Here is a 43479-nt window from a genome sequence, read left to right on the forward strand (position 1 = left end):
GGCTACCGTTACGACTTCTAACAGGAAGAAAAGGGAAAGGAGGCTCCCCGCAGCCTCTTTCCTCCGGGCCCTCCAGAGCCGTTCCGGAACAACTCCGGAACGGCTCTGAGTTTTTGTTTATCGTAGGATTATCCCCCTGGTCCACTTCCCGAAGATATTGATTAATTCAAAGTCAAAAAGTTGTGTTTACGTTTCCGAGGTAAACAAATGGAAGCCCGTTAACATTGCGAATACCGGTATCAAGAAGAATGATGCCGCCATGAACGGCGCATTCCTTCTTCAACCTCAGGGAATGAATGCCGCTGCCGATCCGCAGGATGTTTTTTCAACCATCCCGGCCGTAAAGCCGGAAACGACGGGTATCATTTATTTTCCATGAAGTAAGCCTGCAGAATACAAATAATATGCAGGACAATGGGAATGAGGGCGAAGATGAACCAATAGAGGAGGCCGTAAGCCGCTCCCACCACTAGGAACCAGATGATGGCCTGGACAAAGTGCCCCTTGTACAACTGGCCGAGACCGGGAATAAACAGGCTTAAAATGGCTGCTAAAAAAGATTTCATATGCTGGCTGAGTAAGAAATGACCGCACGGGAAAAGATTCCGCGTGCCTGTACCAGTTGAGAGCCTTCCTTCTTCCCCCACGTTCAATCTCCCGGCGCCTCCCCTGTCATGAATGACGGTTTTCCCGGAGCGAATGAAGCCGGCGCGGCAGGGAACGGGAGGCAGTCATGTTCAAGTCTTGACCGCCGCATGGGCTATGTTACCCTCCCCGCGCACAGGGCACTCATGTTAGAAGGGTAGAGACCACCATGTCCATTGAACTGACTCGCAATTTCTCCATTATCGCTCACATCGACCACGGAAAGACCACCCTTTCCGACCGGTTGCTGGAAAAGACGAATACCATTTCCGAACGGGAGAAGCAGGATCAGCTTCTGGACGCCATGGATCTGGAGCGGGAAAAGGGCATCACCATCAAGTCCCACCCCGTCACCATTTTCTACAAGGCCAGGGACGAAAAAACTTACAAGCTCAATCTGCTGGATACGCCGGGCCATGTGGATTTTTCCTACGAAGTGTCCCGTTCCCTGGCGGCATGCGAGGGAGCCCTCCTTATTGTGGACGCGGCCCAGGGAGTGGAAGCCCAAACGCTCGCCAACATGCACCTGGCCATGGATCTGAACCTGGCCATCATCCCCGTCATCAATAAGATCGACCTACCCAGCGCCAACCTGCCCAAAGTGTACCGCCAGCTGGAGGACATCGTCTGCATCCCCCATGAGGAAGCCATCCATGCCTCCGCCAAGATGGGCATCGGCATTGACGATATTCTGGAAGCCGTTGTTCAGCGCATCCCTCCGCCTGAAACGGAGCAGGACGGCTTTTTGCGCGCCCTGGTGTTCGATTCCGTTTACGACGCCTACCGCGGCGTGGTCTCCTATGTACGCGTCATTTCCGGCAGCGTGCACCGCGGCATGAAAGTCAAACTTTTCGCGACGGACGAAGTGTATGAAGTGAAAGAAGTGGGCATCTTCACGCCCAAAATGACCCGAACGGATTCCCTAGAAGCCGGCGACGTAGGCTACATCATCGCCAACATGAAATCCGCGGCGGACGTCAAGATCGGGGACACGTACACGGATTACATGCGCCCCTGCCCGTCCCCCCTGCCCGGCTTCAAGGAAATCCGCCCCATGGTCTTTTCCGGCATTTATCCGGTGGATTCCTCTGATTTTGAAGCCTTGAAAGCAGCCATGGCGAAGCTTCAGATTAATGACGCCGCTTTCTCCTTCCAGGCGGAATCTTCCGTAGCTCTGGGCTTCGGGTTCCGCTGCGGCTTCCTGGGCCTACTCCACATGGAAATCATCCAGGAGCGCCTGCGCCGGGAATTCAACATGGATATCATCTCCACCTATCCCTCCGTCATTTATGAGGTCACCAAGACCAATGGAGAGGAAATCAATGTGGACAATCCCAGCCTGCTCCCGGAACCTCAGGAAATTCAGGAAATCCGGGAACCTATCGTCAAGGTGTTCATCATGCTTCCGGGGGAATACATCGGGGACATCATGCAGCTTGTTCTGGAAAAACGCGGCAGCGTGGACAATACGGAGACCATTGACGACATGCGCGTGATGCTCACCTGCACCGTCCCTCTGGCGGAAATTCTGGTGGATTTCAACGACAAGCTCAAATCCATGACGCGCGGCTACGGCTCCATGGATTATGAATACGCCGGTTATCAGGCCGCCAAACTCATTAAAATGGACATGCTCATCGCCGGGGAACCGGTGGACGCTTTCTCCATGATCGTTCACCAGGACAAGGCCGCCTCCCGCGGCAGGGAACTGGCGGAACGCCTGAAAAACGTCATTCCCCGCCAGCTCTTCACCGTCGCCATTCAGGCCTGCATCGGCGGCAAGATTATCGCCCGGGAAAGCATCTCCCCCATGCGCAAGGACGTGACGGCCAAATGCTACGGCGGGGACGTCACCCGCAAGCGCAAACTTCTGGAAAAACAGAAGGAGGGCAAAAAACGCATGAAGGCCATCGGAAAAATCAACATTCCGCAGGAAGCGTTCATCAAGGTGTTGAAAACAGGGGATTAACCCATTTTCTTTCCGCAGGACCGCTAAACAGGTGCTTTCCCTTTTTCTCCCGGTTTTATATCAGTTCTCCGTTTGAATATGGAGAGACTGTTTTCCCGGGTTCTCTCGGCCTGTGTTTTGGCGAGCATACATGCCCCTGCCAACGGAGAGGATGAGGTCAGGATGGATATTTACGAGCAGACCTTTCTTTTTGACGGCAAAACAACTGGAAACGTCACGCGCGTGGTAACACCCGTCAGCAAATTATCGCCATACGGAACCGGAAGCAGAAGGAATGAGAAGCCAAGAAACACTGAAACCGCCGCAGTCGTTGAACAATTCCCGGTTGCGCATTTTTCCCTGTTATGCTATCAGGTCAGTCATGAGTCTGCCCAGGCTGTCCATGCTTCTTCTTGCCTCCGCCGCCCTCTGCTCCTGCGTAGGGACCTCTCCGGAACAGGAAGAACCGAAGGTAAAAAAAAGCCTTTCGGAATACATGCAGGACAATAAGGCCAATTCCATCGCCAATGTTCCGACGGGGCTGTTAAGCACTACTCCGAATCAGCAACAGGCCACCCATCTTACCGCCACCACACAGGAGGAAATGACCAGGGCAGACAGCGGGGCCGTCTATTACACGGACGCTCATGACCCGGACGCCCCCATCCCCGGACTGGAAGAGGCTTTCGCCCAGCGTAAGGAAAACGAACGCTGGATCCAAAGCTATCCCACCGCCCTCCGGGAAGCCCAGAGTACCGGAAAACCCATTCTCATCTGGTTCCACCATTCCGTGGGCAGCCCTCCCAGCAAAAAACTTGGGACCGAACTTCTCCATACGAAGGAATTTGAAGACTGGGCAAAAAGGAATGTCGTCCGCGTCTGTTACGACCAGGCGGAAAAATTTGAAAGCGAACCTGTTTACAGGAAGCGCCAGAAGATGCTGGAATATGTGAAAAAGGCTCCCTCCCTGTTTGGCGTGAGAGGAACGCCCGTACTTCTGGTCATGTCTCCGGACGGCTCCAAAGTGGATACGCTGCGCGGTTACTACACCGAACAAAACGCCCTTTACTTTGACCAGATCAAGAACAGCGTCAAGCTGGCGAAGCAACAATATGAAGAGTTTAAAAAAACGCTGATTCCCAAAGGCTACCGGGTCTGGACAGGAGTCAATGGCAATACCGTCTTCGCCAAGCTTTCCCGCTATTCGGAAAAGACCCGGACCCTCTGGCTCCAGGAGCTGGACGGGCACCAGAGCAAAACATCCCTGAAGAGGCTCAGCCTTGAAGACAGAACATGGCTTCTGGAGCAGAAAGAAGCCCATGAAAACAACGGCCGGAACAAGCGATCCGGCCCACGTGACGCCTGAACGGCTTTTCCCCGGCTGTCCGGCTGCGGAACGGTTTATTCATGAGCTTCCGCTCCAGCCCCATTTTTGTATTGAAATATAAAACTGATATTCTATTTTTCCTAAAACTCTCTTCCAGCGTTTTTTCTTTCGGGGATGTGGTCTTTTCCGCTCCGGAGGAAATGCCCTTACAGACAAATCCCGCCGCTTTCCCTTCCAACCATTCGCCTGTTTAATTCATGATTTCAACAATGAACCGTCATGCCGCCACCGCCCTGATGCTTGCGGCCTGTTCCCTGTCCGCTTCTGCAGACCAGCCGCAGAAGCAAACGACGGACCAGCGCCCCAACATCGTAGTCATTGTCACTGATGACCATTCCTACCAGACCCTGGGCACCTGTGAAAAGGACTCTCCCATGCCTTATCCGAACTTCCGCAAACTGGCGGACGAAGGCATGGTCTTTGACCGGAGCTACTGCGCCAACTCCCTGTGCGGTCCTTCGCGGGCCTGTATTTACACGGGCCGCCATTCCCATATGAACGGGTACCTCTTCAACGAACATGCGGCTCCTTTTGACGGTTCCCAGCCCACTTTCCCGAAAATGCTCCAAAAGGCCGGTTACCAGACCGCCATCGTCGGCAAGTGGCATCTGGAAGCCATTCCGCCGGACGCCAAGGGAGACACGTCCAAATATGAATCCAACCCCACCGGATTCGATTACTGGGAAATTTTCCCCGGCCAGGGCAACTATTTCAATCCGGATTTTATCACTCCCGGCAAAGACGGCAAGCGCGTGGTGAAAACGGAACCCGGCTATGCCACGGAACTGGTCACGCAAAAAAGCCTCAAATGGCTGGACCAGAGGGACAAGGACAAGCCTTTCATGCTCGTCGTGGGCCACAAGGCTCCCCACCGCTGCTGGTGCCCCTCCATTCAGAATCTGGGCCGCGCCAAACAGTATGCGGACGCCATTGACCCGCCCGCCAATCTGGAAGACGATTTTGCAGACCGTCCGGAATTCCTGAAAATGACGGAACAGACCCTGCTCAACCATTTCAACGTATGGTCTGACGAACACCTGATCAAGGAGGTGGTCCCGGAAGACATACAGAAAATGCTTTCCTGCCCGGAATCCAAGACCCTGCATACCCAGTATGACTGGGAAATGCCGGAATGGGTGCGCATGGACCCGCAGCAGAAGGAAGCCTGGTACAACTATCACAAGGCCCGCACCGTACAGCTTGTCAAAGATATTAAAAACGGAAAAATCAAAACGCAGCGTGACATTTTGCTGCGCCGCTGGCGCCATTATATGGAAGACTATCTGGGCACCGTTCTTTCCGTGGATGAAAGCATCGGCCAGATCATGGATTATCTGAAACGGAACGGCCTGGACAGGAATACGCTGGTTCTCTACTGCGGAGACCAGGGATTCTACATGGGGGAACACGGCCTGTACGACAAGCGCTGGATTTTTGAAGAATCCTTCCGCATGCCCCTCATCATGAGATGGCCGGGCCACATCAAGCCAGGCGTGCGCTCCTCCGCCATAGTGCAGGAACTGGATTATGCCCCCACTTTCTGCGAGGTAGCCGGGGTAAATACCAAGGAAAATATGAACACCTTCCAGGGCCGCAGCCTTACTCCCCTGTTCCAAACCGGGGAACATCAGAATTTCAAGAATCGTCCTATCTATTACGCCTTTTACGAAAATCCGGGCGAACACAACGCTCCGCGCCATGACGGACTGCGCACGGACCGTTATACGCTCTCCTATATCTGGACCAGCGACGAATGGATGCTCTTTGACAACCAGAAGGATCCGGCCCAAATGCACAACGTCATCAACAAACCGGAATATGCGGAAACCGTGAAAGAGCTTAAAGCCCTGTACGGCAAGCTCCGCAAAGACTACCAGGTGCCGGAAGGCTTCCCCGGAGCCACCGGCAAACTGGCCGTCAAGCCGCAGTGGGACTGCGCTCCCTCCAGAGATTGACGCCGCCATTCACCGTTCCTCCCGAAACACGGGTTATCCGGAACACGCCATTGACGGCGGAAAGACAAGGTTTAACTCCTCACACAAACAACAGCCATTACCACACGCGCCGCATGAAATCAATTTTGCTAGCCGCTGCGTTCCTGGGCTCCCTCTGCTGGGCCGGAACCAATCCCTACAACATTATTCCGGAGCCCGTCAACGTGACGACGGCTTCCGGAACTACCAAAAACCTCAAGATCGTCCACGAGCAAAAAGTCGCCGGACTGGGCAATGAAGGGTATACCATGAAACTGACTCCCGGCGGCGTGGAACTCCGTTATACCACGCCCAACGGGAAGGCCATGGCGATGGCGACCCTGCTCCAGCTTCAGGACCAGCTTTCAGATGCTCCTGAAGGCCTTCCCTGCGGCAGCATCCAGGATTCCCCCGACTTCGGCTGGCGCGGCATGATGGTTGACGTGGGCCGCTACCACTACCCCATGAAGGAGATCTATAACTTTGTGGACGCCATGCATTACTACAAATACAACGTCCTGCATCTCCATCTGACGGAAGACCAGGGCTGGCGTCTCCCCGTGCCGGGCTACGATAAGCTCCGCACTATCGGCGCCGTCCGTCCCTCCGCCCCGGCAAGCCAGAACAACTCCCTGCTGGCCAATGAAGGCATGTATACCAAAAAGGAACTCCAGGACCTGGTAGCCTACTGTAAAGCGCGCGGTATCCAGGTGCTCCCGGAAGTGGAAATGCCGGGCCATAACATGGCCCTGGCCGCATCCTATCCCGAATTCTGCTGCAATACCAAACGGGCCCAGGTATGGACGCACGGCGGCGTTTCCTCCAAACTGATTTGCCCGCAGAAACCGGCCACCAAAAAGTTTCTTAAGGATACCTTCCACACCGTTCAGCAGATATTCCCTTTCCCGTACATCCACATCGGCGGTGACGAATGCCCCATGGGAGACTGGAAGAAATGCCCGGACTGCCAGGCCGCCCGGGCCAAAAAGGGCCAGGGGGATAATGTGGAAGCCCAGATGAGCGATTTCACAAAAAGCCTGACGGCCATGCTCGCCAAGCACAGGAAAAAGCCCATCCTTTGGTATGACATCAACAAGAGCTACTACCACAAGGGGGAAACCGTCATGTCCTGGCTGCCGGGAGAATTCCCGCGTTGCATTGACAAGACGAAGGAACAGGGCATCGACCTCATCGTCACTCCCCAGTTCAAGTATTATCTGGCGCGCACCCAGATGAAATTCCCGGCGGACGACGTGCGCGCCCGGCCCGGGGGCGCCCCCATCCTGCTGAAAGACAGCTACAACTTCGATCCCCGCAACGGACGGGACAAGAGTGACGTCAAGCACATCAAGGGCATCAACCTCTGCATGTGGGCGGAATGGATTCCCTCCGGCGAATTGCTGATGTACATGACCTATCCTCGCGCCATGGCAGTTTCCGAAACCGCGTGGGGCAATCATAAAAACCGTCCAAGCCTGGAAGAGTTTGAAAAGAAAATGGAAACTCACAAAAAACATTTCCAGAAGCGTTTCGGCTATACTTTAGAGCGCACGGTGGAAAACAAACCCTACCGGGAAAAATTCATCACTCAGGAGGAAATAGAACGTATCAACGAGAATTATAAAAAGGGCCAGCAAAACGCGGATAAATAGCGTTTCCTTTTCTCTCGCCATCCTCTGATTCTTTCAAGGCCGGGGCCGCGGACTACCGCAGAGCCTCGGCTTTCTTTTCCCGCTTGACCGGGAAGCCCTCTTCCCTTCTAATCGTTCCGCCATGTTACACCTTTACGATACCCGCACCAGAACGGCCCAGGACATTTCCCCCATGGATGGAAAAACGCTGCGCTTTTACTGTTGCGGACCCACGGTGTACGGTCCTGCCCACATCGGCAATTTCCGCACCTTCGTGATGCAGGACGTCTTCCGCCGTGTCCTGGAACTGGGGGGGATTCCCACCACGCATATCCGCAATCTGACGGATGTGGATGACAAAACTATCCGGGATTCTCAAAAGGCCGGCGTTTCCCTGGCGGAATTCACCGCTGGCTGGGCGGATCTGTTCCACCGGGACTGCGCCGCACTTAATTGTCTGCCTCCCCATGCGGAACCCTCCGCCGTGGGCCATATTCCCGAACAGATACAAATGGTCCAAACACTGGTGGAAAAGGGCCATGCCTATGTCTCGGAAGACGGTTCCGTGTATTTCAGAATTTCTTCCTTCCCGGAATACGGAAGGCTTTCCCACCTGGACGAACGTGAACTGGATTTAGGAAAAACCGCCAATACCCGGTCCAACGCGGACGAATATGAAAAGGATTCCGTGGCAGACTTCGTGCTGTGGAAGAGCCGCAGGCCGGAAGACGGCGGCAACTTCTGGCCCTCTCCCTGGGGAGAAGGCCGCCCCGGCTGGCACCTGGAATGCTCCGCCATGATCCATAAATACTTCGGCAATGACTTCGATCTCCATTCCGGCGGCGTGGATCTGGTATTCCCCCACCATGAAAACGAAGTGGCCCAGTCCCGCTGCGCCTGCGGCGGAGGCTTCGCGCGCCTGTGGTTCCACATCACGCACCTGCTGGTGGACGGCGGCAAGATGTCCAAATCCCTGGGCAACATGTACACGCTGGCGGATTTGGACAAACTGGGCCATAAGCCGTCCGCGGTCCGGTACGTGCTGGCGGGGGGCTATTACCGCCGTCCGTTGAATTTCACCCTTTCCTCGCTGGAAGACGCCAAAGCCGCGCTGAACCGCCTGGCCAAATTCGACACGCAGCTCAGGAACGCCTCCGGAACGGATTCCGTTCCATCCTATGAGGAATTCTGCGCGGCACGCCCGGAATTGGGAATCTTCCAGCCGGCATGGGACAGCCTGAACGATGACCTGAACACCCCGGAAGCTCTGGGCCATGTCTTCAGCGCCATCAAAAAGGCGGATATCTCCTCTCTTTCACCGGAGGAGGCGCTCCGCCTGCGGAATGCCTTCCACTTTATCCTGTCCGCCTTCGGCATTATTCTGCCGGAAGAGGAACAGGAGGAAGCTCCGGAAGAAGTTCGCGTTCTGGCGGATCAACGCTGGCAGGCCAAGCAGAACCGGGACTGGACGGAAGCAGACCGTCTGAGGGCGGAAGTGGCAGCGCTGGGCTGGGTCATCAAAGACCGCAAAGACGGATACGACCTGGCACGCAAATAAACGAATGGACTCCTTTTCCCCCATCCCCAATCATACGGGCTTCACGGCCAGGGACCTGTCTATGGACAGGCCGGGAACCCTGAAAGGCGGCGCCTTCGCCAAAATAAGCCCCGGTGGCGGAGGCCCCCTTTCTCCGCACCGCCATGCCCACGCCCACTTATTCATTGTCACCCGTGGAACAGTCTCCGTCATTCTTGACGGAGAAGAACGAACGGTTCACAAGTACGAATCCCAGCTCGTTCCCGGCGGCGTTCTCCATGCCGTCTGGAACAGGAATGCGGAACCGGCGGAAATCCTGGGCCTGACGCTGGAAGCGCCTTCCTCCCCCACATCGTCAATTTAATGAGTTCCCGACAGCGCACCCTGGGACATGCCGCCGCCCTCATGACCATTATCATCTGGGGAACGACTTTCGTCTCCACCAAGGTGCTCTTACGGGACTTCACCCCCGTCACGGTACTCTTCACGCGCTTTGTAATAGGATATGCCTTTCTCTGGTGCCTGAAACCGCGGGTTCTTCCATTCTCCGGCTGGAAAAAGGAACTCCTGTTCGCCGGAGCGGGATTGACCGGGGTTACCCTGTATTTCCTGCTGGAAAACATCGCCCTGACTTACACTTTCGCCTCCAATGTGGGAATTATCGTGGCCGTGGTGCCTTTCTTCACAGCCCTTCTAGCCCATTTCCTGCTGAAAGGGGAAGGCTTTTCCCGCCGTTTCTTCCTGGGTTTTACCGCCTCCTTCACGGGTATCTTCCTTATCATGGCAAACGGCGCCTTCGTGCTGGAACTGAATCCGGCGGGAGACATCCTGGCGCTGGGAGCGGCCTTCGTCTGGGCGGCGTATTCCATTCTGATGAAAAAAATCGGCGTCAACACGTCCAACATGATCATCTGCACGCGCCGCATTTTTTTCTATGGCATCGCGCTGATGATCCCCGCCCTGTGGGTCCTTCCGGCAAATATGGACTGGCGTCTGATGGCAAAACCCGTCAATGCCGTTAACCTGCTGTATCTGGGCCTGTTCGCTTCCGCACTGTGCTTCCTGACCTGGAACCGCGTGGTGGAAATTCTGGGAGCCGTCAAGTCCAGCGTTTACATTTACATGGTACCAGTCGTAGCCGTGGTGGCCTCAGCCATCATTCTGGGGGAACGCCTGACCTGGATATCCCTGGCGGGGATCCTGCTTACCCTGTGCGGCGTCACGATTTCAGAGTACAGAAAAAAAACACGGAAGAGCGGGAAGAAAAGGCCATCCTGAAAAAAATCTGATTTCTCCCGTTCCGGTTCTCAATATTTTCCCCCCTTGCAGGGAAATGGACGGAAGGCGCTTTCAGGACATGCCAGGCTTATGATTTCCCGCAACGGACAAACATTCATTTATCACGTTGCGGAAAAGCTTGTCTCCGGATTAGATATCCGGCAACAACAAAGTTTCCTGAAGAAAATCCTCTCAGCTCCCGGAAACGCTTCTTTCCGCCTCTTCTTGAATGCGCGCTTCCGTCTCTTCAATCTTTTCCGAAAGATCTGCCCATTGCGTAAAACAGGTTTCCAGCTGCCGGTCCGTTTGCTGGAAACGGGAGGTAAGCTCCATGACGGCTTCCGTATCAGCCGCTACTTCCGGACGTTCCAACTGAGTAGTAATTTCCGTTTTTTCCGTTTCCAGCCGCGCTATTTCTTCTTCCAGCAGCTCCAGTTTCTCCTGAAGCGGACGCAGCAGGCGCGTCTTCTTCTGGCGGATTTCCGCCTCCATGCGCCTGCGTGCCTTTCGGTCCAGCCCGGCTCCCGGTTGCGCCGTTCCGGAAGAGGGTGAGGCGGCTGCGGCGGCCAGGGCCTGATCCCGCTCCACCTTTTCCAAATAATCAGAAACGTTGCCCAGGTACACGCGCGGTTTTTCCCCCGGGACAAATTCCAGAACTTTCGTCACGATGGGGTCCAGGAAGCTGCGGTTGTGGGAAACGATGCAGTAGGAACCCGGATATTCGGACAGGGCCTGTTGAAGCACCTGCTGGGACTGGATGTCCAGATGATTGGTCGGTTCATCCAGAATCAGGAAATTGGCCGGATGCAACAGCATGCACACCAGCGCCACACGGGAGCGTTCGCCCCCGGAAAGCACGCCAACGCGCTTGTGCACGTCATCCCCCCGGAACAGGAAACAGCCAAGCAGATTCCGGACCATGGGCGCAGATTCCCGCGTGGCGGCAGCTTCCACGCATTCCAGAACCGTTTTCTCCGGATCCAGGTCGTCAGCATGCGTCTGGGAGAAAAAAGCTACCTGCGTATGGCGTCCCATGGTCACGCTGCCGAAGCTGGGGGCCTCTCCGCCGGAAATAAGACGGGAAAATGTGGATTTCCCTGCCCCGTTTACTCCTACAATGGCAATGCGGTCCCCTTTTACGATTTCAAAATCCACATCCTCAAAAACGGCAACGGGGCCGTAATGCTTGGAAACCTTTTCCAGCCTGACTACAGAATGGGCGCCGGCTGGAGGAGCAGGAAAGTGAAAGTTCATGACGGCGTCATCCTCTTCCACCTCAATCAGTTCCACTTTTTCCAGCTGCTTGATGCGGGACTGCACCAGGGAAGCCTTGGTGGCTTTATAACGGAAACGGTCAATAAACTCCTTCGTTTTGGCGATCTCCCGCTCCTGGGCTTTTTTCTGGCGCAGCAGAATCTCCTTCCGCAGCACGCTTTCCTTCAGGAAATAGGAAAAATTGCCCGCGTACTCCTCCGCACGGCCGTGGTAAAAAGCAATCGTACGGGAAACCAGGGAATCCAGCAGCGCGACATCGTGGGAGATGAGGATGATAGCGCCCCGGTAGGAGCGCAGGTACTGTTCCATCCACCGTTGGGACTGGATGTCCAAATGGTTGGTAGGTTCGTCCAGAAGCAGCACTTCAGGTTCCCGGAGCAGCAGTTTGGCCAATGCGATGCGCATTTGCCAGCCGCCGGAAAATTCTCCGCAATCCCGGTCAAAATCCCTGTCTTTGAATCCCAGGCCGCGCAGGATAGATTCCGTCCGGGGACGCAGCCGGGCGGAATTATGGGCATGCAGCACCAGTTCCAGTTCCCCGATTTCATTGAGAACTTCAGAGTAGGCGGCGGAACGGGGATCCAGCCCCGCCATTTCCCGCGTCAAGGCATCAATGCGCTCCTGAAGATCCATCAGGTCCGCAAAAGCGGACATGGCTTCATCAATCAATTTGCGCCCGCGGATATGAATTCCTTCCTGGGGCAGATAACCCACCTGGGAATGCCTGGATTTGATAATGGAGCCGGAATCCGGTTCATTCAAACCGGCGATGCACTTCATCAGCGTGGATTTTCCCGCGCCGTTATGGCCCGCCAGGGCAATTCTTTCCCCATCCTCCACTGTAAAGGATAGGTCATTGAACAGGACGCGCGCGCCATACTGCACGCGCAGGTTTTGAACAGCCAGAACCATGTGCTGAAAAAGCAGAGAGAGGAAAACAGCGGAACGGGCGTCCCCGCGCCGCGCTCCGCTGAATGAATGCCGGAATGAGGTTATTTACCAAGCGCCTTGTTCCACGCGGCAATGCGGTCGGCCTGTTCCGCAAACAGATCATCCGCATTATCTTCAATCGTAATGCCGGAGATGGTGTCTCCCTGCTTAATGGAATCCACTACGCTCTGGCCTTCCGTCACCTTGCCGAAGACGGTGTGCTTGCCATTCAACCAGTCGGTGGGCACATGGGTGATGAAGAACTGGGAACCGTTGGTGCCGGGGCCCGCGTTCGCCATGGAAAGCACGCCGGGGCCGTCATGCTTGAGGTCCGGGCGGCACTCGTCTTCAAACCTGTAGCCGGGGCCTCCCATGCCCGTGCCGGTGGGGTCGCCGCCCTGAATCATGAAATCCGGAATCACGCGGTGAAACTTGAGCCCGTCATAAAACCCCTTGGAAGCCAGATTCAGAAAGGAAGCCGCCGTCACGGGCGTCTTGGAAGCAAACACCGTCAGCTTGATGTCGCCCTTGGAAGTATGGATGGTGATATTTTTGTCAGTTGCCATGGGTGCATGTTAAACGCGCCAAAAGGCATGGTAAAGGCTTATTGCGTGCAGTCCCCGGGCCCCTCCGTTATTTCCCGCCCGTTTCTCTGCCGCACCTTTCCATGCCGGGAAAAGAATACTGCCGCGCCTGCCTGTCATGATGGTTCCTAATGACAGGAGGAACGGTTGATTTTCCATAAAGGAAGACCGAACTTGAATGGCATGAGCGAAGAACTGGTAGAAGAATTCATTACGGTTGAATCCATTTTTGTCCGCGGACGCAATTGTCTGGCGCTCAGGTCAAAATTCTCTCCCCTGTTTACGGACTACTACCTTCACCTCATGCAGTACGGCCTGCGCAACGAAGAACTCTGCGACAGCCTGCTGAAAGAACTCATGGCCTATTTCACTCTCTACATGGTCGCACGGCCCTGGGCGGAACAACATGCCTGGACTGTCAATCTCCGGACGCCTGCCGTCGCCAACCTGTTTGTGACCGGTTCTTCCCTGACGGAATCCGTAGTGGGGCGCGTCTTCACCCGGGACATCAAGGAACCTGAGGAAAACACGCTGTATTCCACCCTGCTCCGCAAGGGGTTTGACCCGCAATACTCCGTCGTACCCATTCCGGGAACGTCTCCGGCACGGTGGGTGGAGGAATTTTACAGGCAAAGCGAACAGAGAAACGCCCGCTGCATTGAGCTCCCGGATGAATGCTATACCATGGTGACGGCCCAGCCTGACGCGGATGAAGAATGGCTTGCTTCCCTTACCCGGGAGAAAATGGCCCATCTGGAAGAAGATGAAAATACCCGCGTGCTGGAAACGCGCCGGTTCCGCTTTTACTGCGGCTGCACGCTGGACCGCATCCTGCCTACGCTCAAGACCCTTCAGAAAAACAAGGAAGACCTGTTCCAGGGAGAAGAGGAACTGGAAGTCACCTGTCCCAGGTGCGCCGCCATTTACCGTGTGACGAAAGAAAATCTGGAAGATTGAGACATACATGATTTCTTTCTGACAATTAGTCTTTTCGGCAACGAACTTCGTGCTTAAACTTTCCTTGTGCCGACTTGTCCGAAGTGTTTACATAATTTCCACCGCGGGGCGGAATCATTGTGCCCCCACTGCGGTTTTTCTCTGGAAAATCTGGACAAAAAATACGGCAAAGACGCCATTCCCTACCGCCGCGTATGCGACAACGCCGGAGCTCTCCGGCAGCAGGACCGTGTGAGGCTGAATGCCCTGCTGGAGAAACTGGAGCGCCGCATTCCCCCCGTTCTCCTGTCCGTTTATTTCCCCAACATCCTGGAGCCCTTTTCCCTTATTCCACACAGTTTCTGGACAATGAACCACCTGACGGTGGACGAGGCAGGCTTCCCCAACCACCAGGGACCGCTGGACCCCCAGTGGCTCCTGATTCTGGTGCTGGATGTGCGGACGGACACGGCCTGCTTCATGTGGGGGTATGAACTGGACCCTTATGTAGAGCCGGACCTGATCAACAAATCCATCATGAAAGCCCGCATCCCCCTGCGGGAAAGCATGCTCCTCCAGGCCGCGGGTTCCATCATGAAAAACGCCGTCCAGCTCGTAGCCCGGAAAGCGCGCTCCAAGGTCAGGCATCCCATGCGCTATGGATTAACGCCTCCCGCTCCTGCGGACCGGAAAGGAGGCGGCGCATGAAACCCATTTTATGCCCGCTCCTGCTGGCGGCGGCCATCTTTCCGGCTCCGGCCCAGGAATTACCTGCCCTGAAATGGACCACCCGCGACCAGCAATCCCTGATGAAAGGCGCGTGGTGGAATGCCAACCCTCCCTTGCTGCCCCCTGTGGATGCGGCGGCCCCCTCCGATCCCATGCCGGAACCCGCCGCCAATGCAGACTCCCCCGCCGTAGACCCCATTCCGGAGGATTTTACGGACGTCAATGAATATTTCCTGCCGGACTACATCCGCACCTCCACAGGCCTGATTGACCCCCAGAAGCTTCTTGCGGAAGTGGAAAGCAATGACGTTATCGAGCTTATCAAGCTCGTCAAATCCCGTTACAACGTCAACCTGTTCGTCAGCATCTTCGCGGCCGGGCAAAAAGTCCCCCCTTCCGTCAATGCCCCCACGATCGCCCGCCAGATATTCAGGGACAAGGAGCGCAACCTGCTGCTCCATTTCCACATGGGGGATATTAAAAGCGCCCAGATCGCACTGGATCCGGAGCTGAGTTCCCACCTTGGGGATGCGGGACGGCGGGATCTCCTGTACCAGGTGAAGCAGGACGCCTCCCGATTCACCAACCCGCAGGACGAACTCATTGAGGCCATGATTTCCCTGGCCAGAAGAACGGAGGCGGACATGGCATCCGCCCCCAGGCCCACCCTTCCCGCACTGGAGCCTGACAACCCTGCCAGCATCCCGGAAGCCAACATCACCATCCAGGAACCGGAGGAAACGCAAGAATCCTCCCTCCATGCCATGATGAAAGCCTGGATGACCTTCGCCCTGGCCAATGTAGCCGGCATCATCCTGCACATCTCCGCACTGGCGGCCATAGTGGTGCTCTGGCTGGTCTGGAAAAACAAGAGAGTGGTGCATCTGCTGCCGTCAGAGCCGGACAAGCGCCTGGGCGCTCCCCACGGCGCCTCCCAGAGCCGCCCCGTGAACTACTGCATGCAGGACAGCCGCGGGCCGAACTCCATCGGACGCAGGCAAATGCGCCAGCACATGCGCGACGTCTCATGACAGAATCATCCTCACCCCCCGGAATCCGCGCCTCCCTGAATGAGGCGGGAGAACTGGCGCTTACCGCGGTGAACGCTCCGCCGGAAGCCGTCATCCGAATGGACGTGAATGCGGACTCTCCCCGCATGCTCTGCACGCAGGGCCGCTATCTGGCTCCGGTGCAGGCCCCGCCCGGCGCGCGCATCCGCTTCCGCCTGTTCCGGGGAAAACGCGGCATTACAGCCCCGGAAACCTTCATCATGCCCGGACCTCCTCCCGCCCGGGCCGTACCCTCCACGCTGATTCCCTGCACCCAGGACCGGGACTTCATGATTTACGACTGGGCGTCCCGGCATGAAGCCGCGTGCCGCATCGTGCGCGAAACACGCCCGGACCTCCTCTTCATCGGAGACTCCATCACGCATTTCTGGGGAGGTGCGCCCGTGGATGAACCGCACCGGGACATTTTGCAAAAATCCCCGGAAACATGGAACCTGTGCACGGCGGGAATGCGGGCGGTCAATCTGGGGTTCGGCTACGACCGGGTGGAAAACGCCCTGTGGCGGCTCCGCCACGGAGAACTGGACGGTGCGGAAGACAATGCCGTTTGCGTAGTGCTCCTGGGCACGAACAACCTTGCGGAAAACACGGACGGGGAAATCCTGGAAGGCATTCGTGCCGTCTGCCGGGAAATCACCGGCAAACTGGCAAAAGCCGTCATCATCCTCCAGGGATTTTACCCGCGCAACAGCGCCCGGGAAGGTACGGCGGAACGCATTGCCGGCATCAATCTCCTCCTGAATCGCCTGGCCGCGGAAGAAAATTTCATTTATACGGAACCGGGACGCGTCATGGCTAATAGCGACGGATACGTCCCGGAAGAGCTTTCCAGCGACGGACTGCACCCTTCTGCGGCCGGTTACGCACGCATCGCCGCCGTACTGGCTCCCGTCATCAGACGGGCGGCTGAACGGAAAAAATGACGCCGGCAAGAAACCGGACCCATCTTCCGGTGTTTTTCTTCATAGAACCCTCAGCGGAACCACAACCATGAACGAACAGGACGATACAAAACTCTGGCAGATTCTGGGACATGCCTCCCAACCTGCGCCGGGGGACGATTTTGCCCGCAAGGTCATGATGCGTATTGAAAGGGAAGAATGCGCTCCCGCCGTTCCGGTGGAATCCATTCATCACTTCAAGCGGCATTCCTTCCGCATTTGGGGAGCTGCTGCGGCGGCCCTGGTGGCTGCCGTCATCGGCATTGCAGCCCTGATGGAACCTTCTGCCCCGGAAACGGCTCCCCTTTCCATCGCTACCCTGAATATTGACGATGTGCTGGTGGAGGAAGCCGGGCTGGCTCTGGGGCAGGAAAACCTGGTAGACGCCCTCTGCGTACTGTCCTCCACGGAAACGGGCGTCATCTCCTCGGACAACATCCAGGACCTTCTTCTGTAACTCCGGGAACGGAAATACCATTCAATGCCCGTCCGGCGTCACAAGCCTCCGTGCCGGGCGTTTCCGTATTATTTTTCCCGACTGCCTTGAATCCGTATTTCAGAAACCCCGCTTTTTCCGAAAACGGAAATGTAAAGAGTCTGTATCCCGGAGGGGCAACTCATCCGGCAGGAGGAACGGGGCTACCAGCCCCTGTAGGGTCTAGCTTAATTCATACACAAGCGTAGCGATACGTTCCAAACTATTAACATATATATGGCGGGCGCTGGATGGCATCCGCCATTTTTATTGGAGATAATCGGGGATTTTCCCCCATCACGTCCGGGGCGTGTTGTTGTTCTTCCTGGAATTCCTTATGTTCATTTGAGAGCTAAATGGTTAGTTCTCAAACAAGAAACAATTCAGGAACATGAATAATTATATACCACTGAACAAGGCGGTCGGTCCGAAGCTTATCTGCGACGGGGAGCAGGCTCTCATCCCGCAGAAACTCGGAGTTGACGCGATGGAGTTCAACTTTGACGGTTCGGCGTGCGAACACGCCACTTGCGCCGGAGCGCCGGAAATGTTCATCAAGGTCGAGGAAGACGGCCTGTACTATTTCGGCGTGGAAGCCGACGACACAGGCAGCATTTCCATTGCGGGCGACGTGCTTTGCAAGAAGGATGGGACACCTCCCAACGGCAAGCTGAATATTCAAACGGAAATGATAGGATTGAAAGCTGGCTATTACAAGGTGGCCTTGTCTTACACGAATAATGCCTACACCCCCGTCAGCAACAACGCTGCCGCGTTCAATGTGACGATGGACAGGGAACCTATCCAGGCAGGGAAGTACGAAGGCAACTCGACGATGAAGCGCGAATTCTCGCCTTCTCCCAAAATCAAGCTGTGGACGATTGAAAAGGAATCCACCATCACCTGTGAAGAGTCCAAGAAAGTGGAGGTGACGCTTGAAGAACCTGCGCCTGTCGTTGAGGAAAGTATCGGAGATACTAAAACGTCCCTTATCAGTCCCCAGATCATCGTAACGGCTTGCAAGGATGAAGTGCTCGACGAGTGGAGACTGCGCGTGCAGCAAGTTTCCGCCGGTTCCAGGATTCTCTTGCGCACGGGAGGATACAGGGACGCCCTTAAAAATCCCCCTGTCACCGAAGATGAAGCCGTCGAAGCGGTCACTGCAATGAACCGTTACCAGTCTCATAAACGCGGCGCATGGCATACTCAAGAGGCATCCCTCGCCCACGAGAAACACCACCGCCGAGAATGCAATGACGCCTTACAATTCTACTGGGACAATTTGAGAATACAGGATTCGATTGAAATGAAGCATGAATCCTGTGAAAAAGTTCCAGAAATGGAAAAGTTTCTGGAAAATATGAAGCCATTCGTTACCGAGTTGAGTAATACGTATTTTGAAGCTGTCTATAACTATATCAAAGTATTGCCGGATGAGGCCAATGACCGTCCCTACTGTGCCGGACAAAAAGTTCTGAACGAGGCAACCCGGAAGATTATTGCCCAGGCAAAGGCCAATGGGTGGAGCAGAGTACCCGATGAAGTCACGGAACCGGGAACGATTGAACCGCCCTGTTTCCTTCCGCCCGTCAACGGCATGTATGCCCGCAGCGTGGCTGCTGCGGAGGAACCGGCGCCCTTGACCCTCTCCATGGCGGATACCTCCCGGTTCAGGGAAGGCAGAATCACAGTCCGCTTCCGCAATGAAGGAAACGAACCTGTCCGGATTCCGGACGAAATCAACGATGAGACGGCTGATTATTTCTTCCTGACGGTGTTGAGGACGGAACGGGGGAACTTCCGCGTCCTGAACAGGACAGGCGGGAAAATAACCTTCAATCGTTCCTTGAACTACCGGGAACTGGCCCCCGGCCGGGAATACAGCGTCACGATTCCGGTGTGTCTGGATGAAGTCGATCTGGAAGGCTGGAAACAATGTTCTTGTGAACTCGAAACGTGCTACTATAATCAGCAGGGTGAAGGTTGTTTCCGGGGGATGCTCCGGGCGACGGCCAGGCTCGCGCTGCAATGAAAAAAATCTTCCGGTATTTAGTACTTCTGGCAAGCCTGTCCCTCCATGCCGCGGCGTGGGGGGACATGGCCGACAACGGAGTGGAATGCTCCGTGGTGATGGAAAAGACCCGGTTTGACGCGAGGGAGACGTTCCCTGACTTCAAACTGGTGTTCACGAACAAGGGCGAAAAGACCGTGCGCCTGTTCGACGACTTCTATCCCCTCAAGGATGACGGCCCTAATATCCGTATCGAAATATGGAAAAAAGCGGGAGGGAAAAGATATGGGTACAGAGTGGGCGAAATAGAGAATCCAATAGCCTGTTATGGAGCCGGTTATAAAATCGAACGGGTAGCGGCTTTGATGCGCTTCATTACGTTGAAGCCGGGAGAAAAACATGAAGTCCCCATCAAGGAAGCTTACCTGTTGCTGATGTATTTTGACCGTCTTCGCAATGGTCAGAACTATGAGCTGGAAGTACGTTTCAGGGATGAAAGTTCGTATCCCGATGCTCGGAGGGTGTATGTAGGGAAGGCAGAATTTAGTTTGTCACGCCGGTCGCCCAAAGGATTCTTGCGCTAATAGCTTTTCTGTTTTATTAAAAAGCTATGGTCTCCTACGCAAAGTTTCCCCAGAATTCCTCAAATCGCTTTCCAGGCATAAAGGCCCGGCTCCTGCACTGGTGAAGAAAATAGCAATCCGGGCAGAGAAAATTTCCACTGCTGGCGGTTCCCTTTGACGTACACGCCCGCATCGTTTACAACGGGGCATATTCCATGCAGGATTTCCTTTCCACTGTTATTCTTCTGTTCATCGTCATCGACCCGGTGGGTCTGGCACCCATGATTCAGGGAATGCTGAAAAAATACTCTCCCGCGCAACAGAAGACTATTCTGATGCGGGAACTTGCATTTGCGTTGAGCCTGCTGCTCCTTTTCTTCTTTTCCGGGAAATTCCTGCTGAACCTGCTGGGGCTGCAACCCTCCACCCTGAGCATTTCCGGAGGCATCCTGCTGTTTCTCGTAGCGCTGGGCATGGTCTTCCCCGCCAGGGATATGCTTTCTTCCTCCGGCCGGGCGGACGGAAAGGACGAACCCTTTATTGTTCCCATCGCCATGCCCCTGATGGCCGGCCCCTCTTCCCTGTCCATCATTATGCTGCACGCCTCCCAGACTCCGGACAGCATTTCCCAGATGACTTATGCCGGGGCCATTGTAACTGCCTGGTTCCTCTCCGGAATAGTGCTTTTCATCGCCCAGAAGTTCCTGCGCCTGCTGGGGGAAAAAGGGACAATCGCCCTGGAACGGATGATGGGCATGGTGCTCATCATGATTTCCGTCCAGATGTTTATGAACGGACTCGCCGGCTACGGCGTCAAATAGAAAAGCGGTTCCGACCATGATTTGGCTTCTGCACGGCAATCTGGGTTCTCCGGCGGATTGGAAACCCGTCATGGATTTTCTTCATGCCGGAGGTGTGGAGGCTCGCGCTCTGAACCTCTGGAAGTATCTGGAATGCTGCCCCAAGAGTTTGAAGGATATGGGCCGCGTGCTGTGTTCCGAAATAGCCTCCCAGGATCGCCGCCCCCTCCTCTGCGGCTATTCCCTGGGGGGCAGGTTGGCCATGCAGGCCGTTTTGGCTCATCCCCCTCTCTGGAAAGGAGCCATATTCGTCAGCGCCAATCCCGGCCTGGAACATGAAGCGGAACGGGCGGCGCGGCGGGCGAAGGATGCGGAATGGGCCGTCCAATGCCTCTCCGCTCCCTGGGAAAATTTTTTGAAGGAATGGGATGCCCAGGGCGTATTTGAAGGCGGTCCGCCGCCTCCGGACCGTTCTTCCCTGAAACCGTGGCGCAAATCCATCTCCCGCGCCTTTATTGACTGGTCTGTGGGCGCACAGGAAAACCTGGCTCCGCTTTTGAGGCAATCCCCTGTTCCCCAGCTTTGGATTGCCGGACAGCGCGACGCCAGATTCAGCACCCTGGCGCGGCGCATGACGGGAGAACAAGCCGTCATCATCCCTCATGCCGGGCACCGGCTTCCCCTGGAAACGCCGGAAAAGCTGGCGGAATGCCTGCAACCATTTATGATGAACAATCTATGAACGATCCTGAAATACCGGACGCGGAAGATTTGAGAAAACTGGTGGAGGAAATCGCGCAGACCCGCATTCCTTTCGGCATGTACGGTCCTGCCAAATATCCCCCCAGGGGATGTCCGCTGATGGATGTCCCCCAGGAATATCTGGCCTGGTTCCAGGCCAAGGGGTTCCCGAAAGGAAAACTGGGCCGCCTGATGGAACAGTGCCTGCTGCTGAAAGGGAACGGGCTGGATTTTCTTTTTGACCCCTTCCGGAAAGCCAACGGCGGACGGACGAAGAAAAACGCCCGCCGCCGCGTGTGGAACTTTGAAAATGAATGACCTTCCTTTTCTGAAGGGATGCCCCCTCCGGCAAATCAGGAGGCAGGAACCATCTTCACTTCCAAGCTTGCGCCCCCTTCTTCCTTAACGGCCAGCACGTAAAAAACCCCGTCCTCTTTTTTCCCGCGCGTGACCACAATGGTCAGGCTGCCGCGGGACAGCCTGACGCCGTCCTCCGGAACGGAAGAAATCCCCAGCTCCGCCAGGAGTTCAAGCGCTTGAATGCCGTCCCTCACACGGATGGTTTGTCCGTCGTCCGCTATCTGCTTCTTCACTTCCTGCCAGGCTGCGGCAAGCTGGCGGGGTTCCTGCTGCCGCATCTCCGCCGGGGACAGGGATGGAAGAGCCATGCACAGCACGGCGGACATGATAATCAACAGTCTCTTCATGACAGGGAGGCGGAGGGAAGCTGCTTGTCCAATGCGTTCTGAAATTTTTCCAGGGCCTGCATAGCATGATCGGACGCCTTCCGGTCAATGGAAAGCGCCAGGCCGCAATGGGGGCACCTGATGGAGCCGGACAGCAAGTCCGGAATGGTCGTGGGGAAATACACTCCGCATTTGGGGCAAGGAAGCCCCGGAGTGCGCTGGTAGGAATAAGTTGTTTTCTGGTCCATGTTGTTTTTTTCAATTAATCATTTCTTTTCCCGGGAGGGAGAGTCCTCATAATGCGGCCTGGAAGCCAGCTGGAGAAATTGGGACAAGCCGGAAGGCATGTCCGCCTGCTGCATGGAGACATGAATTTTCATGTTCGCCTGAAGGGAGGAAGAAGCGCCTCTCCCGGACTGCGGAGCCAGGGAGGCCCGAAAATTCAGCCCTTCATGCTTCTCCTTTCCGCCGGGTGACTCCACCTCTCCCCTGTTCAGGGAGAAATGTTCGTTCGGAGCGGAAGCTATTGCGTCAATGATATTGATGTCAAAATCAAAATCCGCCTGCTTGATTTGCAGCAGCGGCAGCGTCACCAGGCTGATGAGCGGCACGCTGACCTTCTTTTCCGCGCCGCCGGAAGCGTCGCTGTCCGTAAAGTTGAAGCTGATCAACCTCAACGCCCCTGTGGACCCGTCCGCAGGATTATAGGACTCAAAGGCCAGGGACATGAAATGCTTCATGTAACGTTCCGTGGACATGGCGTCCGCATCAATCGTTGCGACCAGCGGGGCTGAAATCAGCTGCTGCAGGCTCATAATGTGCCCGTTCACCTTGTTGTTTGCAGAATCACTCATCATCGTATCACTGTTGCGCGGACACTCCGGAGACGTCATTCTGCTCCGCCAGAACAGAGGGGAGGGAAACAGGGGATATATTCAGGCGCAGAGTCTGCACGGCTTCCTCCGGCATCTTTTTTAGCTTGTCCGCCTCCACTTCCACGTCCACCACCACATTGCTTTCCTGCCTGGTGAAAACGTACTTTTCCGCCAGGGCGGCCAGGAAGGAGGAAAGGCCCTCCCGGAGATTCGCGCGGCATTCCTGCCTGAGGTCGTCCCCCCGGGTTCCCCGGAACAGATCCTCCAGATCCGGATTGTCCATAAACTCCTTCTCCGCGACGCCTGCCAGAATCTCCAGCAGCAGCCCTCTGTCCAGCCCGGTTTCCGCTTTCAGAAGCGAGCCTTCATGGGTGGAAACGACTGCGGAAATTTTCTTCCGCAGGTAGGAGCAGAAATTCTTTTTCCACTGTTCCTCCCTGGCCAGCAGGCTTGAAAAGTCGCTTCTGGCTTCGTCGTCCGGAAGACTGGAATGCACCACGGCCATCACAATGGAACGGATGGCAAACGCCGGCGCTCTCTCTTCCAGTTCCTGACAAAACAATCTCCACTGCTCCGTGTCCGCAACCAGTTTCTCCTCCACCCCGGAAGTCCCCGTCACCGCATACTTCAAATCGAATTCCAGGGAACCTATCTGGGCGCTGGGCAGCGGAAAGCCGCACGCGCGGCCTCTTTTCCCATACTGGCGCGCCAGTGATGCCGCATGGCAGTTCGCCGCGTGCTGCGCTTCAATAATGTCCTTCAGCAGGGATTCCACGATGAGATGAAGACGGGACATGGCTCTGGAATGGAGGAGAAATCGTTATGGTTCGGTTATCAGGCGCCTACAGCCACCTTCTTCTTAAGTTCTCCAGCGCTCACCGTGCAGTTTCTGGCGTCTTCCCGGGAAAGCGTGTATTCCTTGCCGGAATCCGTCTTCACAATCCTGGATTCATTCCCCGCGCCGTTTTCGAACGTTTCCGTCGCTTCGCCTATCCGGAGAGTGATGGCTTCCGGATCAAACAGGCCCTCCTTGTTCTTGTAGGAGGCTACCAGTTTCACGGTTCCGTCTTCCTGAATGGCATGCTGCACGTCCAGGGAACCATCCGGAGACACGACGGAAATGCTGTTGTTCAGCATTTCCAGCACTTTGGCCATCCCGGCGGGCATGCTGTCCTGCCCGGCATGGACGGCAACGTCCATGGTGTATTCCACGCTGTACTTGGAATCCCTGGTCGCGGAAGAGTCCTTTTTGCTGGAGTAGCTGGCATTCATGCTGCCGCGCGCCCAGAAGCATCTGGCAGAAGCGGACACGTTGACGTCGGCGGCAGTGGAGGAAGTTTCCGTTTCCATACTGGCGGCGGACGCGCTGATATTCGCCTTGAAATTAATGTCGATGGAATTAATGGCGATGTAGGGGATGGGGACGATGGTCAGAAGGGGAACCGTAATCTGAGCCATGTGGCCGTCCTTGATGAACTGGAAGGAAACGTTCACCGTCTTCTTCTCTTCCCCATCCGAGTACAGGCCCACGTTCTGGATGAATTCCCAGGAAGTCCGGGCCGCCTGGGCCTGTGCTTCCACACAGGCAACGAGGGGACCGCCGATGATGTTGCCGAAGGGCAGCGACTGCAGGGAAGAAGTCGCTGTCTCTGCTGCTGATTTGTCAATTGCCATTATTTATTTCTATTTCTGGTTCAGGTTCATTGATATGCCGCCTTCCGGCGACGTCGTGAATCATGCGGTCATTCCGGTTCTGCTTCCACCCCGCCTTTCCGGCCGTTCCGTTTCGCTTTCCGGGAACGCCGCAGAAGTCTGCGCGGCGCCCCGGCGCCTATTTGGAAAACGACAGCATGTTCAAACTGCCCAGCACTTTTTTCTTCATGAATTTGCTGATGGGAATGGCAACGACGCCTACTTGGAGGAAATTGCCCGCAATGGATTCTATATGCAGCTTGTTAACCAGGTAGGAACGGTGCACGCGAATAAAATATTCCCCATCCAGATGCTCGGATACCCGCGCCAGAGGAGCGGAAACAAGGATGGACGGCATGCCGTGCACGTGCAGCGTGCAATAGCTTCCTCCCGCTTCCACATACAGGATATGCTTCATCAGGATGCGCTGGAATCCGTCATTCATTTTAACGAATACCATGGGATTCCGGGACAGGGAAATCCCTGCGTTTTTCCCTGCCGCCGGGAAAAGCCCCCCATCCTTCATTTCCATGATTTCCAGCTTGTCCCCTTCTTCCACCGGCTCCGGCACCGGAGCATAGCAGACCCTATCTTTTTTCGTGACTTTAATAAATTGAACGGTCATTCAAAAATCATAACAAAAACTTTAAAGCATCAATAAATCTCTCAATGAATAACAGAAATGGCCTTTTGAAACCAAAATCCAGTCTTTCGGACAGACAGGAAATTTCCGCCTTTATCTGCCTTCAGCCGCCATTTTCCAATTCCTCGGATAGAATTCTTCCGGCCCCGGTTACAGGAAAGAATTTCCTATTGGCCGGAACGGTTATCAGCCGCCCCCTTTCATCCGGCGGTGAGGAACCGGTCTTGAGGATGCCGGACAGGCCCATCCTCATTGGACAGGCACCCCGGCTCCGATTCTCCTTCCGCCGCCCTACAGGCAGTCAGCAAATCCCTCCCTGAACGGCCATCCCCGCCCAGAGGATGGCCGCCGCATGAAGAAGCGGCAGCCACGGAAATGGCAAGCCTTCCATTGTTCAATGGCCGGGGCAGGCGCCCTGCTTCCGCACCCCGGAAAAGCAGGGCAGAAAATATCTCCCCGTTGCCGCTCTGTCCGGGAAGCTCTGGAATATGCGTAAAAATGCCGCTCCGCAGTGGGAAACGCTGCGACAACGTCCTGCCGGAACGGAAGGCTCCATGCGCGGCCATTGTCCGGCCGGGCATGGAGCCGCCTCAGGATGTTCAATTACAATTTTTTGGTGTTCAGTTTTTTATCCACCACCATGCCGTCCGTAAGCTTCGGCTGGAACTTCATGTCGCGGCGGGCCTTGAACTTCAGCACAAACAGTTCGGAGGTTCCCTCCACAGGCTCTTTGTCCCCGATGTTGACGAAGGTGGGGTACAGGGCCTTGGTTCCGTTCGTATGAAGCCTGTCGTTCGTCAGGTTCTCCATCTTCTTCATGTTCTTAACCTCCACGCCCACGAATTCCAAATCCTTGGGATCGTACGGGAGGGCGAAGCTCAGGGCATTCACCAGACGGAGGTTCCGGCCCTTCACGGTCACCCTGACGGCGTCTCCCCTGGCGTACCTCTTCTTATCGGCGCTGAGCAGAAGCTTTCCATCCACACAGGCTTTCTTCTTTGCCTCCCCGGCGGCTTTCTTCTTCTCGTCGTCTCCTTCCTTCTTATCCTCTTCCCCGTCTTTCTTGGCGTCTTCTTCCTGCGGCTGGTCGGCTTCGTCTTCCAGCTGGGTGGCTACCACGGAAATATCGTAAGCGTCAATAAGGCCATTCTTGTTGATGTCTCCGTTGCTGATGTAGCCTTCAAAGTCGGAATCGCCTTTCCGCAGCCCCGTATAGTTGATGTAGGAGGTCAGGTCGTTTCGGTCGATCTTGCCGTCATTGTTGATGTCGCCCGGCAGATAGCTTTCCGTGCCCGGCACCTTGAAGACGTAGATTTCCCTGCCGGAGCCATAGTCGCCCACGCCTTCCGTGACATTCAGCTTGATGTAGCGCGCCGTGGGGGCATCCTTGAAGCTGAATACCTTCACGTCGCCATTCTTGTCCCATTGGAACGTGCCGGCCTTCGTCCAGTTCTCCCGGTCCATGCTGTAATAGACGGCACCTTTCAGCAATGTGCCGTTGCCGCCGTCCTCGCGGGGAACGTAATGGAACTTCTCAAGCTTGTTGATGGTCTTCAAATCCATGACCAGGTCAAACGGCACGGCCTTCTCGCCATGCTTCGTGTGCCAGGCATCCTTTTCCTTGAAGTCAAACAGCTTCACCAGGGAATTGCCCTGGCTTTCGACGCTCGTCTCGCCCTCAATTCCAGGAATGGCGAATTCGAGCGGATTGGCCTTCGTCTTCGCGCTGACAGCCGTCCACGCGGAATGGCCGTCCTTGTTGACGGCCCGCACCTTGAAGGAATAAGGCGTCTCAGCCTCCAAATCCTCAAACAGGAATTCCGTCCCTTTGATGGTGGTATACAGCATTCCGCCGAATTCGATTTCATAGAAATCGGCATTCGGAACGGCGTCCCACGTGGGCTTCAGGGTATAGGCCGCCGCGTTTTCCTCCGTCACCACGGCGTTGGCGGGAGCGGTCAGCGCGCCGGAAGAAAGACGGTACTTTTCAGCGGGTTCAAACCGGAACCCTTCCACGGAAAGCACCGTGGGGGCCGCCGTAATATCTGCCGCGCCCAGCTTCACCAGCAATTGAGGGTTCCCGGCAATCGCCTTTTTCTCAAAATCGCTTCCTTTCGTCGCGAATCTGTTCAGGTTGGGAGCCCGGTCATAAAAATAAACATTCTCCCGGGACTTGAACTCATCCATGGAATTCGCCTCCGCCAGGTTGACGCTGTTTTCCCCGATTTTGGCGGAAACCCCGGACGGCTTCTGCGTCACGTTGATGCGGAACTCCGTGGCCTTCTTCTTCTGGAAGCCGTTGAAATCCCCCACCGCCGGATGAACGGTGACGGTCACGTTGTTCTTGTCGTCCGTCCGGGATTCAACCAGGGTGCGGACGCCTTTGCCGGCCCTGTATTCTTCCGTCACGCCGTCGTCGTCATACACGGTGAAGGAAGTGCTGCCGTGCGGATAAAGCTCGTAAATGCGCAGGTTCGGATTAATTTCCGAGACATTGTTGCTCGGGTTAGCCATGGGAATAATCGCGCCGTTCTTGACGAACACGGGCAGCTTCCACAAAGGAGCGTCAACGTCATTGTAAATCTTGCCGCCTTCATACAAATCCCCGGTGAAATAATCGATCCACTGTCCTTCCGGCAGGTAAATGCCGTGGCGGACGTCATTTCCCTCCTCGTCCGCCCTGGTTTCCTGGTAAATGGGAGCCACCAGAAAATAGGGGCCGTACAGGAACTGGTACTGCGTCGCCTTCCCCAGCGTGTAGGGATTGGGATATTCCAGGAACATGGCCCGGATCATGGGCAGTCCGGAAACGGACTCCTCCGCGATGCTGTAGGCGTACGGGAGCAATTCCGACTTGAGCTTGAGATACCACCGGTTAATGGAAGTATAAGGTTCCCCGAAGACATGGGGATACTTTTCATTGGCGCCCCAGCCATCCATATTCAGTTCCATGGGGGTGAACGTTTTCCACTGGAAATCGCGGACATTCACCAGCGGGTTCTTGCCGCCGAAAATGCCGTCCATGTCCGAACAGATGTTGGGCTGCCCGGAAAGACCAGAGCCGATGTAGGTGGGGATATGGAAACGGATGTACTCCCAGACGCCGCCCGTCTGGTCGCCCGACCAGATGCCGGCATACCGCTGGGTTCCCGCCCAGCCGTCCAGGGAAATGATGAACGGGCGGCTGTTGTTCCCGTAGTAGGTCATGATCTGGGCCACATCCGTAATGCCGTTCAGCCCGAAGGAATAGCCCGCGCCTACCCAGGCCACGTCCGTCTTCAGCACGCGCACTCCGGCGTCCCGCACCTCCTTCACGATATCGCGCTGCAGCAAAGCGCTGATTTCCGGCTTGGGATGCAGGTCGGACTGGGTCCACAACCCGATTTCCACGCCGTTCTTCCTGGCGTAGTCCGCCAAGCTCTTCAAATTCGCGATATTGCCGTCCAGGGTATCCGTCTGGCCGTACCCGGCTCCGTAGCCGTCGTTCGGCAGAAGCCATCCCAGCGGCATGTCATGGGCCTTGTAACGGTCCACGACGGCGCGGCCGGAAAACTGGTAATTGTTCAATTCCCCGTTCAGGGATTCCTTAATGCCTCCGTTATCCTTCTGGCTTTCCTTGTACCGTTTCCCGTCCTCAAACAGGATGCCCTTTTCATCTTCCTTCCAGTAATCCCGGTTATAGGCGTTCAGATGCCCCTGGTAAAAGGCGAACTTGGGCAGCAGAACGGGAGCGCCGGTAAGCTGGTAGAAATCCCTCAAAAGACTGACGGGACTGTCGCTGACCATGAAAAAGACGTCCAGATAATTTTCATCATGCGAGAGGTTAACCAGATTCTCTTCCCTGGAGCCGAAATCATACTGCCCTTTCTTGAAGGTATGCCACATGACGCCGTACCCGCCGGTGGACCAGTAAAAAGGAGTGGGGGAAGCCACGCCGCCATCCGTCCAGCTGTTCTGGTTTTCTATGGCAATGACCTTTCCCTTGTGAGAAAAACGGCCATTCTGCACGCCGCCGCCGTAAAAATATTCGTCCGGCTTCGCCTTCAGGGAAAAACTGGTCCTGCCCTTTTCAAAAAGGATGGGGGATGCCTGCTCCGCCACCACGGAATGATCCTTCAGATTGATCACCTTGAAAAGAGAGGTCTTTTTATTTATCTCAATCCTGACCTTCCCCGTAGTGATGACAACCGCATCGCCCTTCTGGTCCACATCCAGCCGGGAAACCGGCTTCCGGGGATTGTCCGCCAGAATGCGGGCTTCCGGTTCCGCCTTGGGGTCGCGGATAATGCCGCCTTTGTCATCTCTGAAAATACGGAAAACGTTATCTCCGTAAAAATCAAGCGTCATCCGGCGGTTGTTGTCAAGCAGCACTTCCACGGCGGCAGGATTGATTTTCCTGGCGCCTTCAACGGCCTGAACCTGTTGTTCAGGAACCGGCTCTTCCAATGCGGCAAGTGCGAAGCCCGAGAAGGAAATGGACAATCCGAAAGCCAGCAGGACGGAATTCCGGAACATGCCATGGTCTATTGAGTTTCCCATTATTGTAGTATTTTATGTTATTCAGCGGAGCGGAATCGCGGGAAGGACGCAAACAGCCGTTTCCCGACGGGCAGCAGACCGCTTTCATTCATTGTGCCGTCTAATGGCGCAGGTTACCTTGCAGCACCATACCCTTTGTCCTTAATCGTAACAAGGTCAAAGACGGCAGCAACGGCGCGCCATTGCTCCACACGTTCATAAAATACCTGCTCACAGAAGGTTATCTTTCCATGATGACATTATTTCTTCTCCACGGCATCACATCGTCAAATGAATCAAGCGCGCTGAAGCCCTTATGGGTACCCTCTGGCGACCTATTCCCCCGGCTCCGGAAACTGCCCTCCTGCGCGGCGGAATGCCGCGGGTCCATCAACAAAACCGTGCCATGGTCCTGGGAACCGTTAGCCACAGGATACTTGTGAGAAAAACCCCGGTTCACGACTGCGGAAATCCCATCCTCCGCCAGCCTGGCATCCAGCCATGCCATATTCCCCACGGAGTCATGATGGATTCCAAATCCCGGTCGCCGGAATTAAATACACGTTCCACGATCTTGCGGGCCGGCCTGCCATACCCCGGCAGCTTGAAAAGTCAAAAAGCTCTCGAAAACAACAGGTTCCCAATACCTGCCGGATGCTTTTCCAACCGTAACGAAAAAGCCCCGCAAGCTTATTGCTTGCAGGGCCTTCAAATGGTTACGGGAGCAGGATTTGAACCTGCGACCTTCAGGTTATGAGCCTGACGAGCTACCTGGCTGCTCCATCCCGCGATTTAGAGAGCATCCGTAGAGGAGTGCACAGCCGTTATAATCCATTTCCGCGGCATGTCAAGTACTTTCAAATAATTTTTTTATGCCCGCAGTTGTATGACAGAAGCCCTGAAACGCATTCCGGAGACGCAGGAAGGCAATAAACGGGAACAGCCGCTCCCCGATTGATTGGCTCACAACAGGTAGGAGAGCCGCCCGGTTCCGGCAAATGGGAACGGAAAAGGAAAAACGCCTTTCCCTACACACGAAAAAAAGAAAGGATTCCTCGACAAACATTGTCAAATCTGTATATCTTGAAAGGTGCGGACCGGGAGTCCGCGCATTAACATCAACTAGAAAGAGGTACGACAATGCAAAAGGTAAACGTAAACACACCCATTACGATCACGGGGCGCCACGTGGAAGTCACAGACGCGATTCGGGAATTCGTAACGAAAAAGATTGAGGGGATCCGCCTGGATTTCCCGCGCATTATGGAGGTTAAAGTATTGCTTGATGTGCAACGCGACCGCAAGATTTCCCAGGTAATCCTGTTCTGTTCAGACCATATCACCATTGATGCGTCCACGGAAGGGACGGACATGTACGCCTGCGTTGATGAGACGATCACCAAAATCATGCGCCGCATGCGCAAGCATAAAACGCGCCTGATGAAGAATTTCCGTCCCCATCACCAGGAAACTATCCGCAAACTGGATGAAACGGTATATGACGATTCCGTGCTGGATTACCCCGGAGATTCCCAGGAAGACCCGGAACCCCTGCTCATTCACAGAGAAAGCTACAATCTCAAAAAGCTTTACAAGGAAGAGGCTATCATGGAATTGGAACTTTCCGATAAGCCCTTCGTGCTCTACAGGAATGCGCGGCGCGACGTGCTCCAGATCGTGTACCGGAGACCGGACGGAGACTACTCGATCATTGAGCTTGGGGCCAGTCTGCAAGCGTAAAAAACGGGGTTGAAACAAACCGTTTTCCATAACGCGTCAACAAGAGCAGGACTCCAGAAACCGGGGGTCCTGCTCTTTTCTGTAATGCCGTGACATGGAACAAGAAAATCTCTTGATTTCTACTTGCCACCATTTACATTGGTCCCAGCAAACCTCCGTGGATGCGGAGGTTCCAGTAGTTAATAAACACTGTATTTAATTCGAATTATGAAGAACATCGCTATCCTCGCCATCGCCGGCGCCGCTTGCCTGGTCGCTTCTTGCTCCCAGCAGCAGCAGCAACAGCAAACCACCGCTCCTGCTCCCGCTCCGGTTGTGCAGGCCAAGGGCAAGTAAGTTTGCAGCGGGGTTTTGCCCTGCAACACTAGCAAATCATCCAATTAATCCGCACTCGGTGTACGCACTGAGTGCGTTTTTATTTGCCCTGAACCCTGGCTCCCGCCGCCATTTGCCGATTCCGCCGGAATGTTTACTTAAAAATGGCGGCTACCGCAACAGGCGCCTGCATATACGGCCGCGCAGGCGTCAACCACCGTCGCGCAGCGCCGTGTACCTGCTCCGGCCGGAGCAGGCGGCTCCTTTATTCAGAGGCGCCCGCCTTCGCCTCATTCCGCTGGTCAGACTGGAATATCCGTTGAACCAGCATGGGGCGTTTCCTGGCCCACCCGGGCCAGACCAGGTGATGTTCCATGCCGTAGGAATGCCCCTCCGGAAAGGCTTTGGAAACAAACGGCTCCCGCCAGTCTTCCTCCCATTTGCCGCCTTCCCGGTCTTTCTGGGTCAGCGTCACCAGATGGCCGCAGTTCTTCCAGGCATCCAGCACAATGGAACCCTGCAATCCCTTCCCGGCGGCATTGACATACACGCAACTGTGCTCCCTGCCCGTTCCACGGTCTCGAATCGTCAGCCCTACGCGGAAATACTTCACGGGCCGGCGGCGCAGATCCCGGTACAAATCCTGCTGGACCTGCCAGCACAGCCCCCTGTCGCGCAGGTTGGAATTGACCAGAATGTTGTTCAGCCAGCCAAACAGCACCGTCCTGTTGTCCCGGGCAATCGCGGCGGACTGGGCTACAGCCGTGTCCGCCAGCCACCTGGCCTCCGCTCCGGCAGCGGGAAGAACGGCCTTGTCCGGCGGAAGCAGCGCCAGGAAGGCATTTGCCAACCCGGACATTTGCTGCTGCACGTAAGGTTTTTGTAGATAATCCTCCGCCGGAGGAGTACAGCAGGAACTCCATCCGCACAAAAGGGCGGCAGCAAGCAAAAGCCTGAATGTCTGCATGGTCGGCATGGCGCGCCAAGGCTACCAGACTACGCGCAAAAATCCAGTAAAGCTTTCAAAAATGCCGGCCTCCGCCCTGACGGCTCTTGCCTTCCCCTTTGCGTCCCGGTAGAATACGGTCTCTCTTTACCATGCTGACAATCAAAAATCTCACGAAATCCCACGCCGGACGAACCCTGTTCAGGGAAACGGAAATGACCATTAACTGGGGGGAACGGGTAGCTCTGGTTGGCCCCAACGGAGCGGGCAAATCCACCCTGTTCCGCATGATTCTGGGAGAAGACGCGCCGGACGAAGGCTCCATCAGCATGGATGAATACGCCATCGTAGGCTATCTTCCCCAGGAAGCCAGCGAACCCAAGGATGAAACCGTGCTGGAAATCGCCCTGGGCATCACGCCGGAAATGGAACAGGCCATCCACATCATCCGGACGGCGGAAAACGCCAACAAGACAGATACGCCGGAGTACGCGGAAGCCATTGACACCTTCAACGCCGCCAACGGTTACCAGCTGGAGCCCAAAGCCAAGAAAATTCTCAAAGGGCTGGCCTTCCGGGAAAGCGACTTCCACCGCCCCGCCCGGGAAATGTCCGGCGGCTGGATCATGCGCGCGTACCTGGCCAAACTCCTTGTCCTGGAGCCGGACCTCCTGATGCTGGACGAACCTACCAACCACCTGGACCTCCTGTCCCTGCTGTGGCTCCAGCGATACCTGAAAAACTACCCCGGAGCCATCCTGATGATTTCCCACGACCGGGATTTCATGGACGAACTGGTGGAGAGCGTGTACGACATCGACAATGAAGAGCTGGTGGAATACCGCGGCAACTACTCGGACTTCCTCCAACAGAAGGACGTGCGCTTCGAACAGCTTCAGGCGGCCTACCGCAACCAGCAGAAGGAAATAGCGCACATCCAGGAATTTATTGACCGTTTCCGCTCCATTAATTCCAAGGCCGGACAGGTCCAGAGCCGCATCAAGCAGCTGGAAAAGATGAAGCTCATCCAAAAACCGGTAGCCCGCAGGAAAGTATTTAAATTCAACTTCCCCCAGCCGCCGCGCAGCACTCAGAAAGTCATTGAGCTGGAGAAAGTCTGCCAATCCTATGGCGACCGCAGGGTTTATGAAAACCTGGACTTGCTGGTGGAACGCGGGGAACGCACTGTTCTCGTAGGCCCGAACGGCGCGGGCAAATCCACTCTGCTGAAAATCCTGGCGGGCATCATCCCCATTGACTCCGGGCAGCGCACTCCCGGCACCACCACGCGCATCGGCTACTTCTCCCAGGCGCGAACGGAAAACCTGAACCCGGAAAATACCGTGCTGGAGGAAATTATGAAATGCAGCGCTGAAATCCGGGAGGAAGAAGCGCGCTCCATCCTGGGTTCCTTCCTGTTCCGGAGGCTGGATGTGGAAAAACGCGTCAGCGTTCTTTCCGGCGGGGAGAAATCGCGGCTCAGCCTGGTCAAATTCCTGGTGGACCCGCCCAATCTTCTGCTGATGGACGAACCGACCACCCACCTGGACCTTTTGTCCGTGGAAGCCCTGGTGCAGGCTCTGAAGCATTATGAAGGAACACTGGTTTTCATCTCCCACGATGTGCACTTCATCCGCTCCCTGGCGCAAAAAACCCTGCATGTGAACCGGGGAACCATCACCGCCTACGCGGGCGGATATGACTACTATCTGGAAAAGTCGGGCATTCTGGATGATGAGAAAGGCGGCGTCACGGCGGAATAGAGGCCCTTCTTCAACTCCCCTTTCCCTGCCATGAATTTCATCCTTCCTTAAAAGACAGGATGAAGGCGGTGCGCCCTCCCGGACAATCCGGGAAAATGAAGAAGATGAACAGTAGCCTCCTCCGCCCCGTTTCCTTCCCCTCTTTCATTTCCGGGTAGCCTTTTCCCCGTATGGGCTCCTGCGCGACCAGGTCCATTTCAAGCTTGCCGGAACCGTGAAAAACGGGTTTACTGTGGGCAGCATGCAAAAGTTAGCAGGTAAAACAGCCATCGTTACCGGCGCGGGCCGCGGAATCGGCAATGCCGTCGCGCGCCGCTTCGCTTCGGAAGGAGCCAGGGTCATCCTGATCAGCCGCAGCCCGTCCAGCTGCGGGGGAGCCGCAGAAGAGATCAACAGGGAATTTCCGGACTCCTGCAAGGCCTACCCCTGCGACGTAGCGGATTACGCGGCCGTTCAGGAAACCATGGCCGCCATTTTGAAAGACTTCCCGCAGATTGACATCCTGGTGAACAACGCCGGCATCACGAGGGACACCCTGATGCTCCGCATGAAGGAGGAAGACTGGGACGCCGTTCTGGACACCAACCTGAAAAGCGCGTTCAATACGGTCAAGGCCCTCCAGCGCGTTCTGATGAAATCCCCGGCCGGGCGCATCATCAACATGAGCTCCGTCATCGGCCTCGTCGGCAACATCGGCCAGGCCAATTACGCTGCTTCCAAGGCGGGTCTCATCGGCTTCACCAAATCCCTGGCCCAGGAATTCGCTCCGCGCAAAGTCACGTGCAACGCTATTGCTCCCGGCTTCATCTCCACGGAAATGTCCAACGCCATTCCCGACAATCTCAAGGAAGAAATCGTTAAGAAAATTCCTTTGAAGGAACAAGGCTCCGTGGAAGACATCGCCGCCCTGACGGCCTTCCTGGCCTCTGACGATGCCCGTTACATTACCGGACAGGTCATTGCCTGCGACGGGGGCATGACCATGTAGGGCCTTCCGGTTCTTACCATTCCATGCGCGGCATTTTCCTTGTTTCCTGCTTTCTGGGAGGAAGCGCCCTGCTGGCCGGGTGCCGGGAAGAAAATTCCCCCCGCCCGGCCACGGAAGATGCCGCGCGCATTACCAGCGCGCGCCAGTGGGGGGAAAGCCGTTCCGCGCTGCAAAAGCGGGAGCTGGACCGCGCTGCCGGAGCTTCCCTTCCCGTTCCGGATGACCTGCCGTCCCGGGAACTGGTCGGCACGACGCGCCAAATCCATCAGCTCATTGAAGCTTCCGGAAATCCGGCACATGCTGAATCCTACACGGAAACGGTGCCTGCGGCGGGAGCTTCCCTGCGCATGGTCGCCATACCGGGAGGAACGTTCCTTATGGGAAGTCCCGCGGAAGAGCCGCACCGGAAACCGGACGAAGGTCCGCGGCATGAAGTGAGCGTCTCCCCCTTCTGGATCTCGGAAACGGAAATCCCCTGGGAACTTTATACGGCCTTCATGGAAAACGGACGTCCGCGCGCCAAGGACGGCCAGCTTCTGGAGGAACAGCCGGATGACGAGCTCTGGGACTTCGTGACGCAGCCCACCGCCCCCTACACCGCCATGAACCTGGGCATGGGCCACGGCTATGAACACGGTCTGCCCGCCATCTCCATGTCCCATCACGCCGCCAGCAAATTCTGCGAATGGCTGAGCGCCCAGACCGGGCATTACTACCGTCTGCCCACGGAAGCGGAATGGGAATACGCCTGCCGGGCCGGCTCCCCCGGCGCCTACTCTTACGGCAATGGAGAAGCCCCCCTGGACCAGTACGGCTGGTACTGGAACAATTCCAATGACCGCTACCAGAAAACAGGCTCCAAAAAACCGAATAAGTGGGGCCTCCGGGACATGCACGGAAATGTGGCGGAATGGGTTTTGGACTCCTACGTTCCGGATGCCTACGGCAAGCGGAGCGGCCTGCCCGCGAAAGACCCCCTGGTCATCGTCCCCGGAGCCCCCCACACCGTGCGCGGCGGTTCGTGGGAAGACGACCCGGACGGCCTGCGAAGCGCGGCGCGGCGCGCCAGCGACCCCGCCTGGAACCGTCAGGATCCCCAAAACCCTAAAAGCATCTGGTACCTGACGGACGGAGGCATGATCGGGTTCCGCGTGGTGCGCCCCATGAACATTCCGGACGTCATGACGATGCACCGCCTCTGGAATTTCTCCAAGGGGGAGCCGTAAAAACTTTTCATGATCACCGGATCAGGATGTAGCCGCCGTCTGCGGCAGCCGCATTGCCGGGGATATTATTTAGGCGGCATCCGTTATCAGGACAGACGACGGAAAAGAATACGGTGGTTTGCACCAAACTTGGAATCCCTCAATCGAATTTGGAATCCGCAAGCAATTAAAATTATTAAGAGTTAATGTATTGTATTTATAACTATTTGAAAATGATTGTATTTTAATGCCTCTGGTCCTTTTGCCGTCACGCTGGAACCATCGTTGTTATCCATTGATTTCATTATTGATTGGGCTTCTTCACCGTTGCGTGCCGGATTCCAAATTCGGTATACAGGCGCAAATGCGCGCTGGACCTTCGCATTCTCTTATTTATTAAGTATTAAGATACCAATCATGAAGAAATTATTATCCACTCTGATTCTTTCTGCCGGCATGAGCCTGAGCGCTACTGCGGATACCAGCCTGCTGGATAGTTCCATCGTGGGATATTCGGACTTCTCCTCCCTGACGGCGGATTTTGGCACTCTGAAGGATTCCGTTACCCTCACGCAAGGCGCCGACAATCTGACGTTAAGCGGGGTGAATTTTAGCACTCCGGCTGCAAGCAATCGCAATAACATGACCGTGACCATGGTCCTGGACCTGGGCAAAATCAACACGCCGCAGACCTATACCGCCCTGTTCAACGCCAAAGGCGGAAGCACAAGCTGGGGTGCGGGCGTGAATACGGATCGTAAACTCCAGGGATTATGGAACAATGCCGCATATGCCTCTCCTATCGCGTCAACTCCGCTGGGCACGGAAGGACTCCTGACCATCTCTGTAGTCACCGGAGATATCGGCTCCCGCATCTATGCTGGCGCCAACGATAACTATTATTCCTCCCCTGGCCTGAAATTCAGCAGCGCGACTATCGACCAGATTCTGTTTGATACCCAACTGTCCGACGCCATCCAACAGCTCTACGTTCATGACTCCTGCCTTTCCCAGGACCAGGTAGGTCAGCTGATGAGTGAAATCGCCAGCATTCCGGAACCCGCCACGGCCACGCTGGGCCTGCTGGGGCTGGCTGCGCTGATGGTGCGCCGCCGCAGAGCATAAGGTTGCTTCATCGGTCCGCTCGCTTTTTTCCAGGGCTGCCTCATGTAATCGTGAGGCAGCCCTTTCCATACCCATATGGCGCCCTCCCAAAGGCTCTGCCAAAGCGCTGGGCGGGGAAATGCCCTCTTCCGGAAAAACGATATTCAGGCGCCGTGCGGCAGGCCCCTCCCCGCGGAACAGCGGTATTGCCCGGTCCCCACGCCAATCCATTTTCCAGCGCAGAAAAAACCGGAAACGGACGTGGGAAAGCGAGTCTTCCTCCCACATCCGGAACATCCCATCCTAGACGGCAATCCGCTCCCCCGCCCAGGCCGTTCCGGCACGGCCTGTCCATTCCGGAAGAAGCCTCCGTTTTCCAACCTGCTCCTCCCGGCTGAAGGGGAGAAAACCGTCTCACCAGCATCCTCCGGCCATGACCCACCAGAAACAGCAACTGCTACTACGCTTTTTCCGTTATTTCAAAAGCAAAAAGGAAGAACCGCACTTTTTCAACAAGCGCAATATATGCCTGCTCGTCCTTGCCGGCGTCTATATTCTGATTCCCGATGAATTCCTGTTTGCCGGAATAGACAAGCTGGGACTGCTGGACGACGCCGCAGTCATTTTGGGAGCCGTCTTCACCGTCTTCTTTCCGGATGGGGATTAGCGGCCTTCCTGCCCGCCGCGCACGGGACTAGCGGGACGACACTTTCCGAAACTTCGGGGACTGGCCCATGAACGCCTCCGGATTGTCCAGAAGGAGCCGCTCCGCCTCCCGGCGGGAAAAACCGCGCTTGCGGAGCTCGCAGGCCAGGGCCGTCAGCGCCAGGGGATTGGAATCCCCCCAGTCCGCCGCGGAATTGGCCCAGACGCGCTCCATCCCATATATTTCCAGAATATCCGCCGCCCGCTTGGGATTCAGTTTGCTGGTGGGATAAAGGGTCAGTCCGGCCCAGTAGCCGGCCTCCTTCACCAGCGGAAAGGTATGTTCCTCGCAGTGGTCCACCAGCACGCGGCCGGGATCCAGATCCGGGCGGTTTTTCAGGGCGGAAAGAATCATCCTGGTCCCCTTCAGCTTGTCTTCCAGATGGGGAGTGTGAATCAGCACAAGCTGGTTGAGGCGCACCGCCAGATCCAGATGCTCTTCAAAAATGGTCATTTCATGGGAAGTATTCCGGTTCAGCCCTATTTCCCCGATGCCGAGGACATTGGGCCGGTCAATAAACTCCGGAATGAGCGTCATTACCTCCCGTGCAAAGGCCACGTCTTGAGCCTCTTTGGGATTGATGCACAGCCATGTGTAATGGTCCATGCCGAACTTGGCCGCCCTGGCGGGTTCGCCTTCCGTAAGCTGTACGAAATAATCCCGGAAACCGTCCACGGACGAACGGTCGTAACCGGCCCAGAACGCCGGCTCCCCTACCGCCAGGCAGCCCGCCTGCGCCATGGCCCGGTATTCGTCTGTGGTGCGGCACACCATATGTATATGAGGTTCGATAAAAGCCATGATTCCTATTTGCTGAAGTTCGGAGCTCCGCAGGCCGCCTTGGCCGCGGCGGTTTCCGGCACGGCGTCATCCCTGTAGGAAAGGGCTTCCAGAATGGCCCGGACACGCCCGGGGCCGGATGCGGACAAAAGGGGAAGAACCTCCATCAGGGCATGGTAGCGGAAATCCGCCTCTCCCTCCCCTCGGTCCACCCGGTCCAGAAATGCGGCCACATCCAGAACGCCGGCGCGCGCCGCTGCGAAATCCGCGTCCAGCACCTCTTTTTTACTCCTTTTCATGCACAGACGATACGCCTGTGCGGAAAGCCTCGTCAAGCCGGAACAGGTAACAAAATAATAACTATTCCAAACTGATAAACAGCAACGCCTTTCCACGGCTTTTCAAAAATCCGAAAAGAGCCGGAAATTCAAGAAGAGGCTTGCCATCCGTGCCTGAACCGGGCATCTTGTGGAGACGCATTTATTTCATTAGAGCGCCTATGAATGCACTAGTAAAAACCATATGTACATTCGTGACATCCTCCATCGGCCGCAAAATCATTGTGGCTCTGACGGGGTTATGTTTGGTCTTGTTCCTTGCGGGACACCTGGCAGGCAACCTTCTCATTTTCGGAGGCCCTGAATGGATCAACACCTATGCCCACGGCCTGCACTCCATGCCGGAAGCAGCCCTCTGGGGCATTCGCGCGGGGCTTGGGGTGATCTTCATCATCCACGTCTGGCTGACTATCCAGCTGAAGCTGGAAAACAATGCGGCCCGCGAACCCTACGTGTTCAAGAACACCATCAAGGCGACGCTCTCCTCCCGCTACATGATTTACACCGGCCTGACCGTCCTGGTGTTCCTGGTCTACCACCTGTACCAGTACACCCTGCGCGTGGGATATGACCCCGCCCAGTTCACCACCTTCATTTCCGACGGCACGGTGGAAACCTTTGACGTGTACAAAATGATCGTGGCCGGATTCTCCAACGTATGGTGCTCCGCCTTCTACATCCTGGCCGTTCTGATGCTGTTCAGCCACCTGCGCCACGGGGTGCAGTCCATCTTCCAGACTGTGGGCGTCGATTCCCGCAAAATCCGGCCCCTTTACAACTTTGTCGCCATCGCCTACGGCGCGATTATCTGCCTGGGCTTCATCTCCGTGCCGGTCTCGGTTCTTCTGGGCATCATCAAATAACCATCAACTCCTCTCAAAGTCATGATTAATTTTCCCGTAAGCGACTGGATGCCGGATGCCAAAATTCCTTCCGGCCCTATTCAGGACAAATGGTCCAAGTACAAGCTTGAGTCCAAACTGATCAATCCGAACAACAAGCGCAAATACACGGTGCTTGTGGTAGGTTCCGGCCTGGCCGGCGCCTCCGCCGCCGCTACGCTCGCCGAACTTGGCTACAACGTCAAATGCTTCTGCTACCAGGACAGCCCCCGCCGCGCCCACTCCATTGCGGCCCAGGGCGGCATCAACGCGGCCAAGAATTACCAGAACGACGGCGACTCCGTTTACCGCCTGTTTTACGACACCGTCAAGGGCGGCGACTTCCGCGCCCGTGAAGCCAACGTTTACCGCCTGGCGGAAGTTTCCTCCAACATCATTGACCAGTGCGTGGCCCAGGGCGTTCCCTTTGGCCGTGAATACGGCGGCCTGCTGGATAACCGCTCCTTCGGCGGCGCCCAGCTCAAGCGCACCTTCTACGCACGCGGGCAAACGGGCCAGCAGCTCCTGCTGGGCGCTTACCAGGCCTTGGAAAAGGAAGTGGCCAAAGGACACATTGAAATGTTCTCCCGCCACGAAATGATGGATCTGGTGCTGGTGGACGGCGAAGCCAAGGGCATCGTCACCCGCAATCTGGTCACCGGTGAAATCAAGTCCTACGCAGGGGATACCGTCCTGCTCTGCACGGGCGGCTACGGCAACGTGTTCTTCCTGTCCACCAACGCGATGGGCTGCAACGTCACCGCCGCCTACAAGGCCTACAAGCGCGGCGCTTTCTTCGCCAACCCCTGCTTCACGCAAATCCACCCCACCTGCATTCCGGTCAAGGGCGACTACCAGTCCAAGCTGACGCTGATGTCGGAATCCCTCCGCAACAGCGGCCGCATCTGGGTGCCCAAGTCCCGTGAAACCGCGGAAAAAATCCGCAAAAAGGAAATCAAGCCTTCCGATGTTCCCGAAGAAGAACGGGACTACTACCTGGAACGCAAGTATCCCTCCTTCGGCAACCTGGCTCCGCGCGACATTTCCTCCCGCGCCGCCAAGGAAGCCTGCGACGACGGCCGCGGCGTGGCCATCACCGGCAAGGGCGTCTTCCTGGACTTTGCGGATGAAATCAAGCGCATGGGCCGCGAATGGATTGACGGCCAGTACGGCAACCTGTTTGACATGTACGAAGAAATCACGGACGACGACCCCCATGAAACGCCCATGATGATTTATCCCGCCTCCCACTACACCATGGGCGGCCTGTGGGTGGACTACAACCTCATGTCCAACGTAAAGGGGCTGCACGTCCTCGGTGAAGCCAACTTCTCCGACCACGGCGCCAACCGCCTGGGTGCCTCCGCCCTGATGCAGGGCCTGTCTGACGGCTACTTCGTCATCCCCGCCACGCTGCCCGCCTACCTGACGACCACCAAGCCGGGCGCCGTCACCACCGCCTCCCCGGAATTCAAGGCTGCGGAAGACGAGGTGAAGGAACGCATCAACAAACTCCTGAGCGTGAAGGGCACCAAGACGGTGGACTCCTTCCACCGGGAACTGGGCCTCATCATGTGGGAAGACTGCGGCATGGCCCGCACGGAAGAAAGCCTGACCCACGCCATTGAACGCATTCCCCAGCTCCGCAAGGAATTCTGGGAAAACGTGCGCGTAACCGGCACGGCGGACGGAATCAACGCGGAACTGGAAAAAGCCTGCCGCGTGGCCGACTTCCTGGAATTCGCCCAGCTGCTCTGCTATGACGCCCTGAACCGTCAGGAATCCTGCGGCGCGCACTTCCGCGTGGAATACCAGCTGCCGGACGGCGAAGCCAAGCGCAACGACGATGAATACGCCTACGTAGCCGCCTGGGAATACACCGGCGTGGACAGCCTGCCTGTTCTCCACAAGGAACCGCTGACCTTCGAGAACGTGCACCTTGCCATCCGCAGCTACAAGTAAAGATAGCCAATACATTAACACTCAAAAGAAAGATTATAACATGGCTAAAACACTCAATCTCACTCTCAAGGTCTGGCGCCAGGAAAACCGTGACGCCAAGGGCCGCATTGAGACCTATGCCGCCAAGGACATTCCGGTGGACGCCTCCTTCCTGGAAATGCTGGACATCGTCAATGAAGGTCTGGTCAAGGAAGGCAAGGAACCCATCCATTTTGACCACGACTGCCGGGAAGGCATCTGCGGCATGTGCTCCCTGACCATCAACGGCATTCCCCACGGGCCGGAACGCCAGGTAACCACCTGCCAGCTTCACATGCGCAAGTTCAAGGACGGCGACACCGTCTGGATCGAACCCTTCCGCGCGAAGGCTTTCCCGATCCTACGGGACCTGATGGTGGACCGTTCCGCCCTGGACCGCATCATCGCCGCCGGCGGCTACATTGACGTGCGCACCGGCTCCGCGCCGAACGCCAACAACATCGCCGTGGAAAAAGTGAAGGCGGACGCCGCCTTTGACGCCGCCGCCTGCATCGGCTGCGGCGCCTGCGTGGCCTCCTGCAAAAACGCCTCCGCCATGCTGTTCACGTCCGCCAAGATCGCTCATCTCAATCTGCTGCCACAGGGCCAGCCGGAACGCTCCAAGCGCGTTCTGGCCATGATGAAGCAGATGGAAGCGGAAGGCTTCGGCAACTGTACGAACCAGTACGAATGTGAAGCCGCCTGCCCGAAAGGCATCAGCGTGGACAACATCGCCCGCCTCAACCGCGACTTCATGCGGGCCAACGCCAAGGAAGGCCTCTGCTTCTAAAGTAGGATTCCTTCTCAAGACGCTCTACAAAAACTCCCGGCGGCCTCGGCTGCCGGGAGTTTTTTCATTACCGGG

At 56.1% G+C, this 43479-nt stretch carries 40 protein-coding genes and 1 tRNA gene; 27 read left to right on the top strand and 14 right to left on the bottom strand.

The features are described 5' to 3' along the window. Window positions 1-362: 362 nt before the first annotated feature. Entirely contained in the window at window positions 363-566 is a 204-nt protein-coding gene (locus tag B3075_RS00005; RefSeq protein ID WP_094137378.1) for a hypothetical protein, read from the bottom strand. 248 nt (window positions 567-814) lie between these two features. Between B3075_RS00005 and lepA the strand changes: the two genes are divergently transcribed. The 7 genes from lepA (at window position 815) to B3075_RS00040 (ending at window position 10399) form a co-directional block, all read left to right on the top strand. Then, window positions 815-2614, top strand: a complete 1800-nt coding sequence (gene lepA / locus B3075_RS00010; protein WP_290488594.1) for a translation elongation factor 4 — start codon at window positions 815-817, stop codon at window positions 2612-2614. Window positions 2615-2975: 361 nt separating this feature from the next. After that, complete coding sequence (locus B3075_RS00015) at window positions 2976-3959, top strand: thioredoxin fold domain-containing protein (RefSeq protein ID WP_290488595.1); 984 nt, start codon at window positions 2976-2978, stop codon at window positions 3957-3959. A gap of 230 nt (window positions 3960-4189) precedes the next feature. Beyond that, window positions 4190-5935, top strand: coding sequence for a sulfatase family protein (locus B3075_RS00020; protein WP_290488596.1), 1746 nt, complete (start codon window positions 4190-4192; stop codon window positions 5933-5935). 113 nt (window positions 5936-6048) lie between these two features. Next, window positions 6049-7605, top strand: coding sequence for a beta-N-acetylhexosaminidase (locus B3075_RS00025; RefSeq protein ID WP_290488597.1), 1557 nt, complete (start codon window positions 6049-6051; stop codon window positions 7603-7605). A 121-nt stretch (window positions 7606-7726) separates the two neighbouring features. Beyond that, complete coding sequence (gene cysS, locus B3075_RS00030) at window positions 7727-9142, top strand: cysteine--tRNA ligase (protein WP_290488598.1); 1416 nt, start codon at window positions 7727-7729, stop codon at window positions 9140-9142. A 4-nt stretch (window positions 9143-9146) separates the two neighbouring features. Next, window positions 9147-9485, top strand: coding sequence for a cupin domain-containing protein (locus B3075_RS00035; RefSeq protein WP_290488599.1), 339 nt, complete (start codon window positions 9147-9149; stop codon window positions 9483-9485). Continuing rightward, window positions 9485-10399: a DMT family transporter gene (locus tag B3075_RS00040; RefSeq protein ID WP_290488600.1), complete on the top strand. Its 915-nt coding sequence runs from the start codon at window positions 9485-9487 to the stop codon at window positions 10397-10399. The genes B3075_RS00035 and B3075_RS00040 overlap by 1 nt, the downstream gene beginning before the upstream one ends. A 192-nt stretch (window positions 10400-10591) precedes the next feature. Here the strand turns inward: B3075_RS00040 and B3075_RS00045 are convergent, their stop codons facing one another. Together B3075_RS00045 and B3075_RS00050 are read right to left on the bottom strand one after the other, a co-directional pair. Beyond that, complete coding sequence (locus B3075_RS00045; RefSeq protein WP_290488601.1) at window positions 10592-12586, bottom strand: ABC-F family ATP-binding cassette domain-containing protein; 1995 nt, start codon at window positions 12584-12586, stop codon at window positions 10592-10594. 80 nt (window positions 12587-12666) lie between these two features. Further along, window positions 12667-13170: a peptidylprolyl isomerase gene (locus tag B3075_RS00050; RefSeq protein ID WP_094137301.1), complete on the bottom strand. Its 504-nt coding sequence runs from the start codon at window positions 13168-13170 to the stop codon at window positions 12667-12669. Between the two features lie 201 nt (window positions 13171-13371). Between B3075_RS00050 and B3075_RS00055 the strand changes: the two genes are divergently transcribed. From B3075_RS00055 to B3075_RS00100, 10 genes are all read left to right on the top strand, one after another. Then, a complete protein-coding gene (locus B3075_RS00055) occupies window positions 13372-14145 on the top strand; it encodes an Hsp33 family molecular chaperone HslO (RefSeq protein ID WP_094137300.1) in 774 nt (257 codons plus the stop codon). 117 nt (window positions 14146-14262) lie between these two features. Beyond that, the gene (locus B3075_RS00060; protein ID WP_290488602.1) at window positions 14263-14832 is read left to right on the top strand and encodes a hypothetical protein; all 570 of its coding nucleotides are present in this window, start codon (window positions 14263-14265) and stop codon (window positions 14830-14832) included. Beyond that, on the top strand, window positions 14829-15884 hold the full coding sequence (locus B3075_RS00065) for a hypothetical protein (RefSeq protein ID WP_290488603.1): 1056 nt from the start codon (window positions 14829-14831) through the stop codon (window positions 15882-15884). The genes B3075_RS00060 and B3075_RS00065 overlap by 4 nt, the downstream gene beginning before the upstream one ends. Next, complete coding sequence (locus B3075_RS00070) at window positions 15881-16846, top strand: GDSL-type esterase/lipase family protein (RefSeq protein WP_290488604.1); 966 nt, start codon at window positions 15881-15883, stop codon at window positions 16844-16846. Before B3075_RS00065 ends, B3075_RS00070 begins: the two co-directional genes overlap by 4 nt. A gap of 67 nt (window positions 16847-16913) precedes the next feature. Continuing rightward, a complete protein-coding gene (locus B3075_RS00075) occupies window positions 16914-17321 on the top strand; it encodes a hypothetical protein (RefSeq protein ID WP_012420062.1) in 408 nt (135 codons plus the stop codon). 409 nt (window positions 17322-17730) lie between these two features. Beyond that, window positions 17731-19371: a hypothetical protein gene (locus B3075_RS00080; RefSeq protein ID WP_290488605.1), complete on the top strand. Its 1641-nt coding sequence runs from the start codon at window positions 17731-17733 to the stop codon at window positions 19369-19371. Next, on the top strand, window positions 19368-19934 hold the full coding sequence (locus B3075_RS00085; RefSeq protein WP_094137294.1) for a hypothetical protein: 567 nt from the start codon (window positions 19368-19370) through the stop codon (window positions 19932-19934). Before B3075_RS00080 ends, B3075_RS00085 begins: the two co-directional genes overlap by 4 nt. Before the next feature lie 194 nt (window positions 19935-20128). After that, window positions 20129-20734: a MarC family protein gene (locus tag B3075_RS00090; protein ID WP_094137293.1), complete on the top strand. Its 606-nt coding sequence runs from the start codon at window positions 20129-20131 to the stop codon at window positions 20732-20734. 16 nt (window positions 20735-20750) lie between these two features. Further along, window positions 20751-21455, top strand: coding sequence for an alpha/beta fold hydrolase (locus B3075_RS00095; RefSeq protein WP_290488606.1), 705 nt, complete (start codon window positions 20751-20753; stop codon window positions 21453-21455). After that, complete coding sequence (locus B3075_RS00100; RefSeq protein WP_290488607.1) at window positions 21452-21772, top strand: DUF3820 family protein; 321 nt, start codon at window positions 21452-21454, stop codon at window positions 21770-21772. The genes B3075_RS00095 and B3075_RS00100 overlap by 4 nt, the downstream gene beginning before the upstream one ends. Before the next feature lie 35 nt (window positions 21773-21807). On the opposite strand, the gene B3075_RS00105 is transcribed toward B3075_RS00100, so the two are convergent. The 8 genes from B3075_RS00105 to B3075_RS00140 all read right to left on the bottom strand — a co-directional run bounded on the left by B3075_RS00105 (window position 21808) and on the right by B3075_RS00140 (window position 30658). Further along, a complete protein-coding gene (locus B3075_RS00105; protein ID WP_290488608.1) occupies window positions 21808-22161 on the bottom strand; it encodes a hypothetical protein in 354 nt (117 codons plus the stop codon). Further along, window positions 22158-22388, bottom strand: a complete 231-nt coding sequence (locus tag B3075_RS00110) for a hypothetical protein (protein WP_290488609.1) — start codon at window positions 22386-22388, stop codon at window positions 22158-22160. The genes B3075_RS00105 and B3075_RS00110 overlap by 4 nt, the downstream gene beginning before the upstream one ends. An 18-nt stretch (window positions 22389-22406) precedes the next feature. Next, on the bottom strand, window positions 22407-22994 hold the full coding sequence (locus B3075_RS00115; protein WP_290488610.1) for a DUF2589 domain-containing protein: 588 nt from the start codon (window positions 22992-22994) through the stop codon (window positions 22407-22409). A 7-nt stretch (window positions 22995-23001) separates the two neighbouring features. Beyond that, window positions 23002-23811, bottom strand: coding sequence for a hypothetical protein (locus tag B3075_RS00120; protein ID WP_290488611.1), 810 nt, complete (start codon window positions 23809-23811; stop codon window positions 23002-23004). A 38-nt stretch (window positions 23812-23849) separates the two neighbouring features. Then, window positions 23850-24689, bottom strand: a complete 840-nt coding sequence (locus tag B3075_RS00125) for a DUF2589 domain-containing protein (protein ID WP_290488612.1) — start codon at window positions 24687-24689, stop codon at window positions 23850-23852. Between the two features lie 157 nt (window positions 24690-24846). Further along, on the bottom strand, window positions 24847-25332 hold the full coding sequence (locus tag B3075_RS00130; protein WP_094137285.1) for a LytR/AlgR family response regulator transcription factor: 486 nt from the start codon (window positions 25330-25332) through the stop codon (window positions 24847-24849). A 621-nt stretch (window positions 25333-25953) separates the two neighbouring features. Then, window positions 25954-29889: a TIM-barrel domain-containing protein gene (locus tag B3075_RS00135; RefSeq protein WP_290488613.1), complete on the bottom strand. Its 3936-nt coding sequence runs from the start codon at window positions 29887-29889 to the stop codon at window positions 25954-25956. A gap of 692 nt (window positions 29890-30581) precedes the next feature. Next, window positions 30582-30658 (bottom strand) — tRNA-Met (locus B3075_RS00140). 350 nt (window positions 30659-31008) lie between these two features. On the opposite strand from B3075_RS00140, the gene hpf reads away from it, so the two are divergent. Next, window positions 31009-31608, top strand: coding sequence for a ribosome hibernation-promoting factor, HPF/YfiA family (gene hpf / locus B3075_RS00145; RefSeq protein WP_094137280.1), 600 nt, complete (start codon window positions 31009-31011; stop codon window positions 31606-31608). A gap of 207 nt (window positions 31609-31815) precedes the next feature. Next, complete coding sequence (locus B3075_RS00150; protein ID WP_012420041.1) at window positions 31816-31944, top strand: hypothetical protein; 129 nt, start codon at window positions 31816-31818, stop codon at window positions 31942-31944. Window positions 31945-32188: 244 nt separating this feature from the next. Here B3075_RS00150 and B3075_RS00155 read toward each other — a convergent pair whose 3' ends face one another. Further along, window positions 32189-32899: a hypothetical protein gene (locus B3075_RS00155; protein ID WP_143245721.1), complete on the bottom strand. Its 711-nt coding sequence runs from the start codon at window positions 32897-32899 to the stop codon at window positions 32189-32191. Between the two features lie 122 nt (window positions 32900-33021). Between B3075_RS00155 and B3075_RS00160 the strand changes: the two genes are divergently transcribed. From B3075_RS00160 to B3075_RS00180, 5 genes are all read left to right on the top strand, one after another. Then, window positions 33022-34632: an ABC-F family ATP-binding cassette domain-containing protein gene (locus B3075_RS00160; RefSeq protein ID WP_290488614.1), complete on the top strand. Its 1611-nt coding sequence runs from the start codon at window positions 33022-33024 to the stop codon at window positions 34630-34632. A 241-nt stretch (window positions 34633-34873) separates the two neighbouring features. Next, complete coding sequence (fabG, locus tag B3075_RS00165; protein WP_094137276.1) at window positions 34874-35620, top strand: 3-oxoacyl-[acyl-carrier-protein] reductase; 747 nt, start codon at window positions 34874-34876, stop codon at window positions 35618-35620. Window positions 35621-35643: 23 nt separating this feature from the next. After that, window positions 35644-36846 carry a formylglycine-generating enzyme family protein gene (locus tag B3075_RS00170; protein ID WP_094137275.1) on the top strand — a complete coding sequence of 401 codons (1203 nt, stop codon included), beginning with the start codon at window positions 35644-35646 and terminating at the stop codon, window positions 36844-36846. A 396-nt stretch (window positions 36847-37242) separates the two neighbouring features. Beyond that, a complete protein-coding gene (locus tag B3075_RS00175) occupies window positions 37243-37950 on the top strand; it encodes a PEP-CTERM sorting domain-containing protein (RefSeq protein ID WP_290488615.1) in 708 nt (235 codons plus the stop codon). A 412-nt stretch (window positions 37951-38362) separates the two neighbouring features. Next, on the top strand, window positions 38363-38596 hold the full coding sequence (locus B3075_RS00180; protein ID WP_290488616.1) for a hypothetical protein: 234 nt from the start codon (window positions 38363-38365) through the stop codon (window positions 38594-38596). 27 nt (window positions 38597-38623) lie between these two features. Here B3075_RS00180 and B3075_RS00185 read toward each other — a convergent pair whose 3' ends face one another. Continuing rightward, a complete protein-coding gene (locus B3075_RS00185; RefSeq protein WP_290488617.1) occupies window positions 38624-39436 on the bottom strand; it encodes a TatD family hydrolase in 813 nt (270 codons plus the stop codon). A gap of 5 nt (window positions 39437-39441) precedes the next feature. Next, on the bottom strand, window positions 39442-39714 hold the full coding sequence (locus B3075_RS00190) for a hypothetical protein (protein ID WP_128804737.1): 273 nt from the start codon (window positions 39712-39714) through the stop codon (window positions 39442-39444). Window positions 39715-39947: 233 nt separating this feature from the next. Between B3075_RS00190 and B3075_RS00195 the strand changes: the two genes are divergently transcribed. The 3 genes from B3075_RS00195 to B3075_RS00205 are packed head-to-tail and all read left to right on the top strand — an operon-like array spanning window position 39948 to window position 43404. Beyond that, window positions 39948-40616 carry a succinate dehydrogenase cytochrome b subunit gene (locus B3075_RS00195; RefSeq protein WP_179218559.1) on the top strand — a complete coding sequence of 223 codons (669 nt, stop codon included), beginning with the start codon at window positions 39948-39950 and terminating at the stop codon, window positions 40614-40616. Window positions 40617-40637: 21 nt separating this feature from the next. Further along, a complete protein-coding gene (locus tag B3075_RS00200; RefSeq protein ID WP_290488618.1) occupies window positions 40638-42596 on the top strand; it encodes a fumarate reductase/succinate dehydrogenase flavoprotein subunit in 1959 nt (652 codons plus the stop codon). 40 nt (window positions 42597-42636) lie between these two features. Then, window positions 42637-43404 carry a succinate dehydrogenase/fumarate reductase iron-sulfur subunit gene (locus B3075_RS00205; protein WP_022197426.1) on the top strand — a complete coding sequence of 256 codons (768 nt, stop codon included), beginning with the start codon at window positions 42637-42639 and terminating at the stop codon, window positions 43402-43404. Window positions 43405-43479: the final 75 nt, after the last annotated feature.

The sequence above is a fragment of the Akkermansia sp. UBA7090 genome (genome assembly GCF_002493465.1).
Taxonomy (GTDB): domain Bacteria; phylum Verrucomicrobiota; class Verrucomicrobiia; order Verrucomicrobiales; family Akkermansiaceae; genus Akkermansia; species Akkermansia muciniphila_A.

What these genes read in the sequence shown, in the direction of transcription:
- B3075_RS00005 (WP_094137378.1), bottom strand. Translation starts at nt 566, where the DNA reads ATGAAATCTTTTTTAGCAGCCATTTTAAGCCTGTTTATTCCCGGTCTC.
- lepA (WP_290488594.1), top strand. Translation starts at nt 815, where the DNA reads ATGTCCATTGAACTGACTCGCAATTTCTCCATTATCGCTCACATCGAC.
- B3075_RS00015 (WP_290488595.1), top strand. Translation starts at nt 2,976, where the DNA reads ATGAGTCTGCCCAGGCTGTCCATGCTTCTTCTTGCCTCCGCCGCCCTC.
- B3075_RS00020 (WP_290488596.1), top strand. Translation starts at nt 4,190, where the DNA reads ATGAACCGTCATGCCGCCACCGCCCTGATGCTTGCGGCCTGTTCCCTG.
- B3075_RS00025 (WP_290488597.1), top strand. Translation starts at nt 6,049, where the DNA reads ATGAAATCAATTTTGCTAGCCGCTGCGTTCCTGGGCTCCCTCTGCTGG.
- cysS (WP_290488598.1), top strand. Translation starts at nt 7,727, where the DNA reads ATGTTACACCTTTACGATACCCGCACCAGAACGGCCCAGGACATTTCC.
- B3075_RS00035 (WP_290488599.1), top strand. Translation starts at nt 9,147, where the DNA reads ATGGACTCCTTTTCCCCCATCCCCAATCATACGGGCTTCACGGCCAGG.
- B3075_RS00040 (WP_290488600.1), top strand. Translation starts at nt 9,485, where the DNA reads ATGAGTTCCCGACAGCGCACCCTGGGACATGCCGCCGCCCTCATGACC.
- B3075_RS00045 (WP_290488601.1), bottom strand. Translation starts at nt 12,586, where the DNA reads ATGGTTCTGGCTGTTCAAAACCTGCGCGTGCAGTATGGCGCGCGCGTC.
- B3075_RS00050 (WP_094137301.1), bottom strand. Translation starts at nt 13,170, where the DNA reads ATGGCAACTGACAAAAATATCACCATCCATACTTCCAAGGGCGACATC.
- B3075_RS00055 (WP_094137300.1), top strand. Translation starts at nt 13,372, where the DNA reads ATGAGCGAAGAACTGGTAGAAGAATTCATTACGGTTGAATCCATTTTT.
- B3075_RS00065 (WP_290488603.1), top strand. Translation starts at nt 14,829, where the DNA reads ATGAAACCCATTTTATGCCCGCTCCTGCTGGCGGCGGCCATCTTTCCG.
- B3075_RS00070 (WP_290488604.1), top strand. Translation starts at nt 15,881, where the DNA reads ATGACAGAATCATCCTCACCCCCCGGAATCCGCGCCTCCCTGAATGAG.
- B3075_RS00075 (WP_012420062.1), top strand. Translation starts at nt 16,914, where the DNA reads ATGAACGAACAGGACGATACAAAACTCTGGCAGATTCTGGGACATGCC.
- B3075_RS00080 (WP_290488605.1), top strand. Translation starts at nt 17,731, where the DNA reads ATGAATAATTATATACCACTGAACAAGGCGGTCGGTCCGAAGCTTATC.
- B3075_RS00085 (WP_094137294.1), top strand. Translation starts at nt 19,368, where the DNA reads ATGAAAAAAATCTTCCGGTATTTAGTACTTCTGGCAAGCCTGTCCCTC.
- B3075_RS00090 (WP_094137293.1), top strand. Translation starts at nt 20,129, where the DNA reads ATGCAGGATTTCCTTTCCACTGTTATTCTTCTGTTCATCGTCATCGAC.
- B3075_RS00095 (WP_290488606.1), top strand. Translation starts at nt 20,751, where the DNA reads ATGATTTGGCTTCTGCACGGCAATCTGGGTTCTCCGGCGGATTGGAAA.
- B3075_RS00100 (WP_290488607.1), top strand. Translation starts at nt 21,452, where the DNA reads ATGAACGATCCTGAAATACCGGACGCGGAAGATTTGAGAAAACTGGTG.
- B3075_RS00105 (WP_290488608.1), bottom strand. Translation starts at nt 22,161, where the DNA reads ATGAAGAGACTGTTGATTATCATGTCCGCCGTGCTGTGCATGGCTCTT.
- B3075_RS00110 (WP_290488609.1), bottom strand. Translation starts at nt 22,388, where the DNA reads ATGGACCAGAAAACAACTTATTCCTACCAGCGCACTCCGGGGCTTCCT.
- B3075_RS00115 (WP_290488610.1), bottom strand. Translation starts at nt 22,994, where the DNA reads ATGAGTGATTCTGCAAACAACAAGGTGAACGGGCACATTATGAGCCTG.
- B3075_RS00120 (WP_290488611.1), bottom strand. Translation starts at nt 23,811, where the DNA reads ATGTCCCGTCTTCATCTCATCGTGGAATCCCTGCTGAAGGACATTATT.
- B3075_RS00125 (WP_290488612.1), bottom strand. Translation starts at nt 24,689, where the DNA reads ATGGCAATTGACAAATCAGCAGCAGAGACAGCGACTTCTTCCCTGCAG.
- B3075_RS00130 (WP_094137285.1), bottom strand. Translation starts at nt 25,332, where the DNA reads ATGACCGTTCAATTTATTAAAGTCACGAAAAAAGATAGGGTCTGCTAT.
- B3075_RS00135 (WP_290488613.1), bottom strand. Translation starts at nt 29,889, where the DNA reads ATGGGAAACTCAATAGACCATGGCATGTTCCGGAATTCCGTCCTGCTG.
- hpf (WP_094137280.1), top strand. Translation starts at nt 31,009, where the DNA reads ATGCAAAAGGTAAACGTAAACACACCCATTACGATCACGGGGCGCCAC.
- B3075_RS00150 (WP_012420041.1), top strand. Translation starts at nt 31,816, where the DNA reads ATGAAGAACATCGCTATCCTCGCCATCGCCGGCGCCGCTTGCCTGGTC.
- B3075_RS00155 (WP_143245721.1), bottom strand. Translation starts at nt 32,899, where the DNA reads ATGCCGACCATGCAGACATTCAGGCTTTTGCTTGCTGCCGCCCTTTTG.
- B3075_RS00160 (WP_290488614.1), top strand. Translation starts at nt 33,022, where the DNA reads ATGCTGACAATCAAAAATCTCACGAAATCCCACGCCGGACGAACCCTG.
- fabG (WP_094137276.1), top strand. Translation starts at nt 34,874, where the DNA reads ATGCAAAAGTTAGCAGGTAAAACAGCCATCGTTACCGGCGCGGGCCGC.
- B3075_RS00170 (WP_094137275.1), top strand. Translation starts at nt 35,644, where the DNA reads ATGCGCGGCATTTTCCTTGTTTCCTGCTTTCTGGGAGGAAGCGCCCTG.
- B3075_RS00175 (WP_290488615.1), top strand. Translation starts at nt 37,243, where the DNA reads ATGAAGAAATTATTATCCACTCTGATTCTTTCTGCCGGCATGAGCCTG.
- B3075_RS00180 (WP_290488616.1), top strand. Translation starts at nt 38,363, where the DNA reads ATGACCCACCAGAAACAGCAACTGCTACTACGCTTTTTCCGTTATTTC.
- B3075_RS00185 (WP_290488617.1), bottom strand. Translation starts at nt 39,436, where the DNA reads ATGGCTTTTATCGAACCTCATATACATATGGTGTGCCGCACCACAGAC.
- B3075_RS00190 (WP_128804737.1), bottom strand. Translation starts at nt 39,714, where the DNA reads ATGAAAAGGAGTAAAAAAGAGGTGCTGGACGCGGATTTCGCAGCGGCG.
- B3075_RS00200 (WP_290488618.1), top strand. Translation starts at nt 40,638, where the DNA reads ATGATTAATTTTCCCGTAAGCGACTGGATGCCGGATGCCAAAATTCCT.
- B3075_RS00205 (WP_022197426.1), top strand. Translation starts at nt 42,637, where the DNA reads ATGGCTAAAACACTCAATCTCACTCTCAAGGTCTGGCGCCAGGAAAAC.